General features: G+C 66.0%; 54 protein-coding genes (1 of these 54 only partly in view). 18 read left to right on the top strand and 36 right to left on the bottom strand.

Annotation, left to right across the window (positions count from 1 at the left end; all coding sequences use genetic code 11):
- Positions 1–242: 242 nt before the first annotated feature.
- Together proC and AC1DQ3_RS06015 are read right to left on the bottom strand one after the other, a co-directional pair.
- Positions 243–1067, bottom strand: coding sequence for a pyrroline-5-carboxylate reductase (gene proC / locus AC1DQ3_RS06010; protein ID WP_477119269.1), 825 nt, complete (start codon positions 1065–1067; stop codon positions 243–245).
- 45 nt (positions 1068–1112) lie between these two features.
- On the bottom strand, positions 1113–1829 hold the full coding sequence (locus tag AC1DQ3_RS06015) for a YggS family pyridoxal phosphate-dependent enzyme (RefSeq protein WP_477119270.1): 717 nt from the start codon (positions 1827–1829) through the stop codon (positions 1113–1115).
- A gap of 64 nt (positions 1830–1893) precedes the next feature.
- On the opposite strand from AC1DQ3_RS06015, the gene AC1DQ3_RS06020 reads away from it, so the two are divergent.
- From AC1DQ3_RS06020 to AC1DQ3_RS06030, 3 genes are all read left to right on the top strand, one after another.
- The gene (locus AC1DQ3_RS06020) at positions 1894–2937 is read left to right on the top strand and encodes a type IV pilus twitching motility protein PilT (protein WP_477119271.1); all 1044 of its coding nucleotides are present in this window, start codon (positions 1894–1896) and stop codon (positions 2935–2937) included.
- A gap of 34 nt (positions 2938–2971) precedes the next feature.
- Positions 2972–4111, top strand: coding sequence for a PilT/PilU family type 4a pilus ATPase (locus tag AC1DQ3_RS06025; protein WP_477119272.1), 1140 nt, complete (start codon positions 2972–2974; stop codon positions 4109–4111).
- A 242-nt stretch (positions 4112–4353) separates the two neighbouring features.
- Entirely contained in the window at positions 4354–4845 is a 492-nt protein-coding gene (locus AC1DQ3_RS06030) for a glutathione peroxidase (RefSeq protein ID WP_477119273.1), read from the top strand.
- A 143-nt stretch (positions 4846–4988) separates the two neighbouring features.
- On the opposite strand, the gene AC1DQ3_RS06035 is transcribed toward AC1DQ3_RS06030, so the two are convergent.
- From AC1DQ3_RS06035 to AC1DQ3_RS06080, 10 genes are all read right to left on the bottom strand, one after another.
- The gene (locus tag AC1DQ3_RS06035) at positions 4989–5714 is read right to left on the bottom strand and encodes an LrgB family protein (RefSeq protein ID WP_477119274.1); all 726 of its coding nucleotides are present in this window, start codon (positions 5712–5714) and stop codon (positions 4989–4991) included.
- Positions 5711–6106 (bottom strand): CidA/LrgA family protein, encoded by a 396-nt coding sequence (locus tag AC1DQ3_RS06040; protein ID WP_477119275.1) that lies wholly within the window; start codon positions 6104–6106, stop codon positions 5711–5713. The genes AC1DQ3_RS06035 and AC1DQ3_RS06040 overlap by 4 nt, the downstream gene beginning before the upstream one ends.
- Before the next feature lie 112 nt (positions 6107–6218).
- Positions 6219–7478, bottom strand: a complete 1260-nt coding sequence (gene glcF / locus AC1DQ3_RS06045) for a glycolate oxidase subunit GlcF (RefSeq protein ID WP_477119276.1) — start codon at positions 7476–7478, stop codon at positions 6219–6221.
- A gap of 55 nt (positions 7479–7533) precedes the next feature.
- Positions 7534–8637, bottom strand: coding sequence for a glycolate oxidase subunit GlcE (gene glcE / locus AC1DQ3_RS06050; RefSeq protein WP_477119535.1), 1104 nt, complete (start codon positions 8635–8637; stop codon positions 7534–7536).
- Positions 8638–8697: 60 nt separating this feature from the next.
- A complete protein-coding gene (locus AC1DQ3_RS06055) occupies positions 8698–9639 on the bottom strand; it encodes an ion transporter (protein ID WP_477119277.1) in 942 nt (313 codons plus the stop codon).
- Positions 9640–9641: 2 nt separating this feature from the next.
- Entirely contained in the window at positions 9642–11135 is a 1494-nt protein-coding gene (locus tag AC1DQ3_RS06060) for an FAD-linked oxidase C-terminal domain-containing protein (RefSeq protein WP_477119278.1), read from the bottom strand.
- Between the two features lie 261 nt (positions 11136–11396).
- Positions 11397–11927: an N-acetyltransferase family protein gene (locus tag AC1DQ3_RS06065; RefSeq protein WP_477119279.1), complete on the bottom strand. Its 531-nt coding sequence runs from the start codon at positions 11925–11927 to the stop codon at positions 11397–11399.
- Entirely contained in the window at positions 11924–12082 is a 159-nt protein-coding gene (locus AC1DQ3_RS06070) for a hypothetical protein (RefSeq protein WP_477119280.1), read from the bottom strand. The genes AC1DQ3_RS06065 and AC1DQ3_RS06070 overlap by 4 nt, the downstream gene beginning before the upstream one ends.
- 46 nt (positions 12083–12128) lie before the next feature.
- Positions 12129–13019: a LysR substrate-binding domain-containing protein gene (locus AC1DQ3_RS06075; protein WP_477119281.1), complete on the bottom strand. Its 891-nt coding sequence runs from the start codon at positions 13017–13019 to the stop codon at positions 12129–12131.
- 13 nt (positions 13020–13032) lie between these two features.
- The gene (locus tag AC1DQ3_RS06080) at positions 13033–14451 is read right to left on the bottom strand and encodes an FAD-binding oxidoreductase (protein WP_477119282.1); all 1419 of its coding nucleotides are present in this window, start codon (positions 14449–14451) and stop codon (positions 13033–13035) included.
- A 241-nt stretch (positions 14452–14692) separates the two neighbouring features.
- On the opposite strand from AC1DQ3_RS06080, the gene AC1DQ3_RS06085 reads away from it, so the two are divergent.
- From AC1DQ3_RS06085 to AC1DQ3_RS06100, 4 genes are all read left to right on the top strand, one after another.
- Positions 14693–15238: a cob(I)yrinic acid a,c-diamide adenosyltransferase gene (locus AC1DQ3_RS06085; RefSeq protein WP_477119283.1), complete on the top strand. Its 546-nt coding sequence runs from the start codon at positions 14693–14695 to the stop codon at positions 15236–15238.
- A 234-nt stretch (positions 15239–15472) separates the two neighbouring features.
- The gene (gene dnaK, locus AC1DQ3_RS06090; RefSeq protein ID WP_477119284.1) at positions 15473–17431 is read left to right on the top strand and encodes a molecular chaperone DnaK; all 1959 of its coding nucleotides are present in this window, start codon (positions 15473–15475) and stop codon (positions 17429–17431) included.
- 176 nt (positions 17432–17607) lie between these two features.
- Entirely contained in the window at positions 17608–18750 is a 1143-nt protein-coding gene (dnaJ, locus tag AC1DQ3_RS06095) for a molecular chaperone DnaJ (RefSeq protein WP_477119285.1), read from the top strand.
- Between the two features lie 161 nt (positions 18751–18911).
- Positions 18912–20834 carry a chorismate-binding protein gene (locus AC1DQ3_RS06100; RefSeq protein WP_477119286.1) on the top strand — a complete coding sequence of 641 codons (1923 nt, stop codon included), beginning with the start codon at positions 18912–18914 and terminating at the stop codon, positions 20832–20834.
- Positions 20835–20843: 9 nt separating this feature from the next.
- On the opposite strand, the gene AC1DQ3_RS06105 is transcribed toward AC1DQ3_RS06100, so the two are convergent.
- The 8 genes from AC1DQ3_RS06105 to hda all read right to left on the bottom strand — a co-directional run bounded on the left by AC1DQ3_RS06105 (position 20844) and on the right by hda (position 27567).
- Positions 20844–21566 carry an ATP-binding cassette domain-containing protein gene (locus AC1DQ3_RS06105; RefSeq protein ID WP_477119536.1) on the bottom strand — a complete coding sequence of 241 codons (723 nt, stop codon included), beginning with the start codon at positions 21564–21566 and terminating at the stop codon, positions 20844–20846.
- A gap of 5 nt (positions 21567–21571) precedes the next feature.
- A complete protein-coding gene (locus AC1DQ3_RS06110) occupies positions 21572–22270 on the bottom strand; it encodes an ABC transporter permease (protein ID WP_477119287.1) in 699 nt (232 codons plus the stop codon).
- 16 nt (positions 22271–22286) lie between these two features.
- Positions 22287–23108 carry a 3-methyl-2-oxobutanoate hydroxymethyltransferase gene (gene panB / locus AC1DQ3_RS06115; RefSeq protein WP_477119288.1) on the bottom strand — a complete coding sequence of 274 codons (822 nt, stop codon included), beginning with the start codon at positions 23106–23108 and terminating at the stop codon, positions 22287–22289.
- 94 nt (positions 23109–23202) lie between these two features.
- Positions 23203–23844 carry a deoxynucleoside kinase gene (locus tag AC1DQ3_RS06120; RefSeq protein ID WP_477119289.1) on the bottom strand — a complete coding sequence of 214 codons (642 nt, stop codon included), beginning with the start codon at positions 23842–23844 and terminating at the stop codon, positions 23203–23205.
- Positions 23845–23941: 97 nt separating this feature from the next.
- Entirely contained in the window at positions 23942–24460 is a 519-nt protein-coding gene (gene folK, locus AC1DQ3_RS06125; protein ID WP_477119290.1) for a 2-amino-4-hydroxy-6-hydroxymethyldihydropteridine diphosphokinase, read from the bottom strand.
- Positions 24460–26058, bottom strand: coding sequence for a polynucleotide adenylyltransferase PcnB (gene pcnB, locus AC1DQ3_RS06130; RefSeq protein WP_477119291.1), 1599 nt, complete (start codon positions 26056–26058; stop codon positions 24460–24462). The genes folK and pcnB overlap by 1 nt, the downstream gene beginning before the upstream one ends.
- A gap of 1 nt (position 26059) precedes the next feature.
- The gene (locus tag AC1DQ3_RS06135) at positions 26060–26734 is read right to left on the bottom strand and encodes a histidinol-phosphatase (protein ID WP_477119292.1); all 675 of its coding nucleotides are present in this window, start codon (positions 26732–26734) and stop codon (positions 26060–26062) included.
- A 125-nt stretch (positions 26735–26859) separates the two neighbouring features.
- Positions 26860–27567, bottom strand: coding sequence for a DnaA regulatory inactivator Hda (gene hda, locus AC1DQ3_RS06140; protein WP_477119293.1), 708 nt, complete (start codon positions 27565–27567; stop codon positions 26860–26862).
- Between the two features lie 278 nt (positions 27568–27845).
- On the opposite strand from hda, the gene purM reads away from it, so the two are divergent.
- Complete coding sequence (purM, locus tag AC1DQ3_RS06145; RefSeq protein ID WP_477119294.1) at positions 27846–28898, top strand: phosphoribosylformylglycinamidine cyclo-ligase; 1053 nt, start codon at positions 27846–27848, stop codon at positions 28896–28898.
- A 68-nt stretch (positions 28899–28966) separates the two neighbouring features.
- Here the strand turns inward: purM and AC1DQ3_RS06150 are convergent, their stop codons facing one another.
- From AC1DQ3_RS06150 to mutL, 3 genes are all read right to left on the bottom strand, one after another.
- Entirely contained in the window at positions 28967–29461 is a 495-nt protein-coding gene (locus AC1DQ3_RS06150) for an N-acetyltransferase family protein (protein WP_477119295.1), read from the bottom strand.
- A gap of 69 nt (positions 29462–29530) precedes the next feature.
- Positions 29531–30511 (bottom strand): tRNA (adenosine(37)-N6)-dimethylallyltransferase MiaA, encoded by a 981-nt coding sequence (gene miaA / locus AC1DQ3_RS06155; protein ID WP_477119296.1) that lies wholly within the window; start codon positions 30509–30511, stop codon positions 29531–29533.
- Between the two features lie 38 nt (positions 30512–30549).
- A complete protein-coding gene (mutL, locus tag AC1DQ3_RS06160; protein ID WP_477119297.1) occupies positions 30550–32589 on the bottom strand; it encodes a DNA mismatch repair endonuclease MutL in 2040 nt (679 codons plus the stop codon).
- A gap of 141 nt (positions 32590–32730) precedes the next feature.
- Here mutL and AC1DQ3_RS06165 point away from each other — a divergent pair, with 141 nt between their 5' ends.
- The gene (locus AC1DQ3_RS06165; RefSeq protein WP_477119298.1) at positions 32731–33372 is read left to right on the top strand and encodes a VTT domain-containing protein; all 642 of its coding nucleotides are present in this window, start codon (positions 32731–32733) and stop codon (positions 33370–33372) included.
- 39 nt (positions 33373–33411) lie between these two features.
- Here the strand turns inward: AC1DQ3_RS06165 and AC1DQ3_RS06170 are convergent, their stop codons facing one another.
- Positions 33412–34260 carry a SirB1 family protein gene (locus AC1DQ3_RS06170; RefSeq protein ID WP_477119299.1) on the bottom strand — a complete coding sequence of 283 codons (849 nt, stop codon included), beginning with the start codon at positions 34258–34260 and terminating at the stop codon, positions 33412–33414.
- A gap of 203 nt (positions 34261–34463) precedes the next feature.
- Entirely contained in the window at positions 34464–36017 is a 1554-nt protein-coding gene (gene murJ, locus AC1DQ3_RS06175) for a murein biosynthesis integral membrane protein MurJ (RefSeq protein ID WP_477119300.1), read from the bottom strand.
- 381 nt (positions 36018–36398) lie between these two features.
- Between murJ and rpsT the strand changes: the two genes are divergently transcribed.
- Complete coding sequence (rpsT, locus tag AC1DQ3_RS06180; RefSeq protein WP_006157537.1) at positions 36399–36665, top strand: 30S ribosomal protein S20; 267 nt, start codon at positions 36399–36401, stop codon at positions 36663–36665.
- Between the two features lie 226 nt (positions 36666–36891).
- On the opposite strand, the gene AC1DQ3_RS06185 is transcribed toward rpsT, so the two are convergent.
- Positions 36892–37191, bottom strand: a complete 300-nt coding sequence (locus AC1DQ3_RS06185) for a DUF3579 domain-containing protein (RefSeq protein WP_477119301.1) — start codon at positions 37189–37191, stop codon at positions 36892–36894.
- A 395-nt stretch (positions 37192–37586) separates the two neighbouring features.
- On the opposite strand from AC1DQ3_RS06185, the gene argF reads away from it, so the two are divergent.
- From argF to ppnP, 3 genes are all read left to right on the top strand, one after another.
- Positions 37587–38510 carry an ornithine carbamoyltransferase gene (argF, locus tag AC1DQ3_RS06190; protein WP_477119302.1) on the top strand — a complete coding sequence of 308 codons (924 nt, stop codon included), beginning with the start codon at positions 37587–37589 and terminating at the stop codon, positions 38508–38510.
- 197 nt (positions 38511–38707) lie between these two features.
- Complete coding sequence (locus tag AC1DQ3_RS06195; RefSeq protein WP_477119303.1) at positions 38708–39937, top strand: argininosuccinate synthase; 1230 nt, start codon at positions 38708–38710, stop codon at positions 39935–39937.
- A gap of 123 nt (positions 39938–40060) precedes the next feature.
- Positions 40061–40372, top strand: a complete 312-nt coding sequence (gene ppnP, locus AC1DQ3_RS06200) for a pyrimidine/purine nucleoside phosphorylase (protein ID WP_477119304.1) — start codon at positions 40061–40063, stop codon at positions 40370–40372.
- A 19-nt stretch (positions 40373–40391) separates the two neighbouring features.
- On the opposite strand, the gene murB is transcribed toward ppnP, so the two are convergent.
- On the bottom strand, positions 40392–41408 hold the full coding sequence (gene murB, locus AC1DQ3_RS06205; protein WP_477119305.1) for a UDP-N-acetylmuramate dehydrogenase: 1017 nt from the start codon (positions 41406–41408) through the stop codon (positions 40392–40394).
- A 169-nt stretch (positions 41409–41577) separates the two neighbouring features.
- On the opposite strand from murB, the gene AC1DQ3_RS06210 reads away from it, so the two are divergent.
- Complete coding sequence (locus tag AC1DQ3_RS06210; RefSeq protein WP_477119306.1) at positions 41578–42063, top strand: YajQ family cyclic di-GMP-binding protein; 486 nt, start codon at positions 41578–41580, stop codon at positions 42061–42063.
- Between the two features lie 55 nt (positions 42064–42118).
- Here the strand turns inward: AC1DQ3_RS06210 and AC1DQ3_RS06215 are convergent, their stop codons facing one another.
- From AC1DQ3_RS06215 to AC1DQ3_RS06225, 3 genes are all read right to left on the bottom strand, one after another.
- Positions 42119–42568 carry a DUF192 domain-containing protein gene (locus tag AC1DQ3_RS06215; protein WP_477119307.1) on the bottom strand — a complete coding sequence of 150 codons (450 nt, stop codon included), beginning with the start codon at positions 42566–42568 and terminating at the stop codon, positions 42119–42121.
- A 216-nt stretch (positions 42569–42784) separates the two neighbouring features.
- The gene (locus AC1DQ3_RS06220) at positions 42785–43009 is read right to left on the bottom strand and encodes a hypothetical protein (RefSeq protein ID WP_477119308.1); all 225 of its coding nucleotides are present in this window, start codon (positions 43007–43009) and stop codon (positions 42785–42787) included.
- A 99-nt stretch (positions 43010–43108) separates the two neighbouring features.
- Positions 43109–43714 (bottom strand): pseudouridine synthase, encoded by a 606-nt coding sequence (locus AC1DQ3_RS06225; protein WP_477119309.1) that lies wholly within the window; start codon positions 43712–43714, stop codon positions 43109–43111.
- A 337-nt stretch (positions 43715–44051) separates the two neighbouring features.
- Here AC1DQ3_RS06225 and icd point away from each other — a divergent pair, with 337 nt between their 5' ends.
- Positions 44052–45302 (top strand): NADP-dependent isocitrate dehydrogenase, encoded by a 1251-nt coding sequence (gene icd / locus AC1DQ3_RS06230; protein WP_477119310.1) that lies wholly within the window; start codon positions 44052–44054, stop codon positions 45300–45302.
- Positions 45303–45707: 405 nt separating this feature from the next.
- On the opposite strand, the gene AC1DQ3_RS06235 is transcribed toward icd, so the two are convergent.
- A complete protein-coding gene (locus tag AC1DQ3_RS06235; protein WP_017229665.1) occupies positions 45708–45914 on the bottom strand; it encodes a cold-shock protein in 207 nt (68 codons plus the stop codon).
- Positions 45915–46414: 500 nt separating this feature from the next.
- On the opposite strand from AC1DQ3_RS06235, the gene clpS reads away from it, so the two are divergent.
- The 3 genes from clpS (at position 46415) to AC1DQ3_RS06250 (ending at position 50203) form a co-directional block, all read left to right on the top strand.
- Positions 46415–46741, top strand: a complete 327-nt coding sequence (clpS, locus tag AC1DQ3_RS06240) for an ATP-dependent Clp protease adapter ClpS (protein WP_006157525.1) — start codon at positions 46415–46417, stop codon at positions 46739–46741.
- Complete coding sequence (clpA, locus tag AC1DQ3_RS06245; RefSeq protein WP_477119311.1) at positions 46738–49032, top strand: ATP-dependent Clp protease ATP-binding subunit ClpA; 2295 nt, start codon at positions 46738–46740, stop codon at positions 49030–49032. Before clpS ends, clpA begins: the two co-directional genes overlap by 4 nt.
- Before the next feature lie 157 nt (positions 49033–49189).
- Complete coding sequence (locus AC1DQ3_RS06250) at positions 49190–50203, top strand: tripartite tricarboxylate transporter substrate binding protein (RefSeq protein ID WP_477119312.1); 1014 nt, start codon at positions 49190–49192, stop codon at positions 50201–50203.
- Between the two features lie 40 nt (positions 50204–50243).
- Here AC1DQ3_RS06250 and dut read toward each other — a convergent pair whose 3' ends face one another.
- The 5 genes from dut to ileS all read right to left on the bottom strand — a co-directional run.
- A complete protein-coding gene (dut, locus tag AC1DQ3_RS06255) occupies positions 50244–50744 on the bottom strand; it encodes a dUTP diphosphatase (protein WP_477119313.1) in 501 nt (166 codons plus the stop codon).
- A gap of 56 nt (positions 50745–50800) precedes the next feature.
- Positions 50801–51823 (bottom strand): LLM class flavin-dependent oxidoreductase, encoded by a 1023-nt coding sequence (locus AC1DQ3_RS06260; protein ID WP_477119314.1) that lies wholly within the window; start codon positions 51821–51823, stop codon positions 50801–50803.
- Positions 51824–51856: 33 nt separating this feature from the next.
- A complete protein-coding gene (gene coaBC, locus AC1DQ3_RS06265) occupies positions 51857–53053 on the bottom strand; it encodes a bifunctional phosphopantothenoylcysteine decarboxylase/phosphopantothenate--cysteine ligase CoaBC (protein ID WP_477119315.1) in 1197 nt (398 codons plus the stop codon).
- A 321-nt stretch (positions 53054–53374) separates the two neighbouring features.
- Entirely contained in the window at positions 53375–53914 is a 540-nt protein-coding gene (gene lspA, locus AC1DQ3_RS06270) for a signal peptidase II (RefSeq protein ID WP_477119316.1), read from the bottom strand.
- On the bottom strand, positions 53914–55503 hold the 3' portion of the coding sequence (gene ileS / locus AC1DQ3_RS06275) for an isoleucine--tRNA ligase (protein ID WP_477119317.1). 1290 nt of this gene lie beyond the right edge of the window; 1590 of the gene's 2880 nt are visible here — the last part of the coding sequence; its start codon lies off the right edge, out of view; the stop codon is at positions 53914–53916. Before ileS ends, lspA begins: the two co-directional genes overlap by 1 nt.

Genomic DNA, 55503 nt, shown 5'->3' on the forward strand with positions numbered 1-55503 from the left:
AAGAGCGGCCGGGACCCAAACTCGCATCGCCTTAAGGCGATACTCAAACATGGGTCCCTCTTTTCCGCTCTTTTCGCCTGCCGACGAGGCGCCCCATACGGCCTGGCGAACCTTCACGGCTCGCTTCGCATCGCGGGTGGGTGTGGACCGCCCATCGGGCGCTCCACACGGCTACACCGAATCTTGATCGGGCGGTATCGCTTTTTTTTATTCGCGCTGGTTGGTTCCCCTACCCATGAACCTCAGTCCTTTCCGAACTCCGCCCCCATTTCAGTCGCCCGGGCTGCGGCCGCATGCATCGCCTTGGCGAAAGCCTCGCCGATGCCGGCGGTTTGCATCGCGGTGAGCGCTGCGTAAGTCGTACCGCCCTTGGACGTCACGCGCTCGCGCAGTACGCTGACAGGCTCTTCGGATTGCGCCGCCAGTGCCGCCGCGCCACGGAAGGTTTCCACCGCGAGCGCACGTCCCTGGCTGGCAGTCAGGCCGAGTTCGGCAGCTGCCTTCTCCATCGCTTCGATGAAATAGAAGACATAGGCCGGGCCGCTGCCGGAGATGGCGGTGACCGCGTCGATCTGCGCGTCGCCTTCCACCCACTCGCACTTGCCCACCGCCTCGGCCAGCGCGCTGGCGATCTCGCGGTCCTGCCGCGGCAGGCCGGGCACGGCGGCCAGGCCGGTCATGCCCATGCCGGCCAGCGCCGGGGTGTTGGGCATGGCGCGCACCAGACGGGTGCGGCCGCCGAACCAGCGCTGCATGTCGGCCAGGCGGATGCCGGCGGCCACGCTGACGATCAGGTTGTCGCCCAGGTGCGGCAGCAACGACGCCGCCGCTGCGCGGAATTGCTGCGGCTTGACTGCCAGCACCAATACATCGCTGGCGCCGAAGGCCGGGTCGGGCGCGCCCGCGGCATGCACGCCGAGGTCGCGCCGCAGGCGCGCCTGGGCTTCCTCGAAGGGATCGGCCACGCGGATCGAAGTGGCCGGCACGCCCCGGGCGATCAGGCCGCCGATCAGGGCGGTGGCCATATTGCCGCCGCCGAGGAAACCAAAGGTGAGTGTGTCGAGCATGTCGGTCTCTTGCTGGGAATCGTCTAGGGAGAGTGGCGCCGGCGTTCAGCCAGGCGTCGCGGGCGCGGCGGCATGGTCGCGCGCGCCGAAAATGGCGGTGCCGATGCGCACCAGGGTGGCGCCCTCGGCGATGGCGGCTTCCATGTCTGCAGACATGCCCATCGACAAGGTGTCCACCGCCAGCCCGTCCGCGCGCAAGGCATCCAGCAGCGTGCGCAGTGCGGCGAAGGGTCGGCGCTGGGCCGTCACATCGGTCACCGGTTCGGGAATCGCCATCAGGCCGCGCAGCCGCAGGCCGGGCAGCGCCGCCACGGCGCGCGCCAGGGCGGGGACTTCGTCCGGCGCCGCACCGCTCTTGCTGGCTTCTCCGCTGATATTGACCTGCAGGCAGACTTGCAGCGGCGCCATGCCGGCGGGACGCTGTGCCGACAGGCGCTGCGCGATGCGCAGGCGGTCGATGGCGTGGACCCAGTCGAAATGTTCGGCCACGGTACGCGTCTTGTTGCTTTGCAGGGGGCCGATGAAGTGCCAGCACAACGCGGCGCGCAAGTCGTCAAGCCGGGCGATCTTGTCCACGCCCTCCTGCACGTAGTTCTCGCCGAAGGCGCGCTGGCCGGCCTCGAAGGCGGCCCGCACGGCGGCGGCGGGAAAGGTCTTGGAAACCGCCAGAAGCGTGACTTCACCGGCCGGCCGCCCGGCGTGTTGTGCGGCCGCCTCGATGCGCCTGTGGACGGCTTGCAAGTTGGCGGCGATTACAGACATAATCCGGCGAACATATCAGGAAGTACAACGAAGTACGACAAAAAATAGGGTGGGGTCATTATAGATGGACATCGCACAGCTATTAGCTTTCGCCGTCAAGAACAAGGCGTCCGATCTCCATCTCTCGGCAGACATGCCGCCGATGGTGCGTATCCACGGCGATATGCGCCGTATCAACGTGGCCGCGATGGGTCACAAGGATGTCCACGCCATGATGTACGACATCATGAGCGACACCCAGCGCAAGCAATATGAAGAACGGCTGGAGATCGATTTCTCCTTCGAGATCGCCAGCCTTTCGCGTTTCCGCGTCAATGCGTACAACACGCAACGCGGCGCGGCCGCGGTGTTCCGGACCATTCCCTCCAAGGTACTGACGCTGGATGACCTGCACGCGCCGGCGGTGTTCGCCGACCTGTGCATGAAGCCGCGCGGCCTGGTGCTGGTGACCGGCCCCACGGGCTCGGGCAAGTCCACCACGCTGGCGGCCATGGTCGACCACCGCAACGATCAGGACATGGGCCACATCCTCACGGTGGAGGACCCGATCGAGTTCGTGCACACGTCCAAGAAGAGCCTGATCAACCAGCGCGAGCTGGGGCCGCACACGCACTCCTTCGCCAACGCGCTGCGCTCGGCCCTGCGTGAGGATCCGGATGTGGTGCTGGTGGGTGAATTGCGCGACCTGGAAACCATCCGCCTGGCCCTGACCGCGGCCGAAACCGGCCACCTGGTGTTTGCCACGCTGCACACCAGCTCGGCCGCCAAGACCATCGACCGTGTCGTCGACGTGTTCCCGCCGGAAGAAAAAGACATGGTGCGCACCATGCTGTCCGAATCGCTCGAGGCCGTGATCTCGCAGACGCTGCTCAAGACGCGCGACGGCAACGGCCGTACCGCGGCGCACGAGATCATGATCGCCACGCCGGCGATCCGCCACCTGATCCGCGAAAACAAGATCGCGCAGATGTACTCGATGATGCAGACCAGCAGCGGGCTTGGCATGCAGACGCTGGACCAGTGCCTGTCGGACCTGATCAAGCGCGGGCTGATTGCCTACAGCGACGCGCGCGCCATTGCCAAGAACCCGGACTCTTTCACTGGCTGAGGCGAGGCTGCCGCATCCGAACCAGGACACCGCCATGCTCGATCACGAATCCGCCGCCAAGTACATCAATGACCTGCTCGAGCTGATGGTGAGCAACCGCGGCTCCGACCTGTTCATTACCGCCGATTTCCCGCCCGCGATCAAGGTGGACGGCAAGGTCACGCCGGTGTCGCAGCAGCTGCTCAACCCCGCCCAGGCGCTCGGCCTGGTGCGCTCGATCATGAACGAACGCCAGTCCCGCGAGTTCGAGAACACCCGCGAGTGCAACTTCGCCATCGCGGTGCCCAATGCCGGGCGCTTCCGGGTCTCGGCCTTTATCCAGCAAGGCAAGGCGGGCATGGTGGTGCGTACCATCAATACGCGCATCCCTTCCGTGGAGGATCTCGACCTGCCGCCGGCGCTGCATGACATCGTGATGTCCAAGCGTGGCCTGGTGATCGTTACCGGCGCCACCGGCTCGGGCAAGTCGACCTCGCTGGCGGCCATGCTCGATCACCGCAACGCGCACTCCTACGGGCACATCATCACCATCGAGGACCCGATCGAATACGTGCACGCGCACCAGAACTGCATCGTCACGCAGCGCGAGGTCGGCATCGATACCGACTCCTGGCTCGTGGCGCTGAAGAACACCCTGCGCCAGGCGCCCGACGTGATCCTGATCGGCGAAATCCGCGATCGCGAAACCATGGAATATGCGATGCAGTACGCGGAGACGGGCCACCTGTGCCTGGCCACGCTGCACGCCAACAACGCCAACCAGGCCATCGACCGCGTGGTCAATTTCTTCCCCGAGGAGAAGCGCCAGCAGTTGCTGATCGACCTGTCGCTGAACCTGAAGGCGATGGTGTCGCAGCGCCTGTTGCCGCGCAAGGGGAAGAAGGGCCGCGTGCCAGCGGTGGAAATCATGATCGGCACGCCGCTGGTGGCCGACCTGATCTTCAAGGGCGAGATCCACGCGCTCAAGGAAGTCATCAAGAAATCGCGCGAGCAGGGCATGGTCTCGTTCGACCAGGCATTGTTCGATTTGTACGAGGCCGGCAAGATCACCTACGAAGATGCGCTGCGCAACGCCGACTCGCTCAACGACCTGCGGCTGATGATCAAGCTGCACGGCACCCTGGACCGCGAGACCGACCTGGGTGCCGGCACCGAACACCTGAATGTGATCTGACCTGCCGCCAGCGCGGCGCTTGCCCCTCTAGTATCCTGAATCTGAAATTCGTTGAGAAAATAAGTGTGTCGAGAAGGCGTGCGAGCCTAGGAACGAAGCGCAGCAAGGCTGGAGCCTTGCGAGCATTCGTGACGACGGATCGCGCGTCTTGTCGGCGGACTTATTCAACGAATTTGTGATTCAGGATACTAGTACACTGTTCGCGCCGCCGGCACCCAGCCGCGCCATCCGAGGAGCCTGTCATGAGCAACGTCTACCAGTTCGAAGCCAGTTCCCTTGCCGGCCAGCCGGTATCGCTGTCGCAATTCAGCGGCAAGGTGCTGCTGATCGTAAATACCGCCAGCGAGTGCGGCTTCACGCCTCAATACGCCGGCCTGCAAGCGCTGCAGGAGCAGTACGCGCAGGGCGGCCTGGAAGTGCTGGGTTTTCCCTGCAACCAGTTCGGCAAGCAGGAGCCGGGCGACGCCGGGCAGATCGGCCAGTTCTGCGAGTCGCGCTTTCACGTCACCTTCCCGATGTTCGGCAAGATCGACGTCAATGGCGCCGACGCGCATCCGCTGTATCGCTGGCTGACCTCCGAAAAGCCGGGCGTGCTGGGCCTCCAAGCGATCAAGTGGAACTTCACCAAGTTCCTGCTGCGCCGCGACGGCACGGTATTCAAGCGCTACGCGCCCACCACCAAGCCCGCGGATATCAAGGCCGATATCGAGAAGCTGCTGGCGGAGCCGGCCTAGTCCGCCGTAATTAGTCGTTGGTGCCTATCGGAGACGGGGATTTCAAGCCAGTGGATCCGTCCGCTCATGATGGGGTTTCTCTCAGGGGTAATGGAGAGACGGATCATGCACGGGGGCTCCTGACAACGTCCTGCCAGCAGGGATCAGCGCGGCATCCATGTCGCCAGCATCGGCACCATCACGGCGGTCAGCACGCCGTTCAGGCCCATGCCGAGCGCGGCGAAGGCGCCGGCCTCCTGGTTGACCTGGAAGGCGCGCGCGGTGCCGATACCGTGCGCCGCCACGCCGGTGGCGAAGCCGCGCACGGTGTAGTCGGTGATGCCCAGCAGGTTGAGCAGCCTGGTGGCGCTGACGGCGCCGATGATGCCGGTGCCCATCACCAGCACGGCGGTGAGCGACGGCAGGCCCCCGATCTTCTCGGCCACGCCCATGGCGATGGGAATGGTGACCGACTTGGGTGCGAGCGAGCGCACCGTCTCGGGCGAAGCACCCAGCAGCCACGCGATGCCCACGGCCGATACCACCGCGACCAGCGAGCCCGCCAGCAGTCCGCCCAGCAGCGGCAGCACGTGCTGCCGCAGCTTGGGCAATTGCATGTAGAGCGGCACCGCCAGCGCGACGGTGGCCGGTCCCAGCAGGAAGTGGACGAACTGCGCGCCGTCGAAATACGTCTTGTAAGGCGTGCCGGTCACCGTCAGCAGCGTGACCAGGATGGCCACCGCGATCATCACGGGATTGGCCAGCGGCGAAAAGCGCGCGCGCTCGTAGACGCGGAAGGCGAACACATAGGCCAGCAAGGTGGCTGTCAGGCCCAGCAGCGGGCTGGCGGCGAGGTAGACCCAGATTTCGTTGAGGCGCGGCGTCATCATGCCTGCTCTCCCGGTGCTGCCTGGGCAGTGGCTGTGCCTGCGATTTCAGGCGGCCGCGGCTTGCCCATCAGGGCACGCGCCACCAGCGCCGTGGTAGCGATCGCCAGCCAGGTGGAAAGCACCAGCGCCACCACGATCGGCATCCATTCCCCGCCGATGCGGTGCGCATGCACCATGATGCCCACGCCGGCCGGCACGAACAGCAGCGACAAGTGCTTGAGCAGCTCGGACGTGGTGCCCTGGATGACCGGCAGCAGCCGGTTGTCGAAGGTGAGCCAGCCGAACAGCAGGATCATGCCGATCACCGGGCCGGGCACGGGCAGGCTCAGGGCGTAGCTGAGCGCCTCCCCGATGGATTGGAAAACCAGGAGGATGGCGAAGGTTTGAAGCATGTGAGCGTGGAGCGAAGAGATTCGGGGGCGAAAGCCATCGCATGGTACCCCGGAGCGGCCTGGCTTGCCTGCTTGTTTGCTCCCCTCACGGGAGAGAGAGCGACAGCCGTCGTCATTCCCCCAACATCCGATCGACCAGTTCGATCCAATGCATCACCGGCGTCCCGGTGCCGCTTTGCAAATGCGTGATGCACCCGATATTCGCCGACACGATGGCATCAGGCTTCGAAGCCTGCAGATTGGCGAGTTTCTCATCACGCAACCGGTAGGACAACGCCGGCTGCAGTACCGAATACGTGCCGGCGGAGCCGCAGCACAGGTGGCTGTCGGCGCAGAGCCTGACTTCCACGCCAAGGCCGCCCAGCAACGCCTCCACCTTGCCGCGGATCTGCTGGCCGTGCTGGAGGGTACATGGTGGGTGATATGCAACCCGCTGGCCGTTGCTGCTTTTGCCGCCTTGCCCCTCGGCGGCAATGGCCTGCAGGTTGTCGGAAAAATCCGGCAGCAGCTCCGACAGATCCTTGGTCAGCGCCGAGATCTGCCGGGCGCGTTCCGCGTAGCGCGTATCGTTGCGCAGCAGGTGCCCGTATTCCTTGACCATCGCGCCGCAGCCCGACGCAGTCATCACGATGGCCTCGGCGCCAGCCTGCACCGCTGGCCACCAGGCATCGATATTGCGCCGCATATTGTCGAAGCCGCCGTCGTGGTCACCAGTGTGGTAGCGCACCGCGCCGCAACAACCGGCTTCGCGCGCCACCACCAGTTGCACGCCGAGGCGGTCGAACACGCGTGCCGTGGCGGCATTGATGTTGGGCGACATCGATGGCTGCACGCAACCGTCGAGCAACAGCATCTTGCGCGCATGCGAGTTGCGCGGCCAGGTGCCGGCGTCCATCGGCTGCGGCACCTTGTTGCGCAGGGCTTGCGGGAGCAGCGGGCGAAAACGCTGGCCCAGCCGCATGGCCGGCCCGAACAGCGCGGGCCGCGTCATGCTCTCGCGCAGCGCCCAACGCGCGAAACGCTCGCGCGCGGGGCGCTGGATGCCTTGCGCTCCGAGACGATCGTCGACGACCTTGCGGCCGATATCGACCAGCCGGCCATACTTCACGCCCGAAGGGCAGGTGGATTCGCAATTGCGGCAGGTCAGGCAGCGGTCCAGGTGCAGGCGCGTGCTTTCCGTGACGGGCTGGCCCTCCAGCACCTGCTTCATCAGGTAGATGCGGCCGCGCGGCCCGTCCAGCTCGTCGCCGAGCAACTGGTAGGTGGGACAGGTCGCGGTGCAGAAGCCGCAGTGCACGCATTTGCCGACGATGGACTTGGCTTCTTCGCCGTCGGGCGTGTCGCGCAGGAATTCGGCCAGGATGGTTTGCATGGTTCGGGGACTCTCTGATGCCTTGGCTGGGGATCGGAAGGGCGTGGCGTGCGGCTCAGAGGCCGGCGTACATGCGCTGCGGGTTGAAGATGCCTGCGGGGTCGAAGCTGGCCTTGAGGCGCTGGTGGATGGCGGCCAGCGGCGCCGACAAGGGCGTGAACACACCCACCGACTTGTCGCCATTGCGGAACAGCGTGGCGTGGCCGCCCGCGGCCTTCGCGGCGGCGCGCACGAGGTTGCTGTCGGCCGCGCTGTCGGGGCCGCCCAGCCACCAGCGCTGGCCGCCGCCCCATTCGATCAGTTGGCCACCGGGCAGCGCCAGCGGCGTGGCGGTGGTCGGTACGGCAATGCGCCACAGCGCCTGGCCGGCCTGGGCCGGGGCGAAGAATGGGTGGCTTTGCTCGCGCAGCGCGCGCCACAGCGCATCGGCCTCACCCGGTTCGACGGCTTCGCCGCCAAGCCGCGCGCGGGCGGCACGCAGCGCGGCCGCCGCGCCCGACAGCCGCAGGTGCAGCACGCCGTCGTGCCAGGCCGAGGCCGCAATCGGCAGCGGCTGGCCGCCCCACTGGTTGAGACGGTCAAGCGCCTCGGCCTCGCTCAGCGCAAAGCGCAGCGTGGCGTCGTCGAATGGCATCGGCAAGACCTTGAGCGAGACTTCCAGGATCAGCCCAAGCGTGCCGAGCGATCCCGACATCAGGCGCGACACGTCATAGCCGGCCACGTTCTTCATCACCTGGCCGCCGAAATTCAGGATGTCGCCACGGCCGTCCATCACCTGCGTGCCCAGCACGAAATCGCGCAGCGCACCGACCGCTTGCCGGCGCGGGCCGGACAGGCCGGCGGCTACAGCGCCGCCCAGGGTGGCCACAGCGCCGCCATTGCCTCCCGCGCCGAAATGCGGCGGCTCGAAGGCCAGCATCTGGCGCCGCTGCGCCAGCGCCGCCTCGATCTCCGCCAGCGGCGTGCCGCAGCGCGCGGTGATGACCAGTTCAGGCGGGTCGTAGTCGACGATGCCGCTATAGGCGCGCGTGTCCAGCATTTCCCCCTGCAGTTGCTGGCCGTAGAAATCCTTGCTGCCGCCGCCCCGCAGGCGCAGCGGCGCGCGCGTGTCGGTGGCGTGCCGGATGGCATCGCGAAAGGCGGTGAGGGTGGCTTGCAGGTCGGCTGGCATGGTGGCTGGCTGGCGTTGGCGTTGGCGTTGGCGCTGGCGTAAATGGGGTCAGGCCGAGGAGGGCGGGCGGTCCGGTGGCGCGCCGGGTGTGATCCGCTCGCTCTCGTCCTGGTAAGGCGGCAATGCGTTGCCGCAATGCTTGCAGAAGCCGGCGTCGGGATCGTGCCCTTCGGTCAGGCAGTGGGTGCAGGTACGCGTGGTCAACGGCCGCTTTATGATGCTCGCGGCCAGCTCGGCGCCGACGATGCCGGTCGGAAAGGCGATGATGCCGTAGCCCAGCAGGATGGTCAGCGAGGTGACGAACTGGCCCAGCGGGGTCTTGGGCACGATGTCGCCGAAGCCGGTGGTGGTCAGCGTCACCACCGCCCAGTACATGCTGACGGGGATGCTGGTGAAGCCGTGCTGCGGACCTTCCACCACATACATCACCGTGCCCAGGATCACGGTGATGATGAACACCGTGCCGAGGAAGACGAAGATCTTGCGCCGGCTGTTGGCCAGCGCGCGGTACAGGATCTGCGCTTCCTCGAAATACACCGTCAGCTTGAGGATCCGGAACACGCGCAGCAGCCGCAGCAGGCGCACGTCGATCAGGAAGGCCAGTTCCGGCACGAAGAAGGCGAGCCAGGTCGGGATGATCGACAGGAAGTCCACCACGCCGAAAAAGCTGAACACGTAGCGCAACGGACGCCGCACCACCAGGATGCGCATTGCGTACTCGGCGGTGAACAGCAGCGTAAACAGCCACTCCAGCACCGTAAACACGCGGCCCAGCCGCAGGTTCGCCGCCGGCAGGCTGTCGAGCACGACAGTCAGCACGCTGGCCACGATGGCCAGCAGCAGGACGATATCGAACAGCCGCCCGTTGCGCGTGTCGGCCTCGAAGATGATGCGGTACCAGCGCTCGCGCCAGCCCGATTCGGGCTTGCCCAGGCGCTGGCGGGTCTGCGCGCTCAGGCGCTCGCGCTGTGTGGTCTCTTGACTGGTCATGTTCAGAAACGAGGCAGGTCGGGATGCGGCAGCAACCCGCGCTTCACATGCATGCGGCCATACTCGGCGCAGCGCGCCAGCGTGGGAATCGCCTTGTCGGGGTTGAGAAGCCGCGCCGGGTCGAAGGCCGCCTTGACGCCGAAGAACAGCTCGCGCTCCTCCGGCGAGAACTGCACGCACATGGAGTTGAGCTTTTCCACGCCCACGCCGTGTTCGCCGGTGACGGTGCCGCCCAGTTCCACGCAACTCTCCAGTATGTCGGAGCCGAACAGCTCGGCGCGGTGCCATTCGTCCTGGTCCGCACCATCGAACAGGATCAGCGGATGCATATTGCCGTCGCCGGCGTGGAATACGTTCATGCAGCGCAGGCCGTACTTGCGCTCCATCTCCTCGATGCGCTTGAGCAGCGTGCCGATGTGCTTGCGCGGGATGGTGCCGTCCATGCAGTAGTAATCCGGCGAGATGCGCCCCGCCGCAGGGAAGGCGTTCTTGCGCCCGCTCCAGAAGCGCAGCCGCTCGGCCTCGCTTTGCGACACCGCGATGCGGCTGGCGCCGGAGGCGCGCAGCACCTCGCTCATGCGCTCCACCTCCTCGGCCACCTCTTCCGGCGTGCCGTCGGATTCGCACAGCAGGATGGCGGCGGCATCGAGGTCATAGCCGGCGCGCACGAATTCCTCCACGGCGGCGGTGGCGGGCTTGTCCATCATCTCCAGCCCGGCGGGGATGATGCCGGCGCCGATCACGTCGGCCACCGCGTTGCCGCCCTTGGCCACGTCGTCGAAGCTGGCCATGATCACCTGCGCCAGCTGCGGCTTGGGGATCAGCTTGACGGTGACCTCGGTCACCACCGCCAGCATGCCTTCCGAGCCGATTACGGCGGCCAGCAGGTCCAGCCCCGGCGCGTCGGGCGCTTCCGAGCCGAACTCCACCACCTCGCCCTCCATCGTCACGGCGCGCACGCGCAGCACGTTGTGCACGGTCAGGCCGTACTTCAGGCAATGTACGCCGCCCGAGTTCTCGCTGACGTTGCCGCCGATGGTGCAGGCGATCTGCGACGAGGGATCGGGCGCGTAATACAGGTTGTACGGCGCGGCAGCCTCGGAGATGGCGAGATTGCGCACGCCCGGCTGGACCACTGCGGTGCGCGAGAGCGCATCCACCTTGACGATGCGCTTGAACTTGGCCAGCGACAGCACCAGGCCGGTGGCAATCGGCATGGCCCCGCCCGACAGGCTGGTACCGGCGCCGCGCGGCACCACCGGCACTTGCAACGCGTGGCACAGGCGCAGGATCGCGCAGACCTGTTCCTCGTTGTCGGGCAGCGCCACCGCCATCGGGATCTGGCGGTGGGCCGCCAGGCCATCGCACTCGTAGGGCACGGTGTCCTCGGGCTTCCACAACAGGGCCGCATCGGGCAGGATTTTCGCCAGGCCTTCGAGCAGCGCGTTGCGGCGCGTGGCGTCGGTGACCAGTGAAACTTCGTGCGGGGCGTTCATGGCAACTCCTGTAATGGCCGCCAGCGTCCGCCATGGCAGGGCGGAAGCAGGTGGGGAGCAAGGACTATAGCGCAGCCTGGTGACCGCGAAGCCTTGCGGCAACGTGAATTCCGCATGGCAGGCCGATCAAAATCGCTCATGACGGCATTGGGCCGGGACGTGTCATGCGGGCGGCGGCGGCGAGGATCCTCGCGGGCCGGCCGGTACCAGTCCAGCTTAGCACCGGCATGGCGCAAGGCGGAAACGGGGCGCTTTTTATGGTCAGCGCGGCGCCAGCATGTGCACCATTTCCAGCTTGTCGTGATAGTCCGGTGCCACATGGAGCGCCTGCGGCTCCACGCCGTAGCGCACGAAGCCCATGGCCTCATAGAGCGCAATCGCCGGCGTATTGATGACATTGACGCTGAGCGTGACCTGGCGCAGGCCGGGCATGGCGGCAGCCACCGCCATCGCCTGTTCCATCAGTTGCCGCCCGAGGCGCCGGTCGCGATAGCCCGGAGCCACGTACATGCCCCAGATAAACGCCTTATGGCGCTGCTTGGCCTTGTCCTCGCGCATCACCCCGACCACGCCAGCCAGCGCGGTGCCGTCCCCGGTAGCATCGAAGGCGCCGATCACGGCCTTTTCGGGCGTTGCCTCAAGGGCGCCGGCGATGGTGGCCAGCGCCAGGTCACGCTCTTCCTCGAAGCTGGAACCGAAGGCGGCGGGCGCCTCAAGCAAGCCTTCGAGGCGCAACGCCTGGAAGGCGCTGGCGTCGTTGGGGGTGAGCAGGCGGATCTGCATGGGCATCATGCTGGTTCCTGGTTGGCAATCGCGGGCAGCCGTCTGGCGCGTCGTTCCCGATATGCCTTGACTGCCCATTGGATCGGGCCAACTACCACGGGCATGCCGGCCACGGAGATGCATGCGATGAAGCCGGGTACCAGCGACAGCTTCAGGGCTAGCATCGGCAGGGTTCCTCTTCGTTGATGTTCAGGTTCGGGTTTGGAGGTGCTACCAGTCCAGGCTGAGCAGCCAGTCGACGAAGTACCGCGCCTCCGGCTTGAGCGGCGCCTGTTCGCGCTCGACGATGTAGTAGCCGTGCGGCGATACCGATTCGATGTCCAGCAGCCGCACCATCTGGCCCAGCGACAGCCAGTGGCGGGCCATGCGCTGGCGCACCAGGGCCACCCCCTGGTTGGAGGCGATGGCTTCGAGCATCAGGCCGATGTCATTGAATTGCGGGCCGGCCTGGGGCTCGGGCCAGTCCAGGCCCGCGGTCTCGAACCAGGGCTTCCAGGGTTCCAGCGGGCTGCGCAGCAGCACCAGGTTGTGCAGGTGCTCGGGTCTGGTGATGGCGCGGCCGTCGATGCGCTCGTAGTACTCGCGCCCGCAGGCCGGGAACACGGGCTCGACCAGCAGCTCGGTGGTCTTCAGGTCGGGGTAGCGCCCGGTGCCGTAGCGGATCTCCACATCCGTGTCTTCCGCCTTCACGTCCAGGAAGGGGATGGCCAGGTGCAGTTCGGTGTCGATGTGCGGGTACAGCGCCGTGAACTCGGGCAGGCGCGGCACCAGGTGCTGGCGGCCGAAGGTGGGCGGGATCGCTACGCGCAGGCGGGTGCGCAGCTTGCTGTACTCGGGCCGGGCCAGTTCGTTGAGCGACTTGAGGGCATCCCGCACGTTGCGCAGATAGCGCGTGCCCGCCGCGGTCAGCCGCAGCGCGGCGTTGGCGCGCACGAACAGGTCCTCGCCCCACAGCTCCTCGAGGTTCTTGATGCGGTGCGAGACCGCGCTGGGCGTGACCGACAGCTCCTCGGCCGCGCGCGCGAAGCTGCCCAGGCGCGCGGCTGCTTCGAACGCGATCAGCAGGTGCAGCGGCGGAACGCGGTTGAACACGGATGCCATGCCGCGCCGGTCCTCAGCGCACCGGGCGGAAGATCTTGCCCGGGTTGAGGATATGGTTGGGATCGAGCGCGTTCTTGATGGCGCGCATCAGGTCGAGCGCGTCCTCGCCATGTTCGCTGACGAGGAAATCCATCTTGTGCAGGCCCACGCCATGCTCGCCCGTGCAGGTGCCGCCCATGGCCAGCGCGCGCTCCACGATGCGGCGGTTGATCGTCTCGGCTTCAGCCAGTTCCTCGGGCTTTTCCGGGTCAATCAGGATCGCCACGTGGAAATTGCCGTCGCCCACATGGCCCACGATGGGGCAGGGCAGGCTGGATGCGTTGAGGTCGCGTTCGGTCTCGGTCACGCAATCGGCCAGGCGGGAGATCGGCACGCATACGTCGGTGGTGACCGCCCGGCAGCCCGGTTTGAGCTGCAGCATAGCGAAGTAGGCGGTATGGCGCGCGTTCCACAGGCGGCTGCGGTCTTCCGGGCGGGTGGCCCACTCGAAGCCCTGGGCGCCGTGCTCGGCGGTGATCTGCTGCACGGTCTCGGCCTGCTCCTTGACGCCGGTCTCGGTGCCGTGGAATTCGAAGAACAGGTGCGGCATCTCCGGCATGGACAGGTTGTCGTGGCGGTTGATGGCGCGGATGGCCAGCGCGTCGACGAACTCCACGCGCGCGACGGGCACGCCCAGCTGGATGGTTTCGATGGTCGCCTGCACCGCGCTGCCCATGCTGGGAAAGGCGCAGATGGCGGCCGAGATGGCCTCGGGCTGCGGATACAGCCGTAACGTCACCTCGGTAATGATGCCCAGCGTGCCTTCGCTGCCGATCATCAGGCGCGTCAGGTCGTAGCCGGCCGAGGATTTGCGGGCGTGGGTGCCGGTCTTGATGATGCGGCCGTCGGCGGTGACCACGGTCAGCGCCAGCACATTCTCGCGCATGGTCCCGTAGCGCACCGCATTGGTCCCCGAGGCGCGCGTGGCGCACATGCCGCCCAGCGACGCATCGGCGCCCGGGTCGATCGGGAAGAACAGGCCGGTGTCCTTGATTTCCTGGTTGAGCTGCTTGCGGGTGACGCCCGGTTGCAACGTCACATTCAGATCCTCGGCCTGTACCGACAGCACGCGGTTCATCTGCGACAGGTCCAGGCTGATGCCGCCGGCCACGGCCAGCAGGTGGCCTTCGAGCGAGGAGCCGGCGCCGTAGGGGATCAGCGGCACGCGGTGTGCGTTGCACAGGGCAGCCACCTCGGCCACTTCCTCGGTGCTGCGGGCGAAAACCACGCCGTCCGGCGCTGCCGGCGGGAAGGGGGATTCATCGCGGCCATGGTGTTCGCACACGCCAGGGGAGCTGGAGAAGCGCTCGCCGAAGCGGGCCTGCAGGGCGTCGCGCAGGGCGGCGGGCAGGGGGCGGCGCACCAGCGCGGCGTGGGCAAGGGGTTGGTTCATGGGGTCTCCGGCGGGGCTGTCGTGGCGGGATGCCGTGCAGCGCCGGCCCTTGCAGGGCCGCGCTGAACGGGGCCGGCGCTCGCACCCGGTAGCGTTTCAGGCGAATGCTGTTATTCTACGCCGCCCCCGGCCCAACGCGTTGCCCGGGCGCCGCAACGGCCACTTGGACAGCGGCGCCGGTTCCCCCGGCGCCGCCCCGAAGCGCGCGATAATGCAAGCTCAGCCAACGCAGGAGACCCGCATGGGCAACCGCCTGACCAAGATCGCCACCCGCACCGGGGACGGCGGCACCACCGGGCTCGGTGACGGCAGCCGCACCGGCAAGGACAGCCTGCGCATAGCCGCCATCGGCGACGTCGACGAGCTCAACTCGAATCTCGGCGTGCTGCTCACCGAGACGCTGCCCGACGATGTGCGCTCGGCCTTGCTGCATATCCAGCACGACCTGTTCGACCTCGGCGGCGAGTTGTCCATCCCCGGCTACGTGCTGGTCAAGCCCGAGCAGGTGCTGCAGCTCGACGAGTGGCTGGCGCATTACAACGCCAACCTGCCGCGCCTGGCCGAGTTCATCCTGCCGGGCGGCAGCCGCGCCGCGGCGGTGGCGCACGTGTGCCGCACGGTTTGCCGGCGCGCCGAGCGGGCGCTGGTGGCGCTGGGCGCGCAGGAGGACTTGAACGAGGCGCCGCGCCAGTACCTGAACCGGCTCTCGGACCTGCTGTTCGTGCTGGCGCGGGTGCTCAACCGGGTGGGCGGCGGCAGCGATGTCCTGTGGCAGCGGGATCGTTAGCCGCGCCTGTTTTTGGTGATGTAAAAAGCACAAAATAACGTCCTTGCGCGCAACGTCCCGGAACGCCGCTCAACCCGACCGGCCAGGCTGCCCTCGAGCGGGCCAGAAGTCGAGAAAATTAGTCGGATTTGCTTGTCCGGCCCTTGAAATGGCCCCGGGCGGCCACATTTCGCCCTCAGGATGAATTGCAGCCCCCGCGGATAGCGGGGCTCAAGTGTCAAGTGGAGAGAATAAATGGGTAAGATCATTGGTATCGACCTCGGTACCACCAATAGCTGCGTCGCGATCATGGAAGGCAATACGCCCAAGGTGATCGAAAATGCCGAAGGCACGCGTACCACCCCGTCGATCATCGCCTACATGGAAGACGGCGAGATCCTGGTCGGCGCGCCCGCCAAGCGCCAGGCGGTGACCAATCCGCGCAACACCCTGTACGCGGTGAAGCGCCTGATCGGCCGCAAGTTCGAAGAAAAGGAAGTGCAGAAGGACATCGGCCTGATGCCGTACTCCATCGTCAAGGCCGACAACGGCGACGCATGGGTGTCCGTACGCGACCAGAAGCTGGCACCGCCGCAGGTGTCCGCCGAAGTGCTGCGCAAGATGAAGAAGACCGCCGAAGACTACCTCGGCGAGCCGGTGACCGAAGCCGTGATCACCGTGCCGGCCTACTTCAACGACTCGCAGCGCCAGGCCACCAAGGACGCCGGCCGCATTGCAGGTCTCGATGTCAAGCGCATCATCAACGAGCCGACCGCGGCCGCGCTGGCCTTCGGCCTGGACAAGAACGAGAAGGGCGACCGCAAGATCGCCGTGTATGACCTGGGTGGCGGTACCTTCGACATCTCGATCATCGAGATCGCCGACGTTGACGGCGAGAAGCAGTTCGAAGTGCTGTCGACCAATGGCGACACCTTCCTGGGCGGCGAAGACTTCGACCAGCGCATCATCGACTACATCATTGCCGAGTTCAAGAAGGACCAGGGCGTCGACCTGTCCAAGGACGTGCTCGCGCTRCAGCGCCTGAAGGAAGCGGCCGAAAAGGCCAAGATCGAGCTGTCGAGCTCGCAGCAGACCGAAATCAACCTGCCGTACATCACGGCGGACGCCTCGGGTCCGAAGCACTTGAACCTGAAGATGACGCGCGCCAAGCTCGAAGCGCTGGTTGAGGAACTGATCACCCGCACCATGGAGCCTTGCCGCATCGCGATCAAGGACGCTGGTGTCAAGGTCAGCGAGATCGACGACGTGATCCTGGTCGGCGGCATGACCCGCATGCCCAAGGTGCAGGAACAGGTCAAGGAATTCTTCGGCAAGGAAGCGCGCAAGGACGTGAACCCGGACGAAGCCGTGGCCGTTGGCGCCGCGATCCAGGGTTCGGTGCTGTCGGGCGACCGCAAGGACGTGCTGCTGCTGGACGTGACGCCGCTGTCGCTGGGCATCGAAACCCTGGGTGGCGTGATGACCAAGATGATCACCAAGAACACCACCATCCCGACCAAGCATGCGCAGGTGTTCTCGACCGCCGACGACAACCAGCCGGCCGTGACCATCAAGGTGTTCCAGGGCGAGCGTGAAATGGCCACCGGCAACAAGCTGCTGGGCGAGTTCAATCTCGAAGGCATTGCGCCGGCACCGCGCGGCCTGCCGCAGATCGAAGTGTCGTTCGACATCGACGCCAACGGCATCCTGCACGTGGGCGCCAAGGACAAGGCGACCGGCAAGGAAAACCGCATCACCATCAAGGCGAACTCGGGCCTGTCGGAAGACGAGATCCAGCGCATGGTGAAGGATGCCGAGGCCAACGCCGAGGAAGACAAGAAGGCCCGCGAGCTGGCTGATGCCCGCAACCAGGCCGATGCGCTGATCCACTCGACCAAGAAGGCAGTCACCGAATATGGCGACAAGCTGGAAGCGGGCGAGAAGGAAAAGATCGAAGCCGCGATCAAGGAACTGGAAGACGCCGCACGCGGCGGCGACAAGGCCGGGATCGATGCCAAGGTCAGCGCGCTGTCCGACGCGAGCCAGAAGCTGGGCGAGCGTGTCTACGCCGACATGCAAGCCAAGGCCGGCGATGCCGGTGCGGCGGGTGCAGCCGGTGCCGGTGCTGCAGGCGCGGGCCATCAGCAACAAGCCCAGCCGCAGGACGACAACGTCGTGGACGCCGAATTCAAGGAAGTCAACGACAAGAAGTAATGGAAGAGCGGGGCGGGGGCGTGGAACACAAGCTGCGCCAGCCCCCATCCCGACGCCGGGCGATAGACATTGGACCAAGCGGGGTTGCCGCGGTCGAATGCCTCGCTCGGCTTTTTTGCTATTCTGCTCGGGCGGGTTTTGCACGCGCCTCCGGGCCACTCAGGTAGGCAGCCACCATGGCAAAACGTGATTTTTACGAAGTGCTCGGGGTGGGCAAGAACGCCAGCGACGATGACATCAAGAAGGCGTATCGCAAGCTGGCGATGAAGCACCACCCGGACCGCAATCCGGACAGCAAGGATTCCGAAGAGAAATTCAAGGAGGTCAAGCTGGCCTACGAGATRCTCTCCGACCCCGAGAAGAAGGCGGCCTACGACCAGTACGGCCATGCCGGCGTCGACCCCAACATGGCGGGCGGTTTCGGCGGTGGCGGCCAGGGCTACGGCGGTTTCGCCGACGCCTTCGGGGATATCTTCGGCGATATCTTCGGCCAGCAGGGCCAGGGCGGCGGACGCCGTGGCGGCGGCCCGCAGGTGTACCGCGGCGCCGACCTGCGCTACAGCATGGAAATCTCGCTGGAGCAGGCCGCCCACGGCCACGAGGCGCAAATCCGCGTACCGCACTGGGATGAGTGCGATCATTGCCATGGCAATGGCGCCGAACCCGGCTCGAGCGTGGAAACCTGCCCGACCTGCCATGGCGCGGGCCAGGTGCGCGTGTCGCAGGGTTTCTTCTCGATGCAGCAGACCTGCCCCAAGTGCCACGGCACCGGCAAGTATATTCCCAAGCCGTGCACCAAGTGCCACGGCCAGGGCAAGCTGAAGTCGCAGAAGACGCTGGAAGTGAAGATTCCCGCCGGCATCGACGAAGGCATGCGCATCCGCTCCACGGGCAACGGCGAGCCGGGCATCAATGGTGGCCCCCCGGGCGACCTGTATGTGGAAGTCCACATCAGGCAGCACGCGGTGTTCGAGCGCGACGGCGACGACCTGCACTGCCAGATGCCGATCTCCTTCGCCACGGCGGCGCTGGGCGGCGACCTGGAAGTGCCCACGCTGGGCGGCAAGGCCAGCTTCCCGGTACCCGAAGGCACACAGGCCGGCAAGACCTTCCGCCTGCGCGGCAAGGGTATCAAGGGTGTGCGCTCCGGCTATCCGGGCGACCTCTACGTGCATGTGAACGTGGAAACGCCGGTCAAGCTGACCGAAGCGCAGAAGGACATCCTGCGCCAGTTCGACCGCTCGGTGCACGAAGGCGGCTCGCGCCACAGCCCGCAGGAGCAATCCTGGCTGGACAAGGTGAAGAACTTCTTCAGCTGATCCGGCGACGGCATGCGGCCGGCCACGCTTTGAAGCGTGGCCGGCTTTTTTGTTTCTTGAGGGCCGATACGACCGTGGGCTTCGCCGGGGGAGAGGGCGGGCGCGCGATAATGCAATGTTGCCCGCCTCCTGGCGACCTCTATTTACGCTGGTGATTTCCCGTGGCTGTCTCCCCGATCCCCTCGTCTTCTTCCTCGATCCCGCCGGCGCCGATATCCGGCCCGGCCATTGCCGCCGAGCCTTTCGTCCTGCTGGACGACGCCACCGCCGCCCCCGCCGAGGCAGCCTCCCGGCTGTATACCGGCTTTGCCCGCGAAGACGTGCTGCCTGACGCTTGCGCGCTCGGCACGCTCGATGCCTTGCTGGCCGAAGGCTGGCGCCAGGGCTGGCACGCCACCTTGTTTGCCCCTTACGAATTCGGCGGCCCGCTGGTCGGCGTGCCGGTCCATGTCGATCGTGCGCTGCCTTTCCACGATGGCGCGCTGCGCTTGCTGTGGTTCCGGCAAATGTGCCGGCTGGACGCGGGGGAGGTCGCACAGTGGCTAGCGCAGTCGCCGCGCGAACCGGCGGGCGTGATGGATGTCGTGGCCGACACGCCGGAACCGGCCTTCCACGCGGCCATCGCCCGGATCCACCAGTGGATCGAAGCCGGCGATACCTACCAGGTCAATTTCACGCAACGCCTGCGCTTTGCCGCCTTCGGCGACCCGCTGGCGCTGTACGCCGCGCTGCGCGCTGCCCAGCCGGTGCCCTACGCCACGCTGGCGCGCCTGCCGGGCGACGGCTGGGTGCTGTCGCTGTCGCCCGAGCTGTTTGTCCGGCACGACGGGCAGGGCGGCTTGCTGGCTCGTCCGATGAAAGGCACGGCCCCGCTCACCGGCGACGGCGCGCGCGATGCCGAGGGCGCGGCTGCGCTGGCGGCCGACCCCAAGAATCGTGCCGAGAACGTGATGATCGTCGACCTGCTGCGCAACGATCTTGGCCGCGTCGCCGTGCCCGGCACGGTGGCCGTTCCGGATCGCTTCGCGGTGCAGCCCTTTGGCCAGGTGCTGCAGATGACCTCGACCGTCACGGCCGCCGCGCGTCCCGGCACCACCCTGGCCGACCTGCTGCGCGCGCTGTTTCCCTGCGGCTCCATCACCGGGGCGCCCAAGCGGCGCACCATGCAGATCATCGGCGAACTGGAGCGCGCGCCGCGCGGGCTCTATACCGGCTCGCTGGGCTGGATCGACGCACCCGGCGGCGAGCAGGCGGATAAATGGCCCGGCGCCTTCGCGCTGTCGGTGGCAATCCGCACGCTGGTGCTGGGCGCGCCAGGCGCCGACGGCCTGCGCGCAGGCGAGATGGGCGTCGGCGGCGGCATCGTGCACGACAGCGATGCCGCGGGCGAATATGCCGAGTGCGGGTGGAAGGCACGGTTCCTGACCGCGCACGATCCGGGCTTCACCTTGTTCGAGACCATGCGGGTGGAGGACGGGGAATGCCAGCGCCTGGGCCAGCATCTGGCGCGGCTGGCCGCTTCCGCTGCCTGCCTTGGTTTTCGCTTCGAACACGCTCGTGCGCTGGCGGCCGTGCAAGCTGCGGTGACGGATCTGGGCGCCGGCACCTGGCGCTTGCGCCTGGCGCTGGACAAGGCTGGCAGCTTCGCCATCGCCCACGGCCCGCTGGCGCCGCTGCCCAGGGCCCCGGTGCCGGTCATGCTGGCGCCGCAGGCGCTGGCAAGTGCCGACCCGCTGCGCCGCCACAAGACCAGCGCGCGCGCCGCCTACGACGCCGGCTGGCAAGCCGCCGAGCGCGCGGGCGCCTTCGACAGCCTGTTCTTCAATGCCCGCGGCGAATTGCTTGAAGGCGGCCGCAGTTCGGTGTTCGTCAAGGTGGATGGAGAGTGGCTGACGCCGCCGCTGACGGCGGACATCCTGCCCGGCGTGATGCGCGCGGCAGTGCTGGCCGACGGCGCGCGCTACCTGGGCAGGCCGGTGCGCGAGGCGGTTGTCACGCGGGCCATGCTGCGCCGCGCTGAAGCGCTGGCGCTGGCCAACTCGCTGCGCGGGGTGTTGCCGGCGGTATTGCGGGCCGAGGACTGATCCGCCCGTTCAGCGATGACGCGTGTCCAGCCGTCCGTCGGTGAGCTTCCAGCGCACCACGCCCGGCAGGTTGATCAGGTCGCGGTCGTGGCAGATCGCCACCACGGTGCGCCCCTCGGCGGCCAGCTCAAGCACCAACGCGATCACCTGCTCGCGCGCCTGGCCGTCCAGGCTGGAGGTGGGTTCGTCCAGTAGCAGCAAGTCCGGCTCAAGCACTTTGGCGCGCGCCAGCGCCACGCGCTGTACCTCGCCGCCGGACAGGCGTTCGGGCGCGGTGTCCTGCGCATGGGTGATGCCGGCCCATCCCAGCGCGGCGTCCACGCGCCGCCGGACCTCGTCGGCCGCCATGCCGCGGGCTTTCAGGCCGTAGGCAATGTTCTCCCGGACCGAGGTGCGAAACAGGTAGGGATGCTGGTGCAGATAGGCGATGCGCTGCCGCAGCGCGCCGGGCAGGGGATCGAGCGGGGCCTCGCGCGGCCGGCCGTCCGCGCCGGTCCAGGACACCGTGGCGCCGGGTGCGGGCTCGAGTCCCGCGATCATGCGCAGCAGGGTGGTCTTGCCGGCGCCGTTGACGCCGGTCAGCACCACGGCGGCGGCGCGGGGAAAGGCCAGTTCGCCGATGTCGAACAGACGCCGCCCGCCTACCTGCCGCTGCAAGCCGCGCACCGTCAGCAGCGGCGGCAATTGCGCGGGCGGCAGGGCCCGCCCGTCGGGGGTCTTGCGTGCGGGCAGCGTGCTCACCGGCGGAATCCTCCAGCGCCCTGCAGCCACGCCAGCATCACATTGACCAGCATGGCCAGGGAGACCAGCACGATGCCCAGGGCAATCCCCTGGGCAAAATCGCCCTTGCTGGTTTCCAGTGCGATGGCCGTGGTGATGGTCCGTGTGGAGCCTTCGATATTGCCGCCGATCATCAGCGCGGAGCCGACCTCGGCAATGACCCGCCCAAAGCCCGCGACCAGGGCCCCCATCAGGCCAAAGCGCAATTCGCGCAGGACGGTGTGGAAGGTGCGCCAGTGCCCGGCGCCCAGCACCCACGCGGTCTCGCGCAGGCGCGCGTCGGCCCCCTGCAAGGTGGACAGCGCAAAGGCTAGCATCACGGGGAAGCCGATCACCGCCTGCCCGAACACCATGCCGCTGCGGGTGAACAGCAAGGAAAAATCGCCCAGCGGCCCCTGGCGGGTGAACAACAGGTAAAGGATCAACCCGACCAGCACGGTCGGGAAGGACAGGAAGCCCTGCGCCATCACCACCACCGCGCGGCGCCCGGGAAAATCGTGCGTGGCGATCAGGTAGGCCGCGCCGATGGCCGGCACGGCGGCGATCGCCAGCCCGAGCACGGCCACCAGCAGCGAGGTCCAGACGATGAACCAAAGGTCGCCGTCACCGCTGGCCAGCAATTGGAAGGCTGTGGCGGTGGCGGCACCGATCGTCATGTCCGGACCCGGCCGGTCAGGCCGAGAAGGTGTGCTCGACGGCCGGGAAGCTGCCGTCCTTCACGGCCGCCACGTAGGCGCGCACGGCGGCCTCGATCGAGCCGGCGCCTTCCATGAAGTTGCGCACGAACTTGGCCTTGCGGCCCGGGTAGACGTTGATCATGTCCTGCAGCACCAGCACCTGGCCGGAGCAATCGGCGCCGGCGCCGATGCCGATGGTCGGGATCGTCAGCAAGCCGGTGACTACGCCGGCGACCGCCGCCGGCACCGCTTCCATCACGATCAGCTGGGCGCCGGCGGCCTGCAGCGCGAGCGCATCGCGCTTGAGCTGCGCGGCGCTCTCGTCGGTCTTGCCTTGCACCTTGAAGCCGCCCAGCGCGTGCACCGATTGCGGAGTCAGGCCGATATGGGCGCACACCGGGATGCTGCGCTCGACCAGGAACTTGACGGTGGGCGCGAGCCAGTCGCCGCCCTCCAGCTTGACCATGTGCGCGCCCGCGCGCATCAGCGCCACGGCGCTGGCGTAGGTGGCTTCCGGCGTGGGGTAGGTGCCGAACGGCAGGTCCGCCACCAGCAGCGCGCTCTGGTTGCTGCGCGCCACGCATTCGGTGTGATACACCATGTGTTCCAGCGTCACGGGCAGCGTGGTTTGCTGGCCTTGCATGACATTGCCGAGGGAGTCGCCGACCAGCAGCACCTCGACGCCGCAGTAGTCGAGCAGCGCGGCGAAGCTGGAGTCGTACGCGGTCAGCATGGCGATTTTTTCGCCGGCGGCGCGCATGGCCTGCAGCCTGGGGATGGTGACGGTCTTGCGGGAGGGGTCGAGGAGGTAACTCATGACGTTGGGCCGGTAGAGAGACGGGAATCGGGCCGGGCGCCGGTCGCGGCAGCAACTGCTGTCGTTATGGTCAAGGCTGGCAGGCGGGAACCTGTCAGGGCGCAGCGAGATTGAGAAAGGCCTTGCGGCCGCGCATGTTTTCGATGCGCGACAGTAGTGTACGGAAATCGCCGTCGTTGTCCACCGGACTGAAGTGGGCCGTGTCGACGATCATCACCGGGGCTTCGTCGTAGCGATGGAACAGCTCGCCGTAGGCGTCGGTCAGGCGCTCCAGGTAGGCGTCGTCGATGCTGGACTCGCCGGGCGCGCCGCGGCGCGCGATCCGTTCACGCAGCAGGGCGGGCGCGGCCTGCAGCATGATGACCAGGTCCACGCGCTGGCTTTGGGCCGGCAGGCGCGCGGCGAGGGCGTCGTACAGCGCCAGTTCGTCCTCGGGCAAGGTCAGTCCGGCGTAGAGGCGGCTCTTGGTGTACAGGAAATCCCCCACCATGCGCTGTCCCGCCAGCAATGCCGCCTGCCAGGCCTGGAGTTGCTGCGCGCGCTGGTTCATCAGCGAAAGCTGCAGCGGCAGCGCGAAGCGCGCGGGCTCGCGGTAATAACGTTCCAGGAAGGGATTTTCGCGGGCCGCGTCAAGCAGCTCGCCGGCGCGCAGGGTTTGCGCCAGGCGTTGCGCGAGCGCGGTCTTGCCGGCCCCGATGGGGCCTTCCACCACAATGCGGCGCAAGTGTTCGAGCATGGGCGGGTCCGGTCGGCTAAAGCCAGGCTAAGAGGGCGGGTGAAACGGATGACGCGGATGAAGCAGGAGCTGCGGCTGGCCGATGCCGGTCATGGCATCAGGAAGCGTCGCGCGCATCCCGCTGCCGCGTGCACTGGCAGAACGAGACTCTTTCGATGCGCTGCGAGATGACCGCGGGCAGGTAGTTCGCCGCGCGCCCAAGGCCCGGGATGACCAGGTCGGCATCCAGTTCCAGCAGCGGCACCAGCGTAAAGGCGCGTTCGGCCACGCGCGGATGCGGTACCACGAGTTTTTCGTCCTGGTGGATCTCGTCGCCGAACACCAGCAGGTCCAGGTCGAGGGTGCGCGGCGCGTTGCGAAATGGCCGCTCGCGCCCGAACTGGTCCTCGATGTGGTGGCAGATGCGCAGCAGCTGCGCCGCGGTGAACGAAGTTTCCACCTTGACCACCGCGTTGTAGTAGTCGCCGCCGCTCGCATCGACGGGAGCCGTGCGATAGAGCGACGATCTCGCGATCACCGTGATGCCGACCTGCTGCGCCAGGCAGACGATGGCATCTTTCAGTGCCTGGCTGGCGTCACCCAGATTGGCACCGATGCCGATAAAGGCAAGTGTCATTACGATTCCTCCGGCTGGACGCGTACCTTGCCGGCTTTCCGGTCTTCAGTGGAGCCGGAATCCTGGCTCGCGTCCAATTCACTCCGCGGAGAAACTTTATCCGATTTCCGCGGACTGCGCCGACGGCGCTTCTTGCGCGCCGGACCGCCGCCTTCGCCGTCGTCGGCAAACTCGCTGCTCTCGGCGTTGCCGGCTCCGCCAGCGCCTCCGCCTTGCTTGCCGCCGCCGCGCACCGGGCGCACCGCATCGATCAGGTCTTCGCGGCCATGGTTATCTGCGTCCTGGAAGTCCTGCCACCACTTCGCCAGTTCGGCCGGCTGCTCGCCGGATTCGCAGCGCAGGGCGAGGAAGTCGAACCCGGCGCGGAAACGCGGCGATTCGATCAGGCGGAACGGCATGCGGCCCACGCGCTTCTCGAAGCGCGGCTGCATGCCCCAGATATCCCGCATATCGGTGACGAAACGGCGCTGGATGGCGAGCTGGCCGGTCTGGCGTTCCAGCACGTCGTCCATGGCGAAATTGAGCGCGGCGATGGCGTGTTCACCCTCCTCGCGCAGCGTGGTCCAGCGCTGCAGCACGTGGTGCCACAGCAACGCGGCGAACAGGAAGCCCGGCGAGACCGGCTTGCCCACCTGCACGCGCTGGTCGGTGTTGTCCAGTGCCAGTTGCACGAAACGCTGGCCCATCGGCTGCTCCAGCGCGACATCCAGCAGCGGCAGCAGGCCGCTGTGCAGGCCGGCCTTGCGCAACTCCTGCAGCGAGGCCCAGGCGTGGCCCGACATCAGCAGCTTGAGCATTTCGTCGAACAGCCGCGCGCTGGGCACGTTATGGATCAGCGAGGCGAGCTCGGCGATCGGCTGACGGGTGTCCTCGTCGATGGTGAACCCGGTCTTGGCGGCGAAACGCACCACGCGCAGCATGCGGATGGGATCTTCGCGGTAGCGCGTGAGCGGGTCGCCGATCATGCGCAGCGTGCGCGCGCGGATGTCTTCCATGCCGTGATGGTAGTCATACACCGTCTGCTCGGCCGGATCGTAATACATGGCATTGATGGTGAAGTCGCGGCGTTCCGCGTCTTCCGCCTGCGAGCCCCAGACGTTGTCGCGCAGCACACGGCCGGAGGCGTCGATCGCGTGGGTCTTGCTGTCGAGCTCCGCGCGTTTGAGACGGCGCCCTTCGGGCAGGGTCTCGCTGGCGATCGCGTCGACCAGCGCGCGGAAGGTGGAAACCTCGATGATCTCCTGGTCGCGCCCGCCGTAGAAAGTGACGTGCACGATCTGGAAGCGCCGGCCGATGATGCGCGAGCGGCGGAAGAGCGCCTGCACCTCGTCGGGCGTGGCATTGGTGGCGACGTCGAAGTCCTTGGGCTTGATGCCCAGCAACAGGTCGCGCACCGCGCCGCCGACGATAAAGGCCTGGTAGCCCGCCTGCTGCAGCGTGGAGGTGACCTTGATGGCGTTGCGCGAGATCAGCGACTGGTCGATCTGGTGCTCGCCATGGGCAACGATGTTCGGCGTATGGCGCGGGCCGCGTCGTTTGGCGGGGCGCTGCTGGGTGCCCGGCTTGCCGAGCAGCCTGTTGATTAGCTTCTTGATCACGTCAGAACAGATCCATGATGCGCCAGCCGGCCGCGGCGGCGTGATGACGCAGGCGATCGTCCGGGTTGGCGGCGATCGGTTCGCTGACCTTTTCCAGTAGCGGCAGGTCGTTGGCCGAATCGCTGTAGAAGGTGGTGTTTTCGAAGGCATCCCATCGGGTGCCCATGCTCTTGAGCCAGGCTTCGACGCGGGCGATCTTGCCTTCGCGGAAGCAGGGCATGCCCGCGACTTCGCCGGTGAAGGCGCCGTCGGGCTTGCCATCGGCGGTGGCCGGCTCGGTGGCGACCAGGTGCTTGATGCCAAAGCCCGCCGCGATCGGGGCCGTGACGAAGCTGTTGGTGGCGGTGACCACGGCGCACAGGTCGCCGGCGTCGAGATGCTTGCAGACCAGCGCCCGCGCCTGCGGCTTCATCGCCGGATCGATCACTTCCCGCATGAACTGACCCCGCCACGCTTCGAGCCGGTCGCGCGGGTTGGCCGCCAACGGCGCCAGCGCGAAACGCAGGAAAGCCTGGATATCCAGGGTGCCAGCCTTGTATTGGCCGTAGAATTCATCGTTCCTGCGGCGGTAGGTTTCCTCGTCGACAACACCCAGGCGCACCAGGAAGCGGCCCCATTCGTGGTCGCTGTCGGTCGGGAGCAAGGTGTGGTCGAGGTCGAACAATGCCAGATTCATGGGCGGCGATTTTACATTAACTGACTGTCACCGTTTTCGTAACGTCTTAGGATGCCAACAAATATAAGCACGGGGTGTGCCAAGGGCCTCCCGGGCCGCGCCGGCGATCCGTGTTTACCACGTGACTACTCGCGCAGTTCGGCGAACATTTCCCGCAGCAGGGGCAGGGTGACGGCGCGCTTGCGCTCCAGCGAATAGGTGTCGAGCGCGTCCAGCAGCGCCATCAGGCTGGGCATGTCGCGGTACTTGCGTGTGACCAGCCAGTGCGGGATTTCCGGGGAAAGCTGCAGGCCGCGTTCGCGCGCGGCCTGCACCAGCGCCGTCATCTTGTCCTCGTCCGACAGCGGCGCGAGCTGGTAGACCAGGCCCCAGCCCAGCCGTGTGCGCAGGTCCTCGCGCACCGGCATGGCCAGCGGCGCCTGGCTGCCGGCCACCACGATGGCGGTGCGCACATGGGCGCGGACCTCGTTGTAGAGCGAGAACACGGCAATCTGGCGCGCTTCGTCGAGCAACTCCACGTCGTCCACGGTGTAGAGCTGGCAACTCGGGTCGAAGATGAAATCCGACAAGGCATGGTGCGGGCTCAGGTAGCGGCAGCTGATGCCGGCCTGGTAGCCGCTGTCGCAAACGGCATGCAGCAAATGGGTACGGCCCGAACCCACCTCGCCCCACAGATAGATCAGGCGGTCGGCCGCACGCTCCTGGGCCACCGCGGCGGCCAGGTCGTGCAGGCGTTGCACCGGCTCGCGGTTGACGGCCACGAAAAAATTCTCGAAGGTCGAGGGCGGCGGACTGCCAAGTTCAAGCGACAGCTGCTTGGGGCGCGGAAACATGACTTATCGATTACTTGGGGTAAGAATCAGCTATCGGGTAAACGCGTCGCGGCAATCCTGCGCTGATCACCTGGATGGGGCGGGGAGGAAGGCCGGGGGCTGCCGCAATTGTCTTCATTGGTAATGGCCGGGGGCAACGTTTCATGACGCGGGACACCGGAAACTGGAAGCCGGAAGCCTGTATCCGTTAAAATTCCAATTCTACTGGACTCGCGGCCGCAAATCGCCGTCGTGAGCGCCGCATTCCTCACTTCATACCCCAGGAAAAGCAGGTTCCCATGAGCGTATCCCCCACTTCCGGCCAGGCAGGCCTCTCCTACCGCGATGCCGGCGTCGATATCGACGCGGGCGACGCGCTCGTCGACCGCATCAAGCCGTTCGCCAAGCGCACCATGCGCGAGGGCGTGATGGCCGGCATCGGGGGCTTTGGCGCGCTGTTCGAGCTGTCCAGGAAATTCAAGGAGCCGGTGCTGGTGTCCGGCACCGACGGCGTGGGCACCAAGCTCAAGCTGGCGTTCCAGCTCAACCGCCATGACACCGTGGGCCAGGACCTGGTGGCCATGAGCGTCAACGACATCCTGGTGCAGGGCGCCGAGCCGCTGTTCTTCCTCGACTACTTCGCCTGCGGCAAGCTGGACGTGGAAACCGCCGCGACCGTGATCCAGGGCATCGCCCATGGCTGCGAGCTGGCCGGCTGCGCGCTGATCGGCGGCGAGACCGCCGAGATGCCGAGCATGTACCCCGACGGCGAATACGACCTGGCCGGCTTCGCGGTTGGCGCGGTCGAGAAGAGCCGCATTATCGACGGCAGCACCATCGTGCCGGGCGACGTGGTGCTGGGCCTGGCCTCGTCGGGCGCGCATTCCAACGGCTACTCGCTGGTGCGCAAGATCATCGAAGTGGCCAAGCCGGACCTGAACGCCGACTTCCACGGCCAGCGCCTGCAGGACGCCATCATGGCGCCCACCCGCATCTACGTGAAGCCGCTGCTGTCGCTGATCGAGACGCTGCCGGTCAAGGGCATGGCCCACATCACCGGCGGTGGCCTGACCGAGAACGTGCCGCGCGTGCTGGCGCAGGGCGTGACCGCCGTGCTGCAGCGCGACGCCTGGACCCTGCCGCCGCTGTTCCAGTGGCTGCAAGCCCAGGGCAATGTGGCCGACGACGAAATGCACCGCGTGTTCAACTGCGGCATCGGCATGGTGGTGATCGTCGCCAAGGAAGACGCCGACCGCGCCATCCGTCATCTGCAGGCGGCCGGCGAAGCCGTGTGGCAGATCGGCGAGATCCGCGAGCGTGAGGAAGGCCAGGCGCAGACCATCGTGGTCTGAGCGGTCCCGCATCCATAAAAAAACGGCACATGCCCAGGCATGTGCCGTTTTTTTATGCGCACGCAGCGTTACTCCACCGCGCCCAGCTTCACCAGCGCGTCTCCAGTCACCCGGCAGATCCGCCAGTCCGGCATCACGTCCGCACCCATTGCACGGTAGAAATCAATAGACGGCGTATTCCAGTCCAGCACGCTCCATTCAAAGCGGCCGCAACCGCGCGCGACCGCCAGCGCCGCCAGATGCTTGAGCAACATCTTGCCCAGCCCATGACCGCGCCAGGCCGGATCGACATAGAGGTCTTCCAGATACAAGCCCGGTTTGGCCAGGAAGGTGGAGAAATTATGGAAGAACAGGGCAAAGCCCACCGCCTGCGCGCCCGGCACCTCCACCAGTACGGCCTCGGCATGCGGGCGCGCGCCAAAGAGGGTTTCGCGCAGTTTTTCCGGCGTGGCTTCGACCAGATGGGCGAGTTTCTCGTATTCGGCCAGTCCCGTGATCAGCGCGAGCAGGGTCTCGCAGTCGTCGGGCGTGGCAGGGCGCACTACGAAATCGGTGGTGGACATGGCGGGTTCGACGGCATCGGCAAGTAGTAAGACACGACTATAGCTTATCCATCACATCCGCCGACGACGCTATGCCTGCCCAATCCTCGCCAGACGCGCCACTTGCGCGACGTAATCCGCCGCCAGGCAATCCACCACTTCCCGCTCGGGCGTGCTGCGCAGCCAGGTGAGCTGGCGCTTGCAGAGCTGGCGGGTCGCCGCCAGGCCGCGCTCGCGCATGGTGGCGAAGTCGGTTTCGCCATCGAGGTATTCCCACACCTGGCGGTAGCCGACGCAGCGGATGGACGGCAGCGTCGGCTGCAGGTCGCCGCGCGCGCGCAGCCGTTCCACCTCCTCGACAAAGCCGCCGGCCAGCATGGCGTCGTAACGGCTGGCAATGCGCGCGTGGAGCACCGCGCGGTCGGACGGCTCCAGTGCGATCACGCGATAGCGGCCGTCGGCGGCGCCGGCAAAGGCGCGTTCGTCCGCCTGCCGCGCCAGCAGCGCCGACATGGGCTGCCCGGACAGGCGGTGAATCTCCAGCGCGCGCTGGATGCGCTGGGCATCGTTGGGCGCGAGCCGGGCCGCGGTCACCGGGTCGACTGCGGCCAGCATCGCGTGCAGCGCTGGCCAGCCGCGCCCGGCGGCCAGCGCGTCGAGCTCCGCGCGCAGCGCCGGGTCGGCCTGCGGGAGGTCGTTCAGGCCCTGGGTCAGGGCCTTGTAGTAGAGCATGGTTCCGCCGACGATCAGCGGCTCGCGGCCGCGCGCGCGGATCTCGCCAATCAGCCGCCCGGCATCGGTGGCGAACTGCGCGGCCGAGTAGCTGTCGGCCGGGTCGATGATGTCGACCAGGTGGTGCGGCACCGCGGCGAGTTCGGCGGGTGAAGGCTTGGCGGTGCCGATGTCCATCTCGCGATAGACCAGCGCCGAATCCAGGCTGATGATCTCGATCGGCGTCTGCGCGGCCAGCGCCAGCGCGGCAGCGGTCTTGCCGGAGGCGGTGGGGCCGAGCAGGCAGACCACCGGCGGGCGGTCTGCCCCGTGGCGGGCGGTAGTCGTAGCGGCGTTCAAGATGGCGGGAGCCTGGTTGGCGGGCAGGGGCAGGCGGCCTATTGCCCGCGCAGGAACAGGCGGTCGAGCTCCGCCACCGACAACTGCACCCAGGTCGGCCGGCCGTGGTTGCACTGGTCGGCGCGCTCGGTCTGTTCCATCTGGCGCAGCAGCGCGTTCATCTCTTCCAGCGTGAGCTTGCGGTTGGCGCGCACCGCGCTGTGGCAGGCCAGGGTGGCGAGCAGCTCGTTCTGGCGCTCGACCAGCAAGCGCGAGCCGCCGAAGGCGTGCAGGTCGCGCAGCACGTCGCGCGCCAGGGCTTCGGTGTCGGCCTGCTTGAGCAGGGCGGGGATGGCGCGTATCGCCAGCGTGGTGGGCGAGACCTGCGCGATGTCGAAGCCGAGCAGGACCAGGGTTTCCTGATGCTCCTCGGCCGTGCCGATTTCCACCGCACTGGCCGTCAGCGTGACCGGGATCAGCAGGGACTGCACCGCCAGCTCGCGCGCTTCGAGCGCGGTCTTGATCTGCTCGTAGAGGATGCGTTCGTGGGCGGCATGCATATCCACCAGCACCAGGCCGCGTGCGTTCTGCGCCAGCACATAGATGCCATGCAACTGGGCGATGGCATAGCCCAGCGGGCTGGCCTCGTCTTCCGGCAACGCCTGGCCGGGCAACTGCTCCAGCAAGCCGGGTGGGTCGTTTTCGCGCGCAGCCTGGGCATCGGCCAGCCAGGCCGGGGGCGTGCTGCCTGGGCCAGCCGGTGGGCTGTAGGAGGCAGGGGAGCGTGAAAACCCGTTGCCCGGCTGGATCGCGTCGCGGACCATGCCGAGGTAGGCCTGGCGAGGCTGCGCCACGCCAAGTTCGGTCTGGCGCGCGGCGGCGGTGTAGTCCACCCAGGGGCGTGGGCTGGCGCTGGTGCCACCACCACCACCACCACCCAAGCCACCGGTCCTGCCCGATCCGCCGAAGCTGCCGGAACCCCCGCCAGCCCCGCGGGCGCCCGCGAAACCGCCGGGGCCGCCGGCGCGGGCCACCGCGGTGGCATCGTCTAGGTCGGTCGCCGTATGCAGGCTGTCGCCCTGTTCGCCGGCCTGGCGTGCCAGGCAGCGTTGTACCGCGTGGTAGACGAACTGGTGCACCGCGCGCGATTCGCGGAACCGTACTTCGATCTTGGACGGGTGCACGTTCACATCCACCATCTCGGGCGGCAGGTCCATGCACAGCACGTAGGACGGGAAGCGGTCGCCGTGCAGCACGTCCTGGTAGGCGCTGCGCACCGCATGGGTGAGCAGCTTGTCGCGCACGTAGCGGCCATTGACGAAGAAGAACTGCTGGTCGGGGCGGCCGCGCGAGGCGGTAGGCAGCCCGGCGAATCCATACAGGTGCAGGTTGCCGGCCTCCTCATCCAGGGGCAGGCGGGCGTTGGCGAAGTCGCCGCCGAGCACCTGGCCTGTGCGCGTGGCCGCGTCGCCCACGTTCCAGTGCTCCATCGGTTTGCCGTTGTGATGCACGGAAATAGCCACGTCCGGGCGCGCCAGCGCCGCGCGCCGCACCATCTCCAGGCAATGGCCGAACTCGGTTTGTTCCGACTTAAGGAACTTTCGGCGGGCCGGCGTGCTGAAGTAAAGGTGCTGAACGTCGACGGTGGTGCCCACGCCGCCGGACGCAGGCTGCACCTCGCCGGTGTCGGCGACAACCTGCATCGCATGCGAATCGCTGGCCGTGCGGCTGGTCAGGGTCAATTCGGAAACCGAGGCGATCGAGGCCAGCGCCTCGCCGCGAAAGCCCAGGGTGAGCACGGATTCAAGCTCATCCAGCGAGGCGATCTTGCTGGTGGCGTGGCGCGTCAGCGCCGCCGGCAGTTCGGCGGCGGGAATGCCGCAGCCGTTGTCGGCAATCACGATGCGCCGCACGCCGCCTTCTTCCAGCCGGATATTGAGCTGGGTGGCGCCGGCATCCAGTGCGTTTTCGAGCAGTTCCTTGACCACCGAGGCGGGGCGTTCCACCACTTCGCCGGCCGCGATCTGGCTGATCAGCTGGTCGGGCAGGGGGCGGATGGGACGGGGCGGCTGGGCGGGGCGCGGGTCTTGGGCAGGCATGGGCGCAATTATACGTGGGCGCACCGCTGGCCCGCGCGCGTCGGGCCAGCAGATTGCGGCCGGATCAGGTGACGTTGGCATCAGTCCGGTCTTGTATGATGTGGGTTGAATTTGGAACGGGGGATCGAATTGGATATCGTATTGCAGTTTCTCGACATGCTGCTGCACGTCGACAAATACCTTGGCACCGTCATCGAGAACTACGGTGCGTGGGTATATGCCATTCTTTTTGCCATCGTCTTCGCGGAGACCGGCCTGGTGGTGCTGCCTTTCCTGCCGGGCGACTCGCTGCTGTTTATCGCCGGCGCCTTCTGTGCCACGCACGCCATGAATGAGTGGGTACTGGTCGGCCTGCTGCTGGTGGCGGCGATTGGCGGCAATACGGTCAACTACTTCGTGGGCAGCTGGGTCGGCCCGAAGGTGTTCGATGGTCATTGGCGCTTCCTGGACCAGCAGGCACTGCGCAAGACCCACGATTTCTACGAGCGCCACGGCGGCAAGACGCTGGTCATGGCCCGCTTCCTGCCGATCGTGCGCACTTTCGCGCCGTTCGTCGCCGGCGTGTCGCAGATGACCTTCGCCAAGTTCCAGATGTTCAACGTGATTGGCGCGGCGGCCTGGGTCCTGGGCCTGGTGTTTGCCGGGTATTTCTTCGGCAACCTGCCATTCATCAAGCAATACCTGAACCTGATCGTACTGGCGGGCATCGGCGCGGCGGTCGTGCCACTGGTGCTGGGCGGACTGTGGAAGCTCGTGCGGGGCGGCAAACGCCGTCCTTCCTGAGACCAGCGGGGCAGGCCGTGGCCTGCTCCGGCCTGATTCTCAGCTCATGCTGCGGCTCATCATGCGCAGTGCCGGCATGCGGTCGCGGATCTGGGTGGAGTCGGCGGCATCCGGCCGCGCCATCACATAGGCCTCCAGGTCGGCCAGCGCCGGCCGGAAGCACTCCAGGTTGGCATAGGCCAGGCCACGGTCGCGCACTTCCTCGATCGAGCCGGGCAGCAGGATCACCAGGCGGTTCTGCACCGCCAGCAAGCGCTGCCAGCGCGACTCCTGCAGATAGATCGACTTGAGGTTGCGCAGCAGGCGCGCCACGATCTCGCGGTGGCTAGCCACCTGCAGGAACAACCCCAGCGGCACCTCGTTGGTATCGGCAATGCCCTCGCGCTCCAGGTGCGGGTCGAGCATTTCCTGCAACTGCTCCTTCGACAGGGTCTCGCCGGTGAGCGGATCCACCACCACTTCGCCGGCGGGAATCGACATGCGTACCAGGAAATGGTTGGGGAAGGACACGCCCTTGAGCGGCAGGCCGATATGCTGGCCCAACTCCATATACAGCACCGCCAGCGAGATCGGGATGCCGCGCCGCTGCTTGAGCACGACGTTCAGGTAGGAGTTGTCGGGATCGTAAAAGTCGTTCGCGTTGGCGCCGAAGCCAAGATCGCGGTAGAAGAAGTGATTGAGCAGACGCATGCGCTGGATGGCCGGCGTGCCTTCGGCGACACGGCGCTTCAGGCGTACCGCGAGCATGTCGAGCGCAGCCAGCTCGGCCTGCAGGTCCAGGTCCGGATAAGCATCCTGGGCGATCGAGAGCACCGTCTCGGTAAGTGGGATACCGTCCTCATCTGCCACGAGACTGGCGAAGTATTCCAGGACTTTCGTGGTTGTCATTGCGGCATTTCCTGAATGCGGCCTGGCGGCTGTGCGTGATAGATGCTGGCGGCATGGCAGGTGTTCCCGGACCGTGCGCTGGCATCGTCCGCGGCCGCCTGCCTGGGCAGAACCGCTTCATCTCACTCTGACACAACCTCAGTTGCCTTGACCCTGCACCGCGCACTGCCGCAGCTCCTGGCTGGATTGGCAGGCGGGGCCTCTTAGCCGGCTCTTCGCTTGAAAGCGGAGTATCTCAGCCCCATGAGCCACAGTGTACCGAAGTAGACGACCGCCGCAAGTACCAGGCATGAGGCCAGCAGCGCAATGCGCAGCAGCGGCGTGGCGCCCAGGGCGACCCAGTCGAAGTTGCGGGCGAACCAGAGCAGCATGCCGGCCAGCAGCAGCACGGCGGTCAGCAACTGGGCCAGGAACAGCCACCAGCCCTTGGCCGGCTTGTAGAAGCCGCGCTTGCGCAGGCCCAGGAACAGCAGCAGCGCGTTGACCGTGGCGCCGAAGCTGATCGACAGTGCCAGGCCGGCATGCCCGAGGCGCGGCACGAAGACATAGTTGGCCATCTGCGTGATCACCAGCACCAGCAAGGCGATCTTGACCGGGGTGCGGATGTCCTGGCGGGCATAAAAGCCCGGCGCCAGGATCTTGATCACGATCAGGCCGAGCAGGCCGGTGCCGTAGGAAACCAGGGCCTGCCGGGTCATCTCCACCGCATGCGCGTCGAACTTGCCGTAATTGAACAGCACCGCGGTCAGCGGCGCGCCGAACACGAACAGCCCGACCGCGCAGGGCACGGCCAGCAGGAAGGTCAGGCGCAGGCCCCAGTCGAGCAGGCCGGAGTACTCGGCCCGGTTTTCCTCGGCGCTGGCCTTCGACAGGCTCGGCAGCAGAATGGTCCCCAGCGCCACGCCCAGTAGCGCCGTCGGGAATTCCATCAGGCGGTCGGCGTAGGTCAGGTAGGACACGCTGCCGGCGGCCAGGCGGGAGGCAATATTGGTATTGATGATCAGGCTGATCTGGGCCACCGAGACCGCCAGCAACGCCGGTGCCATCTGCCTGATGACACGGCGCACGCCCGGCTCGGCCCAGGCCGCGCGCAGGTTCAAGCGCAGGCTCGGCATCACGTTCAGCCGTCGGAGCGCCGGGATCTGCACCGCCAGTTGCAGGATGCCCCCCACCAGGACGCCCCAGGCCTGCGCGTAGATCGGCTGCGCCATATGCGGGCCGACGAACAGCGCGGCCACGATCAGGCAGAGATTGAGCAACACCGGCGTGAAGGCCGGCATGGCGAAGCGGCGCCAGGTATTGAGGATGCCGGAGGCCAGCGCCACCAGCGAGATCAGGCCGATATAGGGGAACATCACGCGCGTCATGAAGACCGCGGCATCGTAGGTTTCGCCGCCATGCTGGCGGAACCCCGTGGCGACCACCATCATCACGAGCGGTGCGCCGATCACGCCGAGCAGCGAGACGCCCATCAGGACCCAGGTCATGACCGTGGCAACCGAATCGATCAGCGCACGGGTCTCGGTCTCGCCGCGCTTGCCATGGTATTCACCCAGGATCGGCACGAAGGCTTGCGAGAACGCGCCCTCGCCAAAGATGCGGCGCAGCAGGTTGGGAATGCGGAACGCCACGTTGAAGGCATCGGTCATGTCCGAGGCGCCAAAGGCCCGGGCGATCAGGATCTCGCGGATAAGGCCGGTGATGCGCGACAGCATCGTCAGGCTGCTGATGGTGGCAAGCGCTTTGAGCAGGTTCAAGATGGGGCGGCGGCAAGGGGGAGGCGGCAGCAGCGGGGATCGGACCGCCGGTACGAACCGGGTTCAGACGTCGGGCGCGCGCCAAAGTTGCATCAAGGCCACGCAGGGGCGGGACCGGTGTGGCGCGTATTATACGGTTAGGCCCCGTGGCCGCCCGCATATCGGCCTTTGCGTCACCCCGCCAGACATGGCGCATGGCTTGGCTTGCCAGCCGCTTTTTCTTGTGTGTATAATTGCCGATTCACAAGGCTAGTTGCGTTCCGGATTCGTGTGCCAGTGCATCCCGGGTCGCTTGATGTGCACTTAATTTGTGTCCCGCGGTTTGTACGTTTGCACCGTCGTTCCGTCGGACACGCATCTGAATTCAGGAAATCTACTTAAATGGCAAATTCCGCACAAGCTCGCAAGCGCGCGCGCCAGGCCGTCGCCCAGAACGCCCACAACTCCAGCCTGCGTTCGCGTCTGCGTACCGCTGTCAAGGCTGTCCGCAAGGCGATCGAAGCTGGCGACAAGGCTGCTGCTGCCGAGATCTTCAAGAACTCGCAATCGATCATCGACGCTATCGCCGACAAGAAGATCGTGCACAAGAACAAGGCTGCGCGTCACAAGTCGCGTCTGTCGTCGGCTATCAAGTCGATGGCTGCCTGATCGCAGTTGCCGGCGGCATGCCGGCCATTGCGCCTGACCGCGCTGCTTCGGTGGTCGTTGGGCCTTGGCCTGGTATTGCGTTGGCAGGGTGAGCCGTCCAGCGGCGGCTTGCCAGATAAAAGAGCTCGTCTTTTGGCGAGCTTTTTTTGTTTTGTTGCACCCGGGGTCTGCTGATCCCGGTGCGCGCTGCGGTTGGTCCGCCGGGCTGAGGCACGGCGAGGCAGGCTTACTCCAGCGAGCAGGCTTCGACCAGTTGCAGGTTGTTGTCCCGGGCGAAGTTGAGCACGAAGTCGAGCGCCTTGGGCTCGATATCACGCAGTCGCGCATCCACCACCACGCTCTTCACGCCGCCAGCCATCATCGGTCGCACGTACGGAGAGTAGGTGATGCGGGGATCCCCGGTGTCGCCTTCGGGGCGGAATTGCGCCATCACGCCGCACAGCCGTTCAGCCCAGTCGCTTGGTCGGAAGGTCTTGCCTTCCTTGGTGATGCCTTGGATAAAGTATTCGCGAACGGTGGGATTCATTGGACTGCGGGGATAGTACGTTGACTCGACGATAAACCCGCCAGACTGACCAAACGGGAGCCCGTTTGACGCGGCCAGGAAGCGATTGGTTCGTTTCATTTCCGGCCGGGGTGGCGGGGCGTCGGTGTCGGCGGGGGCACTTTTGATGCCGGCAGCGGGCGGTGGCATGGGTATGCCGGGCCCCGCGTGAATCAGCCGGTATTATATCTTATATAAGACTCGCGCATAGGCCTCCGTGCCGGACCAGGTGCCGTGCACGCTCGCCAAAGCAGAAATAATCCCTTATGATTCTTACAGTTAAATTGCGTAAGCGACGCGAAAGGCGGCTCCGCGGCATGGTCAGGCCATGAATCCTTCATGGCGGCCAGCCACCACCGAGCCGCCTTCCTTGTTTTATGAGCCCAACTTCGATCAAGCATTACCTCCAGTTCAGCGACCTGACTCCCGACGAGTACGAGTACCTGCTGGATCGCGCACGGATTCTGAAGACCAAGTTCAAGAACTACGAGACATGGCATCCGTTGCACGACCGCACGCTGGCCATGATCTTCGAGAAAAACTCGACTCGTACGCGCTTGTCGTTCGAGGCTGGCATCCACCAGCTGGGTGGCCACGCCGTCTTCCTCAATACCCGCGACTCGCAGCTGGGGCGCGGCGAGCCGATCGAAGACGCGGCGCAGGTGATCTCGCGCATGGTCGACATCATCATGATCCGCACCTTCGGGCAGGACATCATTGAGCGTTTCGCCGCGCATTCACGCGTGCCGGTGATCAACGGGCTGACCAACGAATACCATCCCTGCCAGGTGCTGGCCGATGTGTTCACCTATATCGAGCAACGCGGCAGCATCCGCGGCAAGACGGTGGCCTGGATCGGCGATGCCAACAATATGGCCTACACCTGGATCCAGGCGGCCGAACGCCTCGGCTTCACCTTCCATTTCTCGGCGCCTCCCGGCTACCAGCTCGCCCCGGCCATGGTGCCGGCGTCGGCTGCGCATCTGGTCAAGGTGTTCGACGATCCGCTCGCCGCCTGCCAGGGTGCCGACCTGGTGACCACCGACGTGTGGACCAGCATGGGTTACGAAGCCGAGAACGATGCGCGCAAGCGCGCCTTCAAGGACTGGATGGTGACCACGGCGATGATGGATCGCGCCAATGCCGACGCGCTCTTCATGCACTGCCTGCCCGCGCACCGCGGCGAGGAAGTCGAGGCGGCTGTCATCGATGGCCCCAAGAGCGTGGTGTGGGAAGAGGCCGAGAACCGCCTGCATGTGCAGAAGGCCCTGATGGAATACCTGCTCTGCGGGCGCTATTGATCCTGGCGTGCCCGGCGCCACGTTTGGCGCACATGCGGCACGCCTGCCCGATGACCGAAGGCTCGCCGGGCACCGCCTGAGGGCGGCAAGTGCCGCCCAAGCCGGAGCGGACGTGTCAAAATAGCGGTCTTTCCGCATTCTTTTTCGCGTGACCAGCCTGAACGCTGGCCGCGCTTACTTTTCGCATCGAGTCGAACATGAGCGATATCAAGAAAGTCGTGCTCGCCTACTCCGGCGGGCTGGACACTTCGGTGATCCTGAAGTGGCTGCAAGACACCTATCAGTGCGAGGTGGTCACCTTTACCGCCGACATCGGCCAGGGCGAGGAACTCGAACCTGCCCGCCAGAAGGCGCTCAAGTTCGGCATCAAGCCGGAAAACATCTTTATCGACGACCTGCGCGAAGAGTTCGTGCGCGATTTCGTCTTCCCGATGTTCCGCGCCAACGCCGTTTATGAAGGCGAATACCTGCTGGGCACCTCGATCGCGCGTCCGCTGATCGCCAAGCGCCAGATCGAGATCCTGCGCAGCACCGGCGCCGACGCCGTGTCGCATGGCGCCACCGGCAAAGGCAACGACCAGGTTCGCTTCGAGCTGGGCTACTACGGCCTGGAGCCGGGCGTGAAGGTCATCGCCCCGTGGCGCGAGTGGGACCTGCTCTCGCGCGAGAAGCTGCTGGCCTACGCTGAAAATGCCGGCATCGAAATCGACATGAAGCACAAGAAGGGCGGCGCCCCGTACTCGATGGACGCCAACCTGCTGCACATCTCCTTCGAAGGCCGCCACCTGGAAGATCCCAAGGCCGAGGCCGAGGAAGACATGTGGCGCTGGACCGTGTCGCCGGAGAACGCACCGGACGCGGCTGAATACCTGGACGTCGAGTTCGAGGGCGGCGACATCGTCGGCCTGAACGGCAAGCGCATGACCCCGGCCGAAGTGCTGACCGAGCTGAACCGCCTGGGCGGCAAGCACGGCATCGGCCGCCTGGACCTGGTGGAAAACCGCTATGTCGGCATGAAGAGCCGCGGCTGCTACGAAACCCCGGGCGGCACCATCATCCTGAAGGCCCACCGTGCCATCGAGTCGATCACGCTCGACCGCGAAGTGGCTCACCTGAAGGACGACCTGATGCCCCGCTACGCCAGCCTGGTCTACAACGGCTACTGGTGGAGCCCGGAACGCAAGGCGCTGCAGGTGCTGATCGACCACACCCAGGCCAAGGTCAACGGCTGGGTGCGCGTCAAGCTGTACAAGGGCAACGTGATCGTGGTCGCGCGCGACTCCAAGGACACGCTGTTCGACAAGACCATCGCGACCTTCGACGATGACGGCGGCGCCTACAACCAGGCCGACGCCGGCGGCTTCATCAAGTTGAACGCTCTGCGCATGCGCATCGCCGAGAACGCTCGCCGCCAGCGCGGCGAATAGGCCGGACCGCGGGCAAGCAGCAGAAGAGGGGCCGTCATGGCCCCTTTTTTGCGCCGCCGTGCCACTCGATATTCCAGATTCCAGATTCCAGTCATCCAGAAACAAGCATCAAGGAGAAATAGCGTGAGCCAGTTCGACAATGTATCCGTCGTCAAGAAAGCCAACCTGTACTTCGACGGCAAGTGCGTGAGCCACACCGTGCTGTTCCCGGACGGCACCCGCAAGACGCTGGGCGTGATCTTCCCCGCCGTGCTGACCTTCAACACCGGCGCTCCGGAAATCATGGAAATCAATGCCGGCGCCTGCCGCGTGAAGCTGGCTGGCGAAGACCAGTGGCATACCTATGGCGCCGGCCAGCAGTTCAACGTGCCGGGCGACAGCAGCTTCGATATCGAGGTGACCGAAACGCTGGACTACGTCTGCCACTTCGCCTGAGCACGGCAGCCCGGGCGGCTTAAAGCACCACGGGCTCGGGGTCGATGCGCACGCCGAAGCGGGCTTGCACCGCATCGGCGATGCGGCCCGCCAGCGCCAGCAAGTCCCGGCCCGTGCCGCCGCCGTGGTGCACCAGCACCAGGGCTTGCTTGCCATAGACGCCCACCGGGCCGTCGCTGACCCCCTTGAATCCACACTGGTCGATCAGCCAGCCGGCCGCCAGCTTGTAGCTGCCATCGGCTTGCGCATGGCTGACCAGGTTGGGGTGCTGCGCCAGCAACGCATGGCGCTGGCCGGCGTCGACCACGGGATTCTTGAAGAAGCTGCCGGCATTGCCGATCAGGGCAGGGTCGGGCAGCTTGCGTGAGCGGATGGCGATCACCGCGTCGCGGATGCGGTGCGCCGTGGGCGCTGCAGCTGATTCTTGCGCCAGTTCGCGCGCCAGCTCCGCGTAACCCAGCACCGGCTGCCATGGCAGCGGCAGGCGCAGCGTGACGGCGGTGATGATGTAACGGTCCCGGCCCTCGCGCTTGAACAGGCTGTCCCGGTACGCGAACTGGCATTGTTCCAGTGTCAGGCGGACGAATTCGCCGCTGCGCCGGTCGAACGCGCGCAGGCTGTCGAAGCGCTCGCGCAGCTCCACGCCATAGGCGCCGATGTTCTGGATCGGTGCCGCGCCTGCGGTACCGGGGATCAGGGCTAGGTTTTCCAGGCCCGGCAGGCCATCGGCAATAGTGCGGCAAACCAGCGCATGCCAGTTCTCGCCGGCGCCGGCCGTCACCAGGTGGGCCCCGTCGGCGGCGCTTGCCGCATAGCCGGGGATTTCCATCAGCAGCACCAGCGCGTCGAGGTCCTGCGTCAGGACAACATTGCTGCCGCCGCCCAGCACGACCAGCGGCAGGCCATGCGCGCGCGGATCGGCCAGCGCGGACAGCAGGTCGCTTTCGCTGCGCACGTGCACCGCAAAGCGCGCGTGCACGTCGAATCCGAATGTATTGTGGCGGCGCAGGGGATAAAATTCGTGGAAATCAGCCATGCAAGGGAAAAGTGAGGCGGCCGCCGTGGTCGACGGCACCGGACTGCAGGGTAGGCTGGATTATACGTAAGCGCCGCCGCCAGCCGGCGCGCGCCCAGGACAAGCCCCGCGGGAGTGCCGCGGGCAATTGGCAATACACAGCAACACGCAGCAAGACAAGGAGAATGCAATGCCGTCGTTTGACGTAGTGTGCGAAGCGAACATGATCGAGGTGAAGAACGCGGTCGAGCAGGCCAACAAGGAAATCTCGACCCGTTTCGACTTCAAGGGCTCGGATGCGCGGGTCGAGCAAAAGGAGAACGAACTCACCGCCTTCGCCGACGATGACTTCAAGCTCGGCCAGGTCAAGGACGTGCTGATCAGCAAGATGGCCAAGCGCAATGTCGACGTGCGCTTCCTCGACTACGGCAAGACCGAGCGTATCGGCGGCGACAAGGTCAAGCAGGTCATCACCATCAAGAAGGGCGTCACCGGCGACCTGTCCAAGAAAATCGTCAAGATGATCAAGGACAGCAAGATCAAGGTGCAGGCCAGCATCCAGGGCGATGCCGTGCGCGTGTCGGGCACCAAGCGCGACGATCTCCAGGGCGTGATCGCGCTGTTGCGCAAGGATGTTTCCGAAGCCCCGCTGGACTTCAACAACTTCCGCGACTGATCCTGTCGCACACAGGCGCGGGCAGCCGTGCTGCCGCGCTCCCTTCGCCTGATTCCTATTGCGGCTGCGGCAGCCCGCCGATCTTCGCGCCGGGCTTGAGGCCCTTCTGCGCGAACCATCCCTTGTTCATTTCCAGCGCATAGCGCACGGCGGCACGCGGGCAGTGGTTGTCCTCGGTCTGGGGCGCCATGTCCTCGATATTGACGATGGAACCGTCATCCGCCAGGAAGGCGATCGACAGGGGCAAGTCGGTATTCTTCATCCAGAAGCAATGGCCGGCCTTTTCTTCAAAGACAAACAGCATGCCCTCGTTGGCGGGCATGGTCTTGCGATACATCAGGCCGAGTTCCCGGGCCTGCGGCGTGGCGGCAATCTCCGCCTTGATGGCGTACATGCCCGCGCTGAGTTGCCGGACCGGCAAACTGGACGGGGACTGGGCGCAGGCGGAGGTCAGGGCGGCGAGGGCGCAGCCGCCGGCGAGCAGATTCTTGAAGACAGGGCGCATGGAAGGAACGGCGTTCTTGACGGATCGGGACTCGCCAGCATAGCGCAGCTACCAGGCAAGCGGCGCGATCAAATACTTCAGATTTGTTGCAGCAGGCTACAGCGACGGGCGAGCTCTTGGCATCCGGCAATTGCAGGCAAGAAAAAAGGCAGGCGCCTTGAGGGCAGCCTGCCTTGCCAGCCGAGCGCGATGCCTGCCCGGCCTGCCTGCAAATCTTTACTTCGTTGCAGCTTCGGCCTTGGCGGCGGGAGCGGCCTTGGTCTTGCTGTGAGCGTGCTTCTTGGACTTCTTGGTGCTCTTGGTCGCGGGCTTTGCAGTCGGGGCTTCAGCGGCGGCGGGCGCTGCTGCAGCAGCCGGAGCTGCCGGCGCCGGAGCGGCGGCTTGGGCGAAAGCGCCGGTGGCGAACAGGCCGGCAACCAGAGCAGCGATCAGTTTGTTCATGCTATTACCTCAAGGGAATCGATTCGAAAGAGTTGACTCGTATGCGACGCGTCAGTGTCAAAAACGAAACGGCGCGGTGAGCCGTTGACTCGCGAACTGTTATTTTTTGTAACTTCTTGCGCGGGGGTGTGGCGCTGCGACGGCTTCCAGGCCCAGCATCGCCGGGTCGATCTCGCACCACTGCCCGGGCGCGAGTCCGAGGGTGCGCAGATCCAGCGCGCCGATCCGCACGCGCAGCAGGCGCAAGGTCGGGAAACCCACGGCCGCCGTCATGCGCCGTACCTGGCGGTTCTTGCCCTCGCGGATCTCGATTTCCAGCCATTGGGTTGGAATGGCCGCGCGAAATCGTACCGGCGGAGTGCGCGGCCAGAGGAAGCCGGGCTCATCGATGCATTGCGCACGTGCCGGCAGCGTGCGGAAGTCGCCGAGATCGACCCCAGCGCGCAGGCGCGCCAGGGCGGCTTCGTCCGGGATGTTTTCCACCTGGGTCAGGTAGGTCTTGGGCAGTTTGTGATGCGGGTCGGCGATGCGCGCTTGCAGGGCGCCGTCGTCGGTCAGCAGCAGCAGGCCTTCGCTGTCGGCATCGAGCCGTCCCGCCGGGTACACGCCGGGGCGTTGCACGCAATCGGCGAGCGTCGGGCGCGAAGGATGCGCGGAGAACTGGCTCATGGTGCCGAAGGGTTTGTTCAGGGCAATCAACGTCATCGGGGGCGGAAGCGAGTCGGGGTGGGCAAGCGCCGAGGCCGTGCCATGGGGCCGGCCGCGGGCGGATTATGGGCGCCAGTATGCCGCAGCCGGCGTGGCGGCGCGGATTCCGGCAGGATGGCGGATCATGAAATTTTGCTGCATAATGCAAAACAGTCTTGTGTCTTATATAAGACTGAGCCGCTGCTGACGCATGGCTGGGCATGCGGCGCGTGTTGCGGTGCGGCATCGTAACTGCGTCGATCCCCGCTAGAATGCCCGCGCGCCACCCACATCTCGCTGTCCGGTCACGAACCTGGGCGGCCCGTTACAACCCCCGTTCCGTACTGGAGACGTCATGTATCAACACATCAAGGTTCCGGCCGGCGAGAAGATCACGGTCAACCAGGATTTCTCGCTGAATGTTCCGGACAATCCGATCATTCCTTTCATCGAAGGCGACGGTACGGGACTGGATATCACCCCGGTGATGATCAAGGTGGTCGACGCTGCCGTGGCGAAAGCCTACGCCGGCAAGCGCAAGATCTCGTGGATGGAAATCTACGCTGGCGAGAAGTCGACCAAGGTGTATGGCCCGGATGTGTGGCTGCCTGACGAAACCCTCGAGGTGCTGAAGGAATACGTGGTGTCGATCAAGGGTCCGCTGACCACGCCGGTCGGCGGCGGCATCCGCTCGCTCAACGTGGCACTGCGCCAGCAGCTGGACCTGTACGTCTGCCTGCGTCCGGTGGCCTATTTCAAGGGCGTGCCTTCGCCGGTACGCGAGCCGGAAAAGATCGACATGGTGATCTTCCGCGAGAACTCGGAAGACATCTACGCCGGCATCGAGTGGGAAGCGGAAAGCGACCAGGCCAAGAAGCTGATCGCCTTCCTGCAGAACGAAATGGGCGTGAAGAAGATCCGTTTTCCGGAAACCTCGGGCATCGGTGTCAAGCCGGTTTCCCGCCAGGGCACGCAACGCCTGGTGCGCAAGGCGCTCCAGTACGCGATCGACAACGACAAGCCGTCGGTGACCATCGTACACAAGGGCAACATCATGAAGTTCACCGAAGGTGGCTTCCGTGACTGGGCCTACGAGCTGGCACAGAAGGAATTCGGCGCCGAGCCGATCGACGGCGGCCCGTGGTGCAAGTTCAAGAACCCGAAGACCGGCCGCGAAATCGTGGTCAAGGACGCCATTGCCGACGCCTTCCTGCAGCAGATCCTGCTGCGTCCGGCCGAGTACTCGGTGATCGCCACGCTGAACCTGAACGGCGACTACATCTCCGACGCGCTGGCCGCGCAAGTCGGCGGCATCGGCATCGCCCCGGGGGCCAACCTGTCGGATTCCGTGGCCATGTTCGAAGCCACGCACGGCACCGCGCCGAAGTACGCGGGCAAGGACTACGTGAACCCGGGTTCCGAAATCCTCTCCGCCGAAATGATGCTGCGCCACATGGGCTGGACCGAAGCCGCCGACCTGATCATCTCGTCGATGGAGAAGTCGATCCTGTCGAAGAAGGTCACTTATGACTTCGCCCGTCTGCTGGAAGGCGCGACGCAAGTGTCGTGCTCTGGCTTTGGGCAGGTGATGATCGACAATATGTGATTATAAATCCATATTTTGCCATATCCAGGATGCCGGGGACTCGGGTGATCAGTCTCGCACTGTAGTCGCAGTCACGCATTCTGGCGGCTGCAGGCCCTCGGTTTTCGTTTGAACCGAGGGCTTTTGATTTTCCGCGTCGCACGTTCATTCGTGGAATGCGATCTGGCGCTACGGCCCGAGCGGTAGACACAGCCAAACAAAAAACCCGGCATTCACCTGGCCGGGCTTCTTGTCGGATGCGCTACGTACTGCTGTTCAGCCTGCTGGAATGGTCATCATGCGCCGGCTGTCTAGGCCGGACGATGTCCAGGGGCGGCAGGCCGATCCCGTTCCGGGGAAGATTCCCCCGCATCCTGTCGTGGCCGCCTCAAGCTCTGTCGGCTGGTGCGGCCGCGCGCCATGTCCTCAGGCGCCGTCCTGGATATTGGTGGCTTGCTTGCCCTTGGGACCCTGGATGATTTCGAAGGACACCCGCTGACCCTCTTTCAGGGTCTTGAAGCCACTCATCTGGATGGCCGAAAAGTGCGCAAACAGTTCTTCTTCGCCGTCGTCCGGCTTGATGAACCCAAAGCCCTTGGCGTCATTGAACCATTTGACGATACCGCTTGCCATAAACTCCCCCAACAAAAAAAGCACGATACGAGCGGGGGAAAGCGCCGCGGCCAGCCGGGCGCCCGGCGCGTGTCCATGCGCTCCGGTCCGGTGGAACCGGGCCAGTACAATGGCACGACTTTTCGGGCACCGCGTGGCGGCCAGTTTCATGTGCTGACTCGCCGCCGCCGGATTCGTGGGCCTCCCTGCTCACGGATCACCCAGTCCGGCGTATAGCTTTGGCTCGCGTAACCAGACGTGAATGTGCAAACGATTCTTCTGTCAAACCTGCGCACTGTCAAGCTGGCAGATTCCCCACTCCCGGTAGGGTGTGGCGGGAAAGGAACGGCGGTAGATGGTATTTTGGAGGGAATGGCCGCGGGGCAATGCCGCGCGGCTCCAGCAGGTGCACCCGGATGCCTTCGGCATCCCCGGAATCTGGATGGTCGCTGCATCGGCCTCTTGAATCCGGCGTCTTTTCCCCAAATTGCAGAGTTGTGCGTAAGGGTTAGAATAAAGCCATGGCTACACGGCTGGCAAATGTCCCACAACGCGAAGCAGGCACCGTACTGGAGCGGAAAGAGCAGGCGCTCAAACCGCCCGCCATGTACAAGGTGTTGCTGCTGAATGACGACTTCACCCCGATGGAGTTCGTCGTGATGATCCTGCAGCAGTATTTCAGCAGGGACCGGGAGACGGCGACGCAGATCATGCTCACCGTCCACCGGGAAGGCAAGGGGGTCTGCGGTATCTATACCAGGGATATCGCGGCGACGAAGGTCGAGCTGGTGTCAACCCACGCACGGCAGGCGGGTCATCCGTTGCAGTGCGTGATGGAGGAAGCATGATTGCGCAAGAATTGGAAGTCAGCCTGCACATGGCGTTCGTTGAAGCCCGGCAGGCACGCCACGAGTTCATTACCGTGGAGCACCTGCTACTGGCGTTGCTTGACAACCCAACGGCAGCGGAAGTCTTGCGCGCCTGCGCAGCCAATATTGAGGATTTGCGCACCAGTCTGAAGAATTTCATCGCGGACAACACGCCCGTGGTGCCTGGCACCGACGAGGTGGATACCCAGCCTACGCTGGGGTTCCAGCGCGTCATCCAGCGCGCCATCATGCATGTCCAGTCCACTTCCAACGGCAAGAAGGAAGTGACCGGGGCCAATGTCCTGGTGGCGATCTTCGGCGAGAAGGACTCGCATGCGGTGTACTACCTCCAGCAACAGGGCGTGACCCGGCTGGATGTGGTCAATTTCATCAGCCATGGCATCCGCAAGGACCAGGCCGAGCCCGCCAAGCATGGCGACGGCACGGCCGAGGGCGAAGGCGGCGATGGCAAGGAAAGCCCGCTCGAGCAGTTCACCCAGAACCTGAACGCGCTGGCCAAGGCCGGCAAGATCGATCCGCTGATCGGCCGCGAGAGCGAGGTCGAGCGGGTGGTCCAGGTGCTGTGCCGCCGGCGCAAGAACAACCCGCTGCTGGTGGGCGAGGCCGGGGTCGGCAAGACCGCGATCGCCGAAGGCCTGGCCTGGCGCATCACCAAGAACGAAGTGCCCGACATCCTGGAAAAGGCGGTCGTGTACTCGCTCGACATGGGCGCCCTGCTGGCCGGCACCAAGTACCGGGGGGACTTCGAGCAGCGCCTGAAGGGCGTGCTCAAGTCGCTCAAGGACAATCCGAACGCGATCCTGTTCATCGACGAGATCCACACGCTGATCGGCGCGGGCGCCGCTTCTGGCGGCACGCTGGACGCCAGCAACCTGCTCAAGCCGGCGTTGTCGTCGGGCCAGCTCAAGTGCATCGGTGCCACCACCTTCACGGAATACCGCGGGATTTTCGAAAAAGACGCGGCGTTGTCGCGCCGTTTTCAGAAGATCGACGTGGTGGAGCCGTCGGTGGACCAGACTGTGCAGATCCTGCGCGGCCTGAAGTCGCGCTTCGAAGAGCACCATGGCGTCAAGTACGCGGCGGCCGCGCTGACTGCGGCGGCAGAGTTGTCGGCACGCTTCATCACCGACCGCCATCTGCCTGACAAGGCCATCGATGTGATCGACGAGGCCGGCGCGGCCCAGCGCATCCTGCCGAAGTCCAAGCAGAAGAAAACCATCGGCAAGGGCGAGATCGAGGACATCGTCTCGCGTATCGCCCGCATCCCGCCGCAGAGCGTCAACCAGGACGACCGCAGCAAGCTGCAGACCCTGGACCGCGACCTGAAATCCGTGGTGTTCGGCCAGGACCCGGCCATCGAGGCACTGGCATCCGCTATCAAGATGTCGCGCGCGGGCCTGGGCAAGACCGACAAGCCAATCGGCTCGTTCCTGTTCTCCGGCCCGACCGGGGTGGGCAAGACCGAAGTCGCCAAGCAGCTTGCCTTCATCATGGGCATCGAGTTGCTGCGCTTCGACATGTCCGAATACATGGAACGCCATGCGGTGAGCCGGCTGATTGGCGCGCCGCCGGGATACGTCGGCTTCGACCAGGGCGGCCTGCTGACCGAGGCCGTCACCAAGAAGCCGCACTGCGTGCTGCTGCTGGACGAAATCGAGAAGGCGCATCCGGATATCTTCAATATCCTGCTGCAGGTGATGGACCATGGTGCGCTGACCGATAACAATGGCCGCCGCGCCGACTTCCGCAACGTGATCATCATCATGACCACCAATGCGGGAGCGGAAACCATGAACCGCGCCACCATTGGCTTTACCTCGTCGCGCGAACAGGGCGACGAGATGGCCGACATCAAGCGCATGTTCACGCCTGAGTTCCGCAACCGGCTCGACGCGATGATCAGCTTCCGCTCGCTCGATGAGGAAATCATCCTGCGCGTGGTCGACAAGTTCCTGATGCAGCTGGAGGAGCAGCTTCACGAGAAGAAGGTGGAAGCCAGCTTCAGCGACCACCTGCGCAAGTTCCTGGCGAAGAAGGGCTTCGACCCGCTGATGGGTGCGCGGCCGATGCAACGCCTGATCCAGGACCTGATCCGCAAGGCGCTGGCCGACGAACTGCTGTTCGGCAAGCTGGTGTCGGGTGGCCGGGTGGTGGTGGATCTCGACGAACAGGACCAGATCAAGCTGGACTTTGCCGAGGCTGCCGCGGAACCGCCGGAATCGCCGGAAAACGAGAAAGTGGAAGTCTAGGCCGAAGCGCGAGGGCGGGCAGGGCGGTCCTTGCCTGCAATTCGTGCGATCCTCGGGCAAAATACAGGGCGGCAGCGATGCCGCCCTTTTTGTTTTGGCCGGGTGCGGCTGCTGCCGCAGTTGTCTTCCGTCTTCCCGCCATTCGCCTGAGTACCCGATGTCCCGACCCGAATGCTCGCGGCTGCGCCGCCTGCTGCTCAAATCGTTGCCGCTTGGCGCGATGCCCCTGATTCCCATGCCTGGCCTGGCTGCCCTGGGTGGCGATGCCACGGTGGCAGGCTCCAGTCGCCCCATTGCCATGGTGCTGCCGTTCCCGCCAGGGGGCAGCGTCGATATCGTGGCGCGCCAGTTGCGGCCCGGCCTCAAGAGCGCGCTTGACCAGACCGTGGTGATCGACAACAAGCCCGGCGCAGGCGGCCTGATTGCCGCGAGCACGGTAGTCCGTGCCAAGCCGGATGGCAGCACCCTGTTGATGGCGTTCGACACGCACGCCATCAACCCGTTTGCCTACAAGAATCTGCCGTACGACACCTTCCGCGACTTCACGCCGATCTCGCAACTGGTCCGCTTTCCACTGGTGATCGCGGCCAATCCGTCCTTGCCAGCCTCCAATGTGAAGGAACTGGTTGCGATGGCGTGGCAGAAGCCGCAGAGCATTCGCTACGCGTCGTCCGGCATCGGCAGCCTGAACCAGCTCGCCGCCGAGGCGCTGGCAACCGAGGCCGGCGTGCGTTTTCTCCATGTTCCATACAAAGGTAGCGGTCCGGCGGTGCAGGCCGTGCTGTCGAATGAAGTCGACGTATTTTTCTCCAGCCATGCGGCGGTACAGGCGCATGTCGCGGCCAGGACGGTCAAGTTGCTCGGCGTGACCGGTAGCACCCGCCTGCACCAGTTCCCGCAACTGCCCACCGTGGCGGAGCAGGGCTATCGTGGTTTCGAGGCCTATTCGTGGATTGGCGTGTTCGGCCCGGCCGGGTTGCCGGAACCGACCGTGGCGCGCCTGCATGATGCGTTGGTCCGATCCTTGTGGCAGCAGCGCGTGGTCGATGCGCTGGCCATGCAGGGATTCGAGACCGTGGGCGGCACGCCTGCCGAGCTGGCCAGCCTGGTGCGGCGCGAGCACGACAAATGGCAGGCGGTGGCACGTAAGGCCAATATCCAGTTCGATTGATGTTTGATTCTGACGCGCCGGGCGTGCCCCTGGCGCTGGCTCAGGTGCCGGTCTTGGCGTGGTGCACGCCGGTGGAGCCAAAACCGCCCGCGCCGCGCACGGTGTCTGCCGAGAAGTCTTCCACGGTCTTGAATACGGGCCGCAGTACCGGCACGAACATCATCTGCGCGATGCGCTCGCCCGGCTGGATCACGATCGGCTCGGTGCCGGGCGCATTGCGGTTCCATACGCTCACCATGATGGGGCCCTGGTAGTCGGCGTCGATCACGCCGATCGAGTTGCCCAGCACCAGTCCCTTCTTGTGGCCGAGGCCCGAGCGCGGAGCAATGGTGGCCGCCATGTAGGGGTTGCCCATGTGCACGGAGATGCCGGCTGGCACCAGTTGCGCCGGTGTGCCGGGCTCGATGGTGAGTGCGGCGTCCAGGCAGGCGTGCAGGTCGATCGCAGCCGCCATATCACTCTGGTAAGCCGGCAGGCCCCATTCATGCAGGCGTGCGTCAAGCACCTTGATTTCGACGGTGGGGTTGGCTTCGAAGGTCATGGCTGATCAGTCCCGGAAAAACAAAAAACGTTGGCAATCCGAGATGATAGCCGAGCTCAGCCGCCCGACAGGTCGAAGGCTTGCGCCAGTAGCTCATAGGTGCGCAGCCGCGCGGCATAGCTGGCGGTCACGCTCAGCACCACCAGTTCGTCGGCGAGGAAGCGCTCGCGCAGGTCCAGCATGCGCTGCGCGACCTGCTCCGGAGTGCCGCAGATGGTGCGCGGGCGCTCGCGTGCCACGATCAGGCGATCCCGTTCGGTCGGTTCGTGCTGCGCGGCTTGCGCCAGCGAGGGGATAGGGGCGTTGACGCCATAGGCCATCTGCAGCCGGCGCAGGTCCACGGCGCGCTCCAGCGCCGCCGCCTCGGCCTCGGTGTCGGCGCAGATCACGAAGATGGCCGCCGCGCTATAGGGCTGCGCGTCGTACCCGGCTTCGAAATCGCGGCGGTACTGCTGCGCGACGGCGTGGCCCTCATGGGGATTGATGAAGTGGGCAAAGGCAAAGCGCAGCCCCAGGCGCGCCGCCAGGGCGCCGCCGTAGTCGCTGGAACCGAGCACCCACAGCTCGGGCCGGGTATCGATCTCGGGCTGCAGTACCACGCCGTCGGCGACATGACCCGGCGGCACCTCGCCACGGAAGAGCCAGGACAGGTCCTGCACCTGTTCGGCGAACTGATCGCCGCGGTTGTATTGCCCCATCGCCACCGCCTGCGCGGTACGCATGTCGCCGCCCGGCGCGCGTCCCACGCCCAGGTCGATGCGGCCCGGGAACAGGCCTTCCAGCATGCGGAATTGTTCCGCCACCTTGAAGGGGCTGTAATAGGGCAGCATCACCCCGCCCGAGCCCAGGCGGATGCGCTGCGTGACGCTGCCCAGGCGCGCCAGCATGACCTCCGGCGCCGGGTTGCAAACACCGCGCAGGCCATGGTGCTCGGCGCACCAGTAGCGGGTGTAGCCCAGCGCATCGGCGGCCTGCGCCAGCTCCACGGTGGCGGCCAGGGCGTCGCGCGCGTGATGGCCGGCAATGACCGGGCTCTGGTCGAGCACCGAAAGGCGGACTTTGGTTTTGCTTGCGGGCATGTTCAGGGGTTCCGGGTGGCTGGGTGCTCTGGTTCAGCGGCGCGCGGGCAGCCGCCGGGCGATGGCCGCCACCAGGTCGCGCGCCAGCGTCAGCTTGTCGGCGCGCGGCAGGCGGGTCATGCCCTGGGCGTCGAACAGCACGATCTCGTTGTCGTCCATGCCGAAGGTGTGGTGGCCGATATTGCCCACCAGCAGCGGCACGTTCTTGCGCTGGCGTTTCTGCTCGCCGTACTGCTCGAGCTTTTCGCTCTCGGCGGCAAAGCCCACGCAGTAGGGCGCATCGGGCCGCGCCGCCACGGTGGCGAGGATGTCGGGGTTCTGCACAAAGCGCAGCGTGGGCGTGTCGCTGTCGTTGGCCTTCTTCAGCTTCTGGCCGGCCACTTCGGCCGGGCGCCAGTCGGCTACCGCGGCCACCGCGATGAACACATCGGCGCCGGGCAAGCCCGCCAGCACCGCGTCGTGCATTTGCTGCGCGCTTTCGACGTCGGTGCGGGCAACGCCGCGCGGGGTGGGCTGGGCCGTGGGGCCGGCGACCAGGATCACCCCGGCGCCGGCCTCGCGGGCCGCGCGCGCGATGGCAAAGCCCATCTTGCCGGAGGAGCGGTTGGTAATGCCGCGCACCGGGTCGATGGCTTCGAAGGTGGGCCCCGCCGTGATCACCACGCGGCGCCCGGCCAGCGGCTTGGGCTGGAAGAACGCGACGATGTCGTCGAGCAATTCCGAGGGCTCCAGCATGCGGCCGTCGCCGACTTCACCGCAGGCCTGGTCGCCGCTGCCCGGGCCCATTACCGTGACGCCATCCGCGCGCAGCTGGGCGGCGTTGCGCTGGGTGGCGGGGGCAGACCACATCTGCAGGTTCATGGCGGGGGCCACCAGCAGCGGACAGTCGCGGGCGATGCACAGGGTGGTCAGGAGGTCGTCGCACAGGCCATGCGCCAGCTTTGCCAGGAAATCGGTGGAAGCGGGCGCCACCACAATGGCGTCCGCTTCGCGCGAGAGATCGATGTGGGGCATGTTGTTGCCCACGCGCGCGTCCCACTGGGAGGTGAAGACCGGCCGCCCGGAGAGTGCCTGCATGGTCACCGGCGTGATGAACTGGGTGGCGCCCTCGGTCATGACCACCTGCACGGTCGCGCCGGCCTTGGTCAGCAGGCGGACCAGCTCGGCCGCCTTGTAGCAGGCGATGCCGCCAGTCAGGCCGAGAACGAGATGCTTGCCTCGCAGATCCATGGATATGCTCTTCGCTCGAAGGTTGTTGTCCGGGTGCCGCGGCCGGGTTGGCTACCCCCGCGCCGGATAGACGTCAATAATACCGGCTTGCCCGCATGCGCGTTGGCGACGCTGCCGAGTTGCACCACGCGGGCGTTGCGCCCTTCGTGTTCGTCACTGGCTGTGGGATTGCTCGCAGAACCTGCGCAGGCCGGCAATGGCCGGGGCGCCAGGGGGCGCATCGGCCACCAATGCCTGTCGGCCAACACCACGGAAGACGCAGGCATGACCCGCGCGCAACCGGACCGCTTCGCCCCTGGGCGGGCCCGCCCGGGCCGGCGCTCAGTGCCGGCGGACCCGCCGCAACTCATCCACGATCAGCAGCACCGCACCGACGGTAATGGCGCAGTCCGCCACGTTGAACGCGGGCCAGTGGTAGTTGCGCGCATGGAAGTCGAGGAAGTCGATCACGTGGCCATACACCACGCGGTCCACCACATTGCCGATGGCGCCGCCGAGAATCAGCGAGATCGCGAAGCAGAACAGGCGCTGCCCGGTATGGCGGTACAGCATCCAGACGATGAACAGCCCCACCACCACGCCTAGTCCCGTAAAGAACCAGCGTTGCCAGCCGCCGGCGTCGGCCAGGAAGCTGAAGGCGGCGCCCTTGTTGTAGACCAGCACCAGGTTGAAGAAGCCGGTCACCGGGCGCGATTCGCCGTAGGCGAAGGTCCTGACGATGACGATCTTGAGGAACTGGTCCAGCACGATCACCAGCAGGGCGAATGCCATCCACAGCAGTGGCGTGGTGTTGCCGCCTTTGGTGCCCTTGCTGCTAGCGCGTTTGGTGCCGCGCGCGGAGCGCGTGGTGGTGGTGGCCATCAGGCATGGCTCCTGTGTTCACCGGCGCCGAACAGGTTGCTGTCGCAGCGGCCGCAGAGGGTGGGGTGGGCCGGGTTGCGGCCGACGTCGGGGCGGTAGTGCCAGCAGCGCTCGCACTTGGCGTGCACCGACGGCGTCACCGTGACCAGCAGGTCGCCGCCTTCCGGCGCCGGTGCTACCTTGGCGGCGGACGTCAGCAGCACGAAGCGCAGGTCGTCTTCCAGGCTCTGCAGGGCGGCCAGCACCGGGCCACCGGCCTGGATGGTGACTTCCGCCTGCAGCGAGGAACCGATCTCGCCGTCCACCCGAACCGCTTCGAGCTGCTTGGTGACTTCGGCGCGGGCCTCGCGGACCACGTGCCACTTCTGCAGCAGGTCGTCGGCCTGGTCGATCTCCGGCACGTCGTAGTAGGTGCTGGTGAAGATGGTGTCGGTGTGCCCGGTGCCGTGGCCGAAGATCTGCCACGCTTCCTCGGCCGTAAAGGACAGGAACGGCGCCATCCAGTGCAGCATGGCCTGGGTGATGTGGTACACCGCGTTCTGCGCGGCGCGGCGCTCCTTGGAGTTGGGCGCGGTCGTGTAGAGGCGATCCTTCAGCACGTCGAGGTAGAAGCCGCCCAGGTCTTCCGAGCAGAAGGTCTGCAGCTTGGCGACCACCGGGTGGAATTCGTAGCCATCGTAGTGCGACAGGATTTCCTTTTGCAGGCGTCCGGCCAGCGCGACGGCGTAGCGGTCGATCTCCAGCCATTCCGATGCCGGCAGCGCATGCTGCGCGTGGTCGTAGTCCGACAGGTTGGCCAGCAGGAAGCGCAGCGTGTTGCGGATGCGGCGATAGCCTTCCACCACGCGCTTCAGGATTTCGTCGGAGATCGACAGCTCGCCCGAGTAGTCGGTCGAGGCCACCCACAGGCGGATGATCTCGGCGCCCATCTTGTTCGAAACGTCCTGCGGCGACACCGTATTGCCGATCGACTTCGACATCTTGCGGCCTTCGCCGTCGACCGTGAAGCCGTGCGTGAGCAGCGCCTTGTAGGGTGGCTTGCCATACAGCATCGAGGCGGTCAGCAGCGACGAATGGAACCAGCCGCGGTGCTGGTCGGAGCCTTCCAGGTACAGGTCGGCCAGGCGGCCGTCCGGCAGGTCGGCCGACGGGTCGTACAGGTCCTCACGGTGCGAGCCGCGGATCACGGTCCAGTGCGTGGTGCCGGAGTCGAACCAGACGTCGAGCGTGTCGCGGTTCTTTTCATACAGGGCGGCTTCCTCGCCAAGCAGTTCCTCGGGATCGAGCGTCTGCCAGGCCTCGATGCCGTGCTGCTCCACGCGCTGGGCGATTGCCTCCAGCAATTCCGGCGTGCGCGGGTGCAGTGCGCCGGTTTCCTTGTGCAGGAAGAATGCCATCGGCACGCCCCACTGGCGCTGGCGCGACAGCGTCCAGTCGGGCCGGTTGGCGATCATGTTGTGCAGGCGCTGCTTGCCCCAGGCCGGGTAGAACTCCGTCGCCTCGATGCCGGCCAGCGCGGTCTCGCGCAGGGTGGCGCCATTGTCGACAGGGTCCACATCCATGCCTGCGAACCATTGCGAGGTAGCACG

The organism is Cupriavidus sp. 01T418 (genome assembly GCF_056398885.1).

What these genes read in the sequence shown, in the direction of transcription:
- proC (WP_477119269.1), bottom strand. Translation starts at nt 1,067, where the DNA reads ATGCTCGACACACTCACCTTTGGTTTCCTCGGCGGCGGCAATATGGCC.
- AC1DQ3_RS06015 (WP_477119270.1), bottom strand. Translation starts at nt 1,829, where the DNA reads ATGTCTGTAATCGCCGCCAACTTGCAAGCCGTCCACAGGCGCATCGAG.
- AC1DQ3_RS06020 (WP_477119271.1), top strand. Translation starts at nt 1,894, where the DNA reads ATGGACATCGCACAGCTATTAGCTTTCGCCGTCAAGAACAAGGCGTCC.
- AC1DQ3_RS06025 (WP_477119272.1), top strand. Translation starts at nt 2,972, where the DNA reads ATGCTCGATCACGAATCCGCCGCCAAGTACATCAATGACCTGCTCGAG.
- AC1DQ3_RS06030 (WP_477119273.1), top strand. Translation starts at nt 4,354, where the DNA reads ATGAGCAACGTCTACCAGTTCGAAGCCAGTTCCCTTGCCGGCCAGCCG.
- AC1DQ3_RS06035 (WP_477119274.1), bottom strand. Translation starts at nt 5,714, where the DNA reads ATGATGACGCCGCGCCTCAACGAAATCTGGGTCTACCTCGCCGCCAGC.
- AC1DQ3_RS06040 (WP_477119275.1), bottom strand. Translation starts at nt 6,106, where the DNA reads ATGCTTCAAACCTTCGCCATCCTCCTGGTTTTCCAATCCATCGGGGAG.
- glcF (WP_477119276.1), bottom strand. Translation starts at nt 7,478, where the DNA reads ATGCAAACCATCCTGGCCGAATTCCTGCGCGACACGCCCGACGGCGAA.
- AC1DQ3_RS06055 (WP_477119277.1), bottom strand. Translation starts at nt 9,639, where the DNA reads ATGACCAGTCAAGAGACCACACAGCGCGAGCGCCTGAGCGCGCAGACC.
- AC1DQ3_RS06060 (WP_477119278.1), bottom strand. Translation starts at nt 11,135, where the DNA reads ATGAACGCCCCGCACGAAGTTTCACTGGTCACCGACGCCACGCGCCGC.
- AC1DQ3_RS06065 (WP_477119279.1), bottom strand. Translation starts at nt 11,927, where the DNA reads ATGATGCCCATGCAGATCCGCCTGCTCACCCCCAACGACGCCAGCGCC.
- AC1DQ3_RS06070 (WP_477119280.1), bottom strand. Translation starts at nt 12,082, where the DNA reads ATGCTAGCCCTGAAGCTGTCGCTGGTACCCGGCTTCATCGCATGCATC.
- AC1DQ3_RS06075 (WP_477119281.1), bottom strand. Translation starts at nt 13,019, where the DNA reads ATGGCATCCGTGTTCAACCGCGTTCCGCCGCTGCACCTGCTGATCGCG.
- AC1DQ3_RS06080 (WP_477119282.1), bottom strand. Translation starts at nt 14,451, where the DNA reads ATGAACCAACCCCTTGCCCACGCCGCGCTGGTGCGCCGCCCCCTGCCC.
- AC1DQ3_RS06085 (WP_477119283.1), top strand. Translation starts at nt 14,693, where the DNA reads ATGGGCAACCGCCTGACCAAGATCGCCACCCGCACCGGGGACGGCGGC.
- AC1DQ3_RS06110 (WP_477119287.1), bottom strand. Translation starts at nt 22,270, where the DNA reads ATGACGATCGGTGCCGCCACCGCCACAGCCTTCCAATTGCTGGCCAGC.
- panB (WP_477119288.1), bottom strand. Translation starts at nt 23,108, where the DNA reads ATGAGTTACCTCCTCGACCCCTCCCGCAAGACCGTCACCATCCCCAGG.
- AC1DQ3_RS06120 (WP_477119289.1), bottom strand. Translation starts at nt 23,844, where the DNA reads ATGCTCGAACACTTGCGCCGCATTGTGGTGGAAGGCCCCATCGGGGCC.
- folK (WP_477119290.1), bottom strand. Translation starts at nt 24,460, where the DNA reads ATGACACTTGCCTTTATCGGCATCGGTGCCAATCTGGGTGACGCCAGC.
- AC1DQ3_RS06135 (WP_477119292.1), bottom strand. Translation starts at nt 26,734, where the DNA reads ATGAATCTGGCATTGTTCGACCTCGACCACACCTTGCTCCCGACCGAC.
- hda (WP_477119293.1), bottom strand. Translation starts at nt 27,567, where the DNA reads ATGTTTCCGCGCCCCAAGCAGCTGTCGCTTGAACTTGGCAGTCCGCCG.
- purM (WP_477119294.1), top strand. Translation starts at nt 27,846, where the DNA reads ATGAGCGTATCCCCCACTTCCGGCCAGGCAGGCCTCTCCTACCGCGAT.
- AC1DQ3_RS06150 (WP_477119295.1), bottom strand. Translation starts at nt 29,461, where the DNA reads ATGTCCACCACCGATTTCGTAGTGCGCCCTGCCACGCCCGACGACTGC.
- mutL (WP_477119297.1), bottom strand. Translation starts at nt 32,589, where the DNA reads ATGCCTGCCCAAGACCCGCGCCCCGCCCAGCCGCCCCGTCCCATCCGC.
- AC1DQ3_RS06170 (WP_477119299.1), bottom strand. Translation starts at nt 34,260, where the DNA reads ATGACAACCACGAAAGTCCTGGAATACTTCGCCAGTCTCGTGGCAGAT.
- rpsT (WP_006157537.1), top strand. Translation starts at nt 36,399, where the DNA reads ATGGCAAATTCCGCACAAGCTCGCAAGCGCGCGCGCCAGGCCGTCGCC.
- AC1DQ3_RS06185 (WP_477119301.1), bottom strand. Translation starts at nt 37,191, where the DNA reads ATGAATCCCACCGTTCGCGAATACTTTATCCAAGGCATCACCAAGGAA.
- argF (WP_477119302.1), top strand. Translation starts at nt 37,587, where the DNA reads ATGAGCCCAACTTCGATCAAGCATTACCTCCAGTTCAGCGACCTGACT.
- AC1DQ3_RS06195 (WP_477119303.1), top strand. Translation starts at nt 38,708, where the DNA reads ATGAGCGATATCAAGAAAGTCGTGCTCGCCTACTCCGGCGGGCTGGAC.
- murB (WP_477119305.1), bottom strand. Translation starts at nt 41,408, where the DNA reads ATGGCTGATTTCCACGAATTTTATCCCCTGCGCCGCCACAATACATTC.
- AC1DQ3_RS06210 (WP_477119306.1), top strand. Translation starts at nt 41,578, where the DNA reads ATGCCGTCGTTTGACGTAGTGTGCGAAGCGAACATGATCGAGGTGAAG.
- AC1DQ3_RS06215 (WP_477119307.1), bottom strand. Translation starts at nt 42,568, where the DNA reads ATGCGCCCTGTCTTCAAGAATCTGCTCGCCGGCGGCTGCGCCCTCGCC.
- AC1DQ3_RS06220 (WP_477119308.1), bottom strand. Translation starts at nt 43,009, where the DNA reads ATGAACAAACTGATCGCTGCTCTGGTTGCCGGCCTGTTCGCCACCGGC.
- AC1DQ3_RS06225 (WP_477119309.1), bottom strand. Translation starts at nt 43,714, where the DNA reads ATGACGTTGATTGCCCTGAACAAACCCTTCGGCACCATGAGCCAGTTC.
- icd (WP_477119310.1), top strand. Translation starts at nt 44,052, where the DNA reads ATGTATCAACACATCAAGGTTCCGGCCGGCGAGAAGATCACGGTCAAC.
- AC1DQ3_RS06235 (WP_017229665.1), bottom strand. Translation starts at nt 45,914, where the DNA reads ATGGCAAGCGGTATCGTCAAATGGTTCAATGACGCCAAGGGCTTTGGG.
- clpS (WP_006157525.1), top strand. Translation starts at nt 46,415, where the DNA reads ATGGCTACACGGCTGGCAAATGTCCCACAACGCGAAGCAGGCACCGTA.
- clpA (WP_477119311.1), top strand. Translation starts at nt 46,738, where the DNA reads ATGATTGCGCAAGAATTGGAAGTCAGCCTGCACATGGCGTTCGTTGAA.
- AC1DQ3_RS06250 (WP_477119312.1), top strand. Translation starts at nt 49,190, where the DNA reads ATGTCCCGACCCGAATGCTCGCGGCTGCGCCGCCTGCTGCTCAAATCG.
- dut (WP_477119313.1), bottom strand. Translation starts at nt 50,744, where the DNA reads ATGACCTTCGAAGCCAACCCCACCGTCGAAATCAAGGTGCTTGACGCA.
- AC1DQ3_RS06260 (WP_477119314.1), bottom strand. Translation starts at nt 51,823, where the DNA reads ATGCCCGCAAGCAAAACCAAAGTCCGCCTTTCGGTGCTCGACCAGAGC.
- coaBC (WP_477119315.1), bottom strand. Translation starts at nt 53,053, where the DNA reads ATGGATCTGCGAGGCAAGCATCTCGTTCTCGGCCTGACTGGCGGCATC.
- lspA (WP_477119316.1), bottom strand. Translation starts at nt 53,914, where the DNA reads ATGGCCACCACCACCACGCGCTCCGCGCGCGGCACCAAACGCGCTAGC.